Raw genomic sequence first — 57,671 nt, 5'->3', positions numbered from 1 at the left:
CGCAGACGGGACAATCATGGCTGGTGCATTTGGAGGCCACCCAATCGCCGATCAATTGCTTTTCTTCCGCCGTCAACCGCCGCGCTTCGGGCTGTGTTTGTTGCGGGCGTGGCTGCCCCTGCGGATGAAATTGGCGCTGCATCTGCATAGAAATCGTCCTGAAACTCCGGCCCCTATCGCGAGGCGGCCGTCAAACTGCTTATTCGTTAGAGGCTTCAAATTCGCAGCAAAAAGTTTCCAAAATCTTGTTTTCGAGGGGTCAAGCCTCTCCCAAAGCAAAAAATTCCGCACCCCTTCCAGGCTTTCTAGAGGGCTGGTTTGATGCGGTTTTTTGAATTTAACGCTGCCCGCGAGTGCTCTCACCCTCCGGTGTCATTCAAGTAACGGTTGGCGTGACGTCCTCAGCGTTTGAAAGCCAATCGAAGATCTTCAATTGCGTTGATTTGGCCTTGTGAAAGCGCATCTTGGGCCAAAGGCATAAGGATGTCTTGAATTTGATCCCACGCGGAGCTTCCACCGATTTTGTATAGCCGCCGGGCCAGCCGGGGGACTGCGTGGTCCGGGCCGTCGCATTGGGTCATAAGCCAGCGTCCAAGAACCTCCATCTCTTTTGCGTCTTCTTCGCTTATTCTCAGCTTCTGGCGAAGCAGGATATGAAGTTCCGCGCGCTGCTCCTGTGTCGGGAGCCCGTCCAATTCGATGAAGGCTTGGGCAATTGCGCAAATCGCAATGTTGGGATCGTCAATCCCTTCGACCGGATGCTGTCCGGTCTTGCGCCGGAAGGCAATTCGCCGGGGAGCATTTATCGCTGTTGTTACAAGGTCCTGTGCGGTGTCTACGGCCTCACGCGGGTTGGTGCGAAACCACCACCAAAGCGCACCGCCAATTGCAGTTACAATTGCTATAAGAATTGGCATTTTGTCGTCTCAATAGTTTAAATCTAATTGGGGTATTAACACATTTTTGAGGCGCTTACATAGCGTGTATGACCAAAACTACCTGATCGCGAGAACAAGGGCCTTCTGGACCGAGACCGATAGGCTTGGTCAAAGTCTATCTTCGGCTGAATATGCGGACGGATGCGACATGGCTGGAGAAGACCACCCTTGCGCATCTACATTGAGGCCAGAATACTCAAGTACGAGCCCCTTTCGTGTTCACTAGGCTCAATGGAGTGCATATTGATCGAACTACCGCCCCCGTCGCTTCACATTCCCGCCACGCTGCCCGGCGCGGCCTGCCGTTGAGCGGCCTCGGGATTTGACCGCTTTCTCTGCTGCCGCATCAATGGCCGATTGGCGCGCCAGCGGGTCGTCGGCGATGGCGAGGTCGACGGCCTCAAGCCGTTTCACCTCATCACGCAGGCGGGCGGCTTCCTCGAACTCGAGGTTTTCGGCCGCTTTGCGCATCTCTTCCTTGAGACCCGCCAGATGCGCCTCAAGGTTGGCGCCATGCATGGGTTTGTCGATGGTGGCGGTGACCCGGTTCATATCGGTGTCGCCGTCATAAAGACCGGCCAGAATATCCTCGACGTTCTTTTTGACGGTCTCGGGGGTGATGCCATGTTCGATGTTATAGGCGATCTGTTTCTCGCGGCGGCGGTTGGTCTCGCCAATGGCGCGCTCCATCGACCCGGTGATTTTATCCGCATACATGATCACACGGCCATCGGCGTTGCGGGCGGCGCGGCCGATGGTCTGGATCAATGAGGTCTCGGACCGCAGAAAACCTTCCTTGTCGGCGTCCAGAATGGCCACAAGACCACATTCGGGGATGTCGAGACCCTCGCGCAGGAGGTTGATCCCAACCAGAACGTCAAAGGCCCCAAGCCGCAGATCGCGCAGGATTTCAATACGTTCCAACGTGTCGATGTCGCTGTGCATATAGCGGATCTTGATCCCCTGTTCATGCAGGTATTCGGTCAGATCTTCGGCCATACGTTTGGTGAGAACCGTACACAGCGTGCGGAGGCCCCGTTCCGTGACCGCGCGGATTTCGTCCAGGAGGTCATCCACTTGCGTGGCAACCGGGCGGATCTCAACCTCGGGGTCCAGAAGGCCCGTGGGGCGGATCACCTGTTCCGCAAAGACGCCGCCGGATTGTTCCATCTCCCAGTTGGAGGGCGTGGCCGAGACAAAGACGGATTGGGGGCGCATGGCGTCCCATTCCTCGAATTTGAGGGGGCGGTTGTCCATGCAGGACGGCAGGCGGAAACCGTGTTCGGCGAGGGTGAACTTGCGGCGATAGTCGCCCCGGTACATGCCGCCGATCTGCGGCACCGAGACGTGGCTTTCATCGGCAAACACAATGGCGTTGTCGGGGATGAATTCGAACAGGGTGGGGGGCGGCTCACCGGGGGCGCGGCCCGTAAGATAGCGGGAGTAGTTTTCGATCCCGTTGCAGTGGCCGGTGGCCTCCAACATTTCAATGTCGAAATTGGTGCGCTGCTCCAGCCGCTGCGCTTCCAGCAGTTTGCCTTCGCTCACCAGATTGTCGAGCCGCTCGCGCAGTTCCTTTTTGATCGAGATCACCGCCTGGTTCAGGGTCGGTTTTGGCGTCACATAGTGGGAGTTCGCATAGACGCGGATCTGCTCAAACGTGCCGGTGCGTTCGCCGGTCAGCGGGTCAAATTCGGTGATGCCTTCCAGCTCTTCGCCAAAGAAGGACAGCCGCCAGGCGCGATCTTCGAGGTGGGCCGGAAAGATCTCCAGACTGTCGCCGCGCACCCGGAAGGAGCCGCGCTGAAAAGCCTGATCGTTGCGTTTGTACTGCTGCGCCACAAGGTCCGCCATCACCTGACGCTGGTCGTACTCCTCGCCGACCTTCAGATCCTGGGTCATCGCCGAATAGGTTTCGACCGAGCCGATACCATAGATGCAGGAGACCGAGGCGATGATGATCACATCGTCACGTTCCAAGAGCGCCCGTGTCGCAGAGTGGCGCATACGGTCGATCTGCTCGTTAATCTGGCTTTCTTTCTCGATATAGGTGTCCGAGCGCGCCACATAGGCTTCGGGCTGGTAATAGTCATAGAATGAAACGAAGTATTCGACCGAGTTCTCGGGGAAGAAGCCCTTGAATTCGCCATAAAGCTGCGCGGCCAGCGTTTTGTTCGGGGCCAGAATGATCGCGGGGCGCTGGGTCTCTTCGATGATCTTGGCCATCGTAAAGGTCTTGCCGGTGCCGGTCGCCCCCAAGAGCACCTGATTGCGTTCCCCGTCCAGAACCCCTTGGGACAATTCGGCAATCGCCGTGGGCTGGTCACCTGCGGGAGCAAAGCTGGTGTGCATGTCGAATCGCTTGCCGCCTTCCAGCTTGGGACGACGTTGGGCCGCACGGTCCACCATCATCGGCTGGGAGCTATCAGAATTGGCATAGGGCATGGGCGACTCCTTTGCGGGCCGTCAGGGGAGATTTCGGGCGATTTTGATCTGTTTTTGTTCCTCTGCAAGGGGCTTTTCAACCGCTCATTCGAAATTGAGCGCGGATTTCGGGGGCGTGGGAGAAAAAACTGCGTGAATTCGGTTCAATGCGGGACAAATGGCACCTTGCACCCATAGGGTCGCCTGACGCATATAAACAGAAGCGAATTCTCAAGGCCAAGGAGACAGCCATGCGCGCGCGTATTTACCGTCCAGCGAGAAATGCCATGACCTCGGGCATGGCCAAGACCCGGACATGGGTTCTGGAATACGCCCAGGACAGCGCGCGTGAAGTGGACCCGCTGATGGGCTGGACCTCCTCTGGCGATACCCAGTCTCAGGTGAAGCTGAAATTTGACAGCAAGGAAGCCGCGCTGGATTACGCTGCGGCCCATGGCATTGATGCGCAGGTGGTTGAGCCAAAGTCCCGCAAGGCGAATATTCGTCCCGGCGGCTATGGTGAAAACTTTGCCACCAACCGCCGTAACGTCTGGACTCACTGATCCCGTCGGTCTCTGCTTCCGAATGCTTTTAAAACAGCGAATGATGGGCGCCCGGGTGGCGCCCTTTTTGTTGCTTTGAGGTCAGGGGGATGTGTGTCCTGTCGCCGCAATCAGGAGTGAGAGCAACGTCTGAACCGGGTGTTCGGGCCTGTGCGCGGACAGGTGGCGGGTCTGGCAGCGGCAGGAAAAACCGGTCAGAAGCGGTGGGACATCGCTGGCGTCCAGTTTTCTCCGCCACGAAAGGTCAAAGAGCCGGGCAGAGACGTCTGCGTTTTGTTTTTCGTGCCCAAAGGTTCCTGCCATGCCACAGCAGCCGGTGTCTTGCCGCAAAATCGCAAGCCCGAAATGGGCAAAGATGTGGCTCCATGCAGCGGCACTTTGCTGTCCAGACGCGCTTTCAGAGCAGTGGGGGAACAGGGGGAAAGGGTGCGGCGACGACAGCTGAGTGGGCGGTATATTCCCGTCATAGATAGCATCGGCCAGCAGGTTTTCAATTGGGATGACCCGCGGCAGTTCTGATGCGATTTCAGTGTATTCATGCTGGAACATGGAGGAAAAGGCAGGCTCGACCGAGACCAGGGTGGCCCCGGTCTGCGCCAGCCGGTGTAACTCGGACAGGGTATTTTTGCCGCTGGCCTTGAAGGTTGTGCCTTGCCCGATGGTATAGGCGGGTTTGCCGGTGGCCAATGCGCCGCTGCGGGTGACGCCAAAGCCCAAATGTGCCAGCAGGCTGGCGGATGCGTCCAGCACCTGTCCGTCAAAGGTGGCAAGGAAGAAGTCCTCGACCAGGACGATATGTGTATGGGCGGCGGCCGGTTGCGGGGCCATGCGCCCTGCCGGTTTAATTGCGGGCAAAGCGGTCAGGCCCAGACGGTCAAACAGCGGCGCCAAAAGTTGCAGACCCGCGTTGGAGAGGGCTGGCATGCGGTGCAACAGCGGGCCCATAGGCTCCAGTGCGGCCAGCAGATGGTGGCGGATTGGGCGGCGGCGGGTTTCAAAGTAGCGCGCAAAAAAGGTGCTGCGCATTTTGGGCACATCCACCTTGACCGGACATTGGGACGCGCAGGCCTTGCAGCCGAGGCAGTCGGCCATCACGTCAAAGATCTCGGTTTCAAACTGGGCAAGCTGCCTGCGTTCGTCGGGCGTGTGGCTGTTGGCGCTGCGCCGGGCCCAATCCCTGAGCAGGGCCGCGCGCCCCTTGGGGCTGCGTCTGCGATCACCGGTCGCCTTGTAGGACGGGCACATGGCATCATCGAAATTGCGGCCCATGCACTGGCCGTTGCCATTGCATTTGATCGCTTTTTCAAAGTGCGTCTGATGGGGCGGGGAAATCGAGGCATCCAGGTCGCCGCGAAAGGTCACGGCGTCCAGCGGGGTCAGGGGGTGTTCCGCGGAAGGGGTTGCGATTTTGCCGGGATTGAGGCGGTTTGCCGGATCAAAGGCCCGTTTGATGCGGCAGAGCGCAGCATAAAGACGTGTCCCAAACACATCCGGCCCGTATTCGCCGCGAAACCCTTTGCCGTGCTCTCCCCAGATCAGGCCACCGTGGGACTGGGCGAGGGCGTTTACCTCATCCGAAAGGCCACGGATCTGGGCTGCATCCTCCTTGCGGCGCATGTCCAGCGCCGGGCGCACGTGAACACAGCCCACATCGGCGTGGCCAAACATCCCATAGGCCAACCCGCGCCGGTCCAGAGCGGCGGCGAAATCGGCAACAAAGGCCGGCAGGTTCTGGGCCGGGACGGCGGCATCTTCGACAAAGGGGGTGCCTTGCCGGCTGGGATCCATGCGCCCCAAAAGCCCGACACATTTGGCGCGCAGCCCCCAGATTTCCGCAATTTGCACCGGATCATGCACAATGCGCTGGCTGATCACAGAAGCCGGGCGGTCCTGGTCCAGCTCCTGGAATGCAGCAAGGCCCGCGCTGAGCGCCGGGGCGCTTTGCGCGGCAAGTTCGACGAAATTCAGCCCCAGAACAGCACGCTCCCCCGAGGATTGCAGCACGGGTTCAATCACTGACCAGATCGGGTCCTGTTGGGCCAGTGAGAGGATTTTGTCGTCGATAAATTCAATCGCTGTGGGGTCGGCGGCGACCAACCGGTTCACGTCGCCGAGAGCGGCGTTCATACTGTCATAGGCCACGACAACCAGCGCGCGGTGGCTGGGCCTGGGCAGCAGCTTCAGGGTCAGCCGTTTGGTCAGGGCCAGCGTGCCTTCGGAGCCGCAAAGAAGTTTTATCAGGTTTGGCTGGTCACCCCGGCAAAGGTCCAGCAGGTTATAGCCCGTAAGCCCTCGGTTCATCTTGGGAAAGACCCGGATGATTTCATCCTGCTCGTGCTGTCTGATGTCGGTCAGGACCGTCTGGATCACCTCTGGCAGGGCGTCTGTGCGATCCGGTCGGGCGCAGATCTCACTGCCGTCTGATAGCACCACATCCATCGCCAGCACGTGGTTCGAGGTACGCCCATACACGCGCGAGCCTTTGCCGGATGCATCCGTGGCCGCCATCCCGCCAAGGGTTGCCCGTGATGCAGTCGACACGGTGGGGGCAAAGAAGAGATCGAATTCCGCCGCGGCGTGGTTCAACTGGTCCAGGATGACCCCTGGCTGCACAATGGCGATGCCGGCCTTGGGGTCGATATGTTCGATACCGGTCAGGTGGCGGGAACAATCCACCACCACGCCCGTATTCAGTGACTGGCCATTGGTGCCGGTTCCGCCGCCACGCGGTACAATGGGGACGCCATAGGTGGCAGAAGCGGCTGCGATGACATTCAGATCATCCGGAACACGCGGGAACAGAATGGCCTGCGGTGGCACCTCATAGATCGAATTGTCCGTCGCAAAAACGCTGCGGCTGGCGGCGTCATCAGCGATCTCACCCCGGTAGCCGGCTTTGGTCAGCGCGGCAAAAAACGGGGCAAGATCCGGTGCAGGCGATTGGCTGTCCAGCATCAGGCGGCAGGTTCAACGTCGCTGATCAGATGTCCCTGACCCAGCTGCGTCAGCGCTGCTTTGAGACTGTCGGCCTGGATCTTGGCATAGATCGCGATTTCATCGTTCACCTCTGCGCCAAGCGCGGTCTCAAAGGCGGTTTGATTGGCCGAGGTGCTATAGTTCGACTGCGCATCTGACCCAAGATTTGACTGGAAAATCCCGGCGGCAGAGACGGGCAGGAAGTCCTCATAGGTGATGGGGTCTGCGGCCAGATGACCGGCCGTGATCAGCGCCTCAACACTGGTGAACTCCCCCGTGGCTTCGGCGGATGTGGCGCGATAGGCAAAAAAGCCGAGCTCTTCGCGGCGCATGTTTTCGTAATCATCGGCAAAGATGGCAAATTGCGATGCAAGTTCGGCCATATAGGCGCTGGCCCCTTCGCCTGTGGCCCCAACAGAGGCTGCGGCGCGGGTCTTTCCCAGGGCCTCATCATAAAGCGCGCGGCCTTTTGGGGTCAGCGCAATGCCGCGTTGCTCGATCTCGCCGAAACGCGCGGTGTGGGTGCCAGCGTCAGAGGCGTCTTGCCCACAGAAGGTAACCGGCTCTTCGAGCGCTTTGAACGAGGTCTGGCGCAGTAGAATGGGCACATTGCGGTGGGGTGGCCCTTCGACAATTGCCTTGGCCGTGATGCCGCGTTTGGGCATGTCCTCCTGCACGGCGTCGATGTCCAGAGTGCGCGGGGTCAGGTGGTTGATATGCGGGCCCTTGAAGCTGACCACATCGGCGATCAGGCGATGGGCATCATGCAGGCGCTGATAGGTGTCGGCGCTGACCGTGGCGTCATTGTGCCAGCGGAAGGTTTCCAGCGCTTCAGCGACAAATTCCCGGGCCTCTGTCTCGGTCAGTCCACCGTTGTCTTCGGCCAGGGTGATCAGCTCCAGGGCGCGCGTGGTAAAGATGCTGCGGTTTGCCAGAATGCTTTCAGCCTGTTGCGCCAGCTCGCGGTCTTTGATCAGCTCCAGACGCAGCAGAGAGGTAAAGACCCGGAACGGGTTCTTGTTCAGCGCATCGGCATCAATCGGGCGGAAGGCGGTGGAATGGACCGGAATGCCTGCAACGGACAGGTCATAATAGCCAACCGGATACATGCCCATTACCGCGAACATACGGCGGATGCCAAAAAGCTCTTTGGCTGTGCCGACCCGGATCGCGCCGTGGCGTTCGATGTCCAGACGCGCCAGCTCTCCGGCGGCTTCCAGCTGGGCTTTCAACTCAGGCTGGCGGTCCAATGTGGCGGCGTTCACATCGTTCACCAGTTCGATCAGCGTACCATATTGCGGCACTTCCTTGCGGTACATGTCGGACATGGCACTGGAAAACAGCGTGCGGATGTCGTTGGGATGCAGAAACTGGGTCATGTCGAAAAGCCTGCCTATGAGATCAGAGGTGGGGCCCGCCAGAGGAGGCGGGCCAGTTGTTTAAATGTCGAATTTAACGCCCTGCGCAAGGGGCAATTCGGCAGAGTAATTGACGGTGCTGGTCTGACGGCGCATGTAGCCCTTCCACGCGTCCGAGCCGCTTTCGCGTCCGCCACCGGTTTCCTTTTCGCCGCCAAAGGCTCCGCCGATTTCCGCACCCGAGGGGCCGATGTTTACATTTGCGATGCCGCAATCGGATCCGGAGGCTGACAGGAAGGTCTCCGCTTCGCGCAGATCGAGGGTGAAGATACAGGAGGACAAGCCCTGCGGCACCTTGTTCTGCAGGGCGATGGCCTCTTCCAGGGTGTCATATTCGATCACATAAAGGATCGGCGCAAAGGTTTCGGTTTCTACCGTAGCGGTCTGGCCTGGCATCTCCACCAGCGCCGGTTTGACATAGGCTCCGCCTGCAACACCATTGCTGGACATGTCGCCGCCAAAGACAGTGCCACCTTCGGACCGGGCAGCAGAGAGCGCTCTTTGCATGCTGTCCAGAGCCGCCTGATCCACCAGCGGGCCAATCAGGGTGCCGTCCACGCGCGGGTCGCCGACGGGCAGGTTGGCATATGCGGCCTTGAGCTTGGCGACCAGCTCTTGTTTGACGGATTTATGCACGATCAGGCGGCGCAGGGAGGTACAGCGCTGGCCGGCAGTACCGACGGCCGAGAAGACAATCGCACGCACAGCCATTTCCAGATCGGCCGAAGGCGCAACGATCATTGCGTTGTTGCCCCCCAGTTCCAGAATGGAACGTCCCCAGCGGGCTGCGACCTTGGGGCCGACGATGCCGCCCATCCGGGTGGAGCCGGTGGCCGAAATGATCGGGACGTCTTTGCTGTCGACCAGCGCGGCACCGATGTCTGCGCCGCCGATCACAACCTGGGCCAGACCTTCCGGCGCGTCGCTGCCAAATCGTGCAATGGCCTTTTCCAGGATTTTCATACAGGCCAGTGCGGTCAGCGGGGTCTTTTCCGAGGGTTTCCAAATCACCGGGTTGCCGCAGACCAGCGCCAGAGCGGTGTTCCAGCTCCAGACCGCAACCGGGAAGTTGAAGGCAGAGATAACCCCCACCGGGCCCATAGGCTGCCAGGTTTCGCGCATGGTGTGACCAGGACGTTCCGAGGCAATCGTCAACCCATAAAGCTGGCGGGACAGACCCACGGCAAAGTCGCAGATGTCGATCATCTCCTGCACTTCGCCAAGGCCCTCAGAGGTGATTTTACCGGCTTCCAATGTGACCAGTGCGCCCAGGTCGGCTTTGGCTGCGCGCAGTTCCTCTCCCAGAATTCGCACCAGCTCTCCCCGGCGCGGGGCGGGGAGGCAGCGCCAGGAAGAAAAGGCCGACTGTGCGCGGGCAACCACCGCAGGCATCTCGGCCAGTGGGGTTTCGGTGATCCGGGCCACTTCTGCGCCATCAATCGGCGAGCGGACGGTCAGGGTTCCGCCGGTCAGTTCGGCGTTTGTGAACCCGTTGGATGAAAGGACATGCGCGTGTTCCATGGATGCTCCTGTTTGGGGCCGGTTCGGCCCAGTGGCTATTGTGGTGTGGCTATTGGGATGTGTAAAAAGAGGCCATGGCGCGTTTGATACGTGCCACTGCCTCGTCGAGGTCTTGCTGTCCGTAGGCAAAAGACATGCGGGCATGGCCCGGCAGGCCAAAGGCGCGGCCCGGAACGATGGCCACCTGGGCCGTTTCCAGAAGCCAGCGACAGAATTCGGCGTCGCTGGCACAGCCTGTACGCGCCATGGCAGCTTCGATATTGGGAAAGACGTAGAACGCGCCATCAGGGCGCGCACAAGTGAACCCAGGAACTGTGTTCAGCGCCTCTACGATCCTGTCACGCCGGTCCCGGAAAGCGGCCAACCGTTCTGCCAGAACGGCCTGATCCCCGGTCAACGCCGCCACGGCCGCAGCCTGCGCAACCGAGCAAGCCCCCGAGGTCAGCTGCCCCTGAACGGCGGTCATCGCCTTGATCAACGGCACCGGGCCAATCCCCCAGCCAATCCGCCAGCCGGTCATCGCCCAGGCCTTGGACACGCCATTGACGACCAGCGTGCGATCGGCCAGATCCGGCGCCGCCTTGGTAAAGCTGGAAAACGCGCCATAGCTCAGGTGCTGATAGATCTCGTCTGAAATCACCCACAGCTGAGGGTGGCGTTTCAGAACTTTGGCCAGCTCCTTATACTCCGCCGCGCTGTAGATCGCGCCCGACGGGTTGGAGGGCGAGTTCAGCACCAGCCATTTGGTCCGCGGTGTAATTGCGGCTTCCAGCTGTGCAGGTGTGATCTTGAACCCCTGACGCATGGGGCAGGGCACAGTAACGGGCTGCCCTCCGGCCAGGGTCACAATGTCAGAATAGGTGGTCCAATAGGGCGTTGGGACAATAACCGCATCGCCGGGGTTAAGGGTTGCAAGCATGGCATTTGCCAGAACCTGTTTCGCCCCGTTTGAAACGATCACATTTGCGGCCGTGCAATTGGCCTGGGTCGCGATGGCTTCGCGCAGGGCAGGTGTGCCAGCGGTCGCGGTATAGCTGGTCTGACCCGCCAGGGCGGCCTCATGTGCGGCTTCGATGATTGGAGCCGGGGTCGGAAAATCCGGGGCACCGGTCGACAGGGACACTATGTTGTGCCCATCCGCCCGCAGTTGTGCGGCCTGTTCCGAGATCTGGACAATTTCCGAGATTTCAATGTCGGCCATGCGCAGCGAACGTCTGAAGGGCGCGGATGGCTGGGCTGCGCCTTCGGCTGGAATATCAGGATTGGCAGAGTGCCCCATGCGCTTTGGTCCGATGTTTTTGTTATGGCTGGTGCGAGGATAGATGAAGCGGAGGGTGTGAAAAATACATGTAAAAGGCATTTATCTGTGAGTTTTTTGCAAGTATTGTCAGGGGATGACACTGAACCGAACCCTGCCAAGTCTGTCCGTGTTGCGATGTTTCGAGACGGCCGCAAAATATGAGAGCTTCTCTGCCGCTGCGGATGAATTGGGCCTGTCACAAGGCGCTGTGAGCCGTCATGTGCGAGATCTGGAAGCCTTTGTCGGCGCGGCGCTGTTTCAGCGCGAAGGGCGGGGCGTGCGCCTGACACCTGCGGGAGATGCGCTGGCGCGTGAGGTGAGCGCGGATCTGAACCGGATGCGCGATACCTTTGGTCACGCCATGGCTGCGGGGGCCCATCGCAAGGTTATCCGGCTGGCGGCTCCTCCGACCTTTACCAGCCGGTGGCTCCTGCCCAGACTGCCCGAGTTTCGCAGACTGCACAGCGATACGGAATTTGTGATTACCAGCCGGTCCGGCCCCTTTGATCTGACCCACGCCCGGTTGGATGTGGCGATCCACTTTGGCGGCTGGGACTGGCCGAATGCGCAACTGACCCCTTTGTGTCCCGAAAGCCTGATTGCGGTGGCCGCGCCGTCCTTGCTTCCACAGGGTGAACCGGTGACGCCGGATGTTCTGGCCCGGCTTGCACGCCTTCATATGAGCGACCGGCCATATCTATGGGAAAAGGTGATGACCTCGTTTGATCTATCATTGGAAGGGGTCCGCAGTGGCAGCTATTTTGATCAGTTCGAACTTGTGATTTCGGCCGCAAAATCGGGCATGGGAGCGGCCATTCTGCCGACCTATCTGATCGAGAAAGAGCTGGAGGACGGGACGCTGATCAAACTGGCGGATCTGCCGCCCGACACATCGCATCAATATTACATCGCTCTGCCTCTGGCGCGCCAAGATCCGTTGATCAGCGAGTTTGTCACCTGGCTGCGGGCGCAGATCCGGGATGGTTCTGCGTCGGGAATGCAGAGGAAGGCCTAGACCGCAGTTTGCAAATAAAGCCTCGGTCGTGGCAGGTCGCTGTGCTTGTTTTGGATTTAAAACAGCAGCTTCCCCAGGTGCAGGCTGTGAAAAACCGTAAGCCCGGTTGCGGCTTCGACGGCTAGAGCATAGGGCGGTAGGTTGCCGCATTCAAACAGGATAGCCGTCATGTCCGGGTTGTCCGCTTTCAGGGACAGGGCAGCCTCGACCACGTCCCGTTCGATTGCAGCCTGATCCAGCGTGGTGTTCTGCTGATCTTTGCGGGCCAGAAACGTTTGGGCAAAGGCCTGGCTGTGTTCCAGACCTGCAATCACAACCTCTGAGCGGGAAATGCCACAGGCCCGCAGAGCCGTCTCGCCCAAGGCCTGTCTGGAGGCGGTTATCACGCCGATCCGGCCCGGACAGCTGAGCTGGGCAATCGGAAACAGGGTCAGCGCCGATAGAAACACCGGGATGGATACGGCGGCAGCCACGTCTTTTTGCGCGGTGGCCAGGAAGCCGCAGGTGGAAACCAGGGCGCGCGCGCCTTCTGCCTCAAGCTGTTTTGCCGCTGCGATAAAGGCCTCCAGCAGCTCAGGATCCAGCGCCTTGTCCTGCACAATGGCGCTGGCATCTGCGCCCTGGACCACATGCACGCGGGCCTCAAACGGGTAGCTGTCCACATTCCCGGCGTCGCCGATGATCCGGGGAAAAGCAGTGTCCAGAGAAAGAATGCCAAGGAAGGGTGCAGGCATGGGGCGGGCCTTTGTTAGAACGTCGCGGCAAGGCGGCCGACGGGTTTAGGGCAAAAAACTGGGTTAGGGCAGGAAAAGGGCGCCACACTCTATTTGCGGCGCCCCGAAATGTCTGGCTATCGCTGGTTTATGTTGTCTGGAAGCCAGGTGGCAAGTTCGGGCCAGATCACAAGGATGACAACCATCAACAGCATCAGCCCAACCATCGGGATCGCAGTCTTTGCGATATAGGATATTTCGTGTCGGGTCATGCCTTGCAGCACGAAGAGGTTGAAACCGATGGGGGGCGTGACCTGTGCTGTCTCGATGACCACCACAAGGAAGATGCCGAACCAGATCACATCAATCCCGGCAGAGCGGATCATCGGTTCGACAATTGCCATTGTCAGGACAACCGAGGACAGCCCGTCCATGAACATGCCAAGGATCAGGTAAAACACTGTCAGCACCGCGATCAGCGCAATAGGGGACAGGTTATAGCTGTCGATCAGCCCGGCGAGGGACCGTGGCAGCCCGGTGAACCCCATGGCAAGAGACAGGAATTCCGCTCCCATCAGGATCAAGGCGATCATCGCAGAGGTCTTGGTCGCGCCCATCAGGCTGTCAGAGAAGGAGGCCCAGGACATGGACCCCTGCAGCAATGACAGGACCAGCGCGCCCACAACTCCGACGGCAGCGGCTTCGGTTGCGGTGGCAATGCCCAGATACATGGAGCCGATCACCACAATCACCAGACCAAAGACCGGCAGCAGGAAACGGCTTTCGGCCAGCATGGTGCCAAAGGACATTTTGGGTTCAGGCTCGGGACGCGGACCTTTGCCAAAGAAGTGCCAGCCCACGATATAAAGGGCAAAGAGGCTTGCCAGAACCAGACCCGGCAAAACCCCGGCCATGAACAGTTTGGTGATGCTTTCGTTGATGGTCACCCCATAGACGATCAGGGTCAGGGACGGCGGGATCATCAGGCCCAATGTGGCCGCACCGGCCAATGTGCCGATGATCATATATTCCGGGTATCCCCGTTCCCGCAGCGCCGGGATCGACATTTTCCCGACCATGTTGAGGGTCGCCGCCGAAGAGCCGGAGACCGCCGCAAAGATGGTGCAGCCTGCGATATTGGTGTGCAGCAGCCCCCCCGGCAGGAACCGCATCCAGGGCGCAAGACCGCGGAACATGTCCTCGGATAATCGGGTGCGATACAGGATCTCTCCCATCCAGATGAACAGCGGCAGCGCAGTCAGCGTCCAGGAGGAGGCACCGGACCAGATGGTGGTGACCATCGCATCGCCCGCCGGGCGCAGGGTAAAGAGCTCCATGCCCACCCAGGCCACGCCCATCAGCGCCAGGCCGATCCAGACTGAGCCGCCAAGCAGGGCAAACAGGGTAAAGATAAAGATCGCGGTTGCGTAGAGTTCGGTCATTCCAGAACCTCAGCAGAAATTTGTGGTTCGCGGTAGGTCAGTAAACGGGTGAGGTGGTCCCAGATCGCAATGGCCAGAAGGGACGCGCCAATCGACATCGGGAGCTGCGGCAGCCAAAGCGGCGTATAGACCCAGTCGGTTCCGGTCTCCGCCCATAGGGTGCCCCAGTTCCAGGGCCAGGTGCCAAACATCGAGACCGCCGACAACACCCATTCCGGCACCAGATCCTGACCCTGGGTCCGGTCGTTGATCACCTCTGACAAGATATTGGTCTTGATCGCATACCGCGCGAAATAGGTCGCCGTGCAGGCCGATATGAACATGGCTCCCGCATCCAGCCAGAACCTGTGTCCGTTTTTCCCGGACAGGAACAGAGAAACCCGGATATGCGCGCCTTGGGTCAGCGCATAGGCCAGCGCAAAAAACGAGGTCGCAGCCATGGAGTATCCCGCAAATTCAGTTGCGCCGGGAAAAGTGACCGAGGACCAGCGGGCAATCATCTGTGCCACAATCAGCGACAGAATGGTCACCATGAACATGGACGCGATCACGCCGCTGATCAGGTAAACCCGGTCGAGAAGGCGCCAGAGCGGGGTCATAATGGGTTTCATCCTTGCGCTTTGAGTCAGGCACAGGATGGCGATCAAGCTGGGGAATACGAACAGCCAGACCCACAGCGGCAGGCCAAGCCAAGGTTGCCAGTCGCGCATAGCAAACTCCTGTCATACAAATAGACCCCGCACGGTGGCATGCGGGGCCAGATTTGTCTTTTGTTTTTTATGGATTGTAGGCGTCCAAAATGGCTTTGCCGTCTTCGCCGACGGTTTCCAGCCAGGATTGGGTCATCTCTTTGCCAATGCCGATCAGCTCTTCTTTGAAGGTGCCGGAAGCGTCGGTAACGCTCATGCCATTGGATGCGAGCTGTTCAAAATACCAGTTTGCCAGTTCTTTGGATTTCGCAGTGCAGTCAGCGCCGGTTTCGTCCGCGGCCTTTTGCAGACCTGCCTTGGTGTCATCGCTCAGACCGTCCCAGACCCCTTTGTTGACCATCACATAGTTGCGCGGCAGCCATGCGTTGACCTTGTAATAGTGGGTCAAATGTTCCCAGACCTTGCGGTCATAACCGGTAGAGCCCGACGAGATGAAGGATTCTGCGACGCCGGTTGCCAGCGCCTGGCTCAGCTCCGCCGCTTCGATCTGAACCGGGATCATCCCGAGTTTCTCTGCAAAAGTTGCCGTCGCCGTGTTGTACGAACGGAATTTGATCCCTTGGGTGTCCTCGGACGAGTTCACTTCCTTTTTGAAGTAAAACCCCTGACCGGGCCATGGGCAGGTGTAAAGGGTCACCAGGTTCTGTTCGGCCAGTTCCTCATCGACAACCGGTTTGGCGGCCTGCCACAGGGCTTCGTTTTCTTCATAGGTGGTTGCCACAAAGGGAACATTATCCCAGCCCAGAACCGGGGTTTCGTTGGCATGTGCGGACATGAAGCGCTCTCCGATCGGGACCTGACCGGTCTGGATCGCACGTTTGATTTCGCCGCCGCCATACAGCGAGCCGCCAACATGCACCGTAATGTCGATTTCGCCATTGGTGTATTCGCGCACACGGTCGGCAAAGATCGCCCCCATTTCGGAATGGAAGTTGGAGGCCGCATAGGCCATCGGCATATCCCATTTTTCAGCCGAAGCCGACGTGACTGCCGTTGTGCCCATCAGGGCTGCAATTCCAAGAGCATACAGAGTTTTCATTTTTCTTCTCCTGTTGGTTGAATCGTGACTTATGTCTTGTTGTTATTATGAGTTTTTCGCTGCAAAGCGCATCGGGTCATATGGGCTCATGTCTACGTTTTGCTGAAGGCCGGCAATCATGTTGGAAACGAGCCGTCCGGTTTGTGGACCGCTGGTCAGGCCAATGTGATGGTGACCGAAGGCTGTGTAAACACCGCTGTTTCCCAGTTCTCCGATCAATGGCAGGCTATCTGACGGCGCCGGGCGGAACCCCATCCATTCTTCTTCTTCGGTTGCCTCCAATTCAGGGAGGAGTTTTTTTACGCTGCTTCGCAGCAGATCCAACGGTGCTTTTGAGCGTTTTTCGGTCATGCCGCCAAACTCCACAACACCGGCACAGCGAACGCCAGCTGCCATTGGGGTGACGACAAATTTGCCTTCGGCCACCATCATCGGGGAACGTGGCGTCCGGGTCGGGTTCTTATAGACGATATGATAGCCGCGCTCGGCTTCCATCGGGACGTTGATGCCAAACTTCCCAGCGTGAGTCTTGGACCAGACCCCGGCTGTAACCAGTGCCTTGTCGCAGGTAAACCGCCCTTGCGTTGTGAGAATGGCACTGACTTTGTCATCGGTCATCTCATAGTCCTTGACCTCGGCCTGGACAAAGCGCCCGCCCAGATCCTCCAAAACCTGCACAAGCGCCTGAACATATTTGGCGGGATCGCTGATATATCCATGTTCCTTGTTCACGGCGAGAAGTCTGGTCCGTGGACCCAGGATAGGTTCATGCTCCTGCACTGCGTCGCCTTCGATCAGTTCAGGGTCAAACCCTGCTTCTTTGCGCAGGGCCCAGGTGAAGGCATCCTTTTCAAACGCGGCGCGGTCGGGGTAGGCAAAATTGTATTCGCTGGTTTCCAGAAATTGTTCTGCCCGGGTACCTTTGGCCAGCAGGCTGTGCTGGTCAACGCTGTCGTTCACCAGAAGGTTCAACCCCTTGGCGATGCGCTTGGTGTCTTTTGCGTTTGCATGGGACAGGTATTTGATCAGCCAGGGTGCCAGACGCGGCAAGTAACTCCAGCGCAGGAACAGCGGGAAGTTTTTGTCCAACAAGTAGAAAGGCGCATTCTTAATCAGGCCGGGCGCGGTTACAGGCGCAATGGAGCAGCGCGCCAAAATGCCGCCGTTGCCGTATGAGGCCCCCATGCCGGGTTGCCCCTTGTCGATCAGTGTCACGTCGAAACCCGCGCGCCGCAGCCATATCGCGCTTGAAACGCCAACGATGCCTGCACCGATGACGATGATGTGTGCCGTCTTCATATTCGCTCCGTAAATCGTCAAGAAATCATGGCGGCAGTAGCTTATAACTTCAAATAAGGCGTATTGCTGTTGGTATCATAAAAACTTATAATACCTCCATGAAACTGAGTTTTCGCCAACTTGAAGCCTTTCACGCGATTTATGAGAGCGGTACAGCCACCGACGCTGCCAAAAAGCTGGGCATCTCCCAGCCGGGGATTTCAAATCTTCTGGCGCAACTGGAGGCGGGGCAGGGGCTGCGCCTGTTCGAGCGCAAACAGGGCCGACTGATTCCCACGGCCGAGGCCGAGATTCTGTTCGATGAAGTTGATACGCTGATGCGAGGGCTGGCCCGTACCAGCCAGACAGTTCAGTACCTTCAGGACAATCAGCTGGGCCAGTTGCAGGTTGCCTCGCAGCACTCGATCTCATTTCGGTTCATGCCGCAGCTGGTGTCACGCTTTATCAAGAACCGCCCCAATCTCTCGGTGTCTTTCCAGTCGCAATATTCCCCAAAGGTGCAGGAATGGGTTGCCGCCGGTCTGTTTGAAATCGGCGTTTCCGAGGCCCCGCTTTATCATGACAACCTGAATGTTATCCCGATCAAGATCGGAACGGCGTTGGCGGTGCCCGCCGACAGCCCTTATGCCGCGTATGATGTGTTGACGCCTGAGCTTCTGGCCAAGGCACCCTTTATTGTGATGTCGTCGGATCATCCGACCCACCGCAGCCTGCAAAACGCCTTTGACGAGGCAGGGGTCACTCTGCGCCCGCGGGTCTATTCGCATTTGTTCAAGAACCTGTTGAGCTTTGTCGAAGAAGGGGTGGGCGTGGCTCTGGTGGATGCCTTTGCGCTTGAAGGCCACAGCAGCGACCGGATTGTCGCCAAGCATTTTGAACCCCGTATTGCGATGGACCTTATGGTGGTGACGTCAAAGAACCGGCCGCTGTCGAACCTGGGGCAAGAGTTCCTGGATGTGCTGCTCAAAGAATTGAAGTTCTATGAACCCCAGTCAATGGCATGACCGACTGTGCAAGCATGTCGGTGATTTTCTACAGCCCTCGTCCTCCGGGGGAGGAAGGCTTGTCCTTGGCGCCGCGAGGTTGCGTCCTGTCCTGTTGATGCAGCCGGCCCAGAGGTTTCCTATGTTGACCTAGGGGAAACCCCTTGTGACTTTGGATTGAAACGCGTTAGAGGGTGCGCGAAAGCTACACAGGGGCCTGCTGCAACAGGTTCCGCCACCACAAAAGGCGCGATGACAGGCGGCCAGCTCGGCGTTGCCTTCTGTATGAGGCGCGATCAGGAGCAGACATGTCGATCACCTATCTCGTTACCCATTCCGGAGGGTTTCATGCCGATGAGGTTTTGTCCTCCGTTATCCTGACGCGGCTGTTCCCTTCGGCCGAACTTGTGCGCAGCCGGGATGCGGACTGGATCACACCGGCCGAGGATCGCATTATCTATGATGTCGGCCGTGAGTTTGATGCGGCGCGCCAGATCTTTGACCACCACCAGAAGCCTGTACCTTTGCGCGAAACGGACGGCGAAGAAGAGCAGCCCTACAGCTCATTTGGTCTGATCTGGGCCCATTATGGCCGCGATTACCTGCGCGCGCTTGCGGTGCCCGAGGATCATCTGGAAGATATTTTTGCCTCCTTTGATCGCGGCTTTGTGCTGCCGATCGACCTGATGGACAACGGCGTGATGAACCCCGGTCAGGCGGGGCCGATGCTGGCGGGCTTGACGCTGCCTGCGCTGATCGAAAGCCTGAAGCCGGTGTTTGATGACACAACCGAAGGGGCGGAAGATCAGGCGTTCCAGGATGCGCTGGCCATGGCGCGTGGTCTGGTTGAGGCCTCGATCCGCCGCAAGGCTGCCAAGCGCCGGGCCGAGGCGATGGTGACAGATGCCATCACGGCTGCCGGTGAGGGGCGCGTGTTGGAGCTGCCGATGGGGATGCCGTTCCGCTCCGCTGTTGAAGCAACGGGCGCGGACCACCTCTGGTTCGTCGTTCATCCACGGGGTGAGGACTGGACCTTGACCACCATCCGTGTTGGCAATGATACCTTCGAAAACCGCGCCGACCTGCCCGAAGCCTGGGCCGGTCTGACCGATGCAGTCCTGGAAGAGGCATCGGGAGTTAAGGGGGCGAAATTCTGCCACAATGGTCGGTTTATTGCGGTGGCCAACAGCCGTGACGCTGCTTTGAAAATGGCAGAGTTGGCGGTGGCGGAAGCAGAGAAAACAGCCCCCTGATCTTACCACAGATCATTCGGTTGTGACTTTGACCCGCGTCAAAGCGCAGGTTTGGGTTTGGTCTTATGTTCTTCCTCGCAAGTTACATTGCACAGGAGGATCAAATGGTTGAAACAACACATACAGCGGGTCTCTGGCCGTCGCTTTATGAACCCTTCAGGCATTTTGGCACCCGGCTTGCGGAATGGGTCACCCCCGCTTCGGATGCCTCCACTGACCAAGACGCCTATCGCATCACGCTGGAACTGCCCGGTGTGGCGGAAGGGGATATCGAGCTGACCGCCCACGATGGCGTGCTGCGCGTGACCGGAGAGAAGAAGGTTGAGCGCGAGGAAAAAGGCGAGACTTGGTATTTTCAAGAGCGCCAGTTTGGCAGCTTTCAGCGCTCGTTCAGACTGCCACCTGATGCTGACCTGCAGGGGATTTCCGCAGCCCTCAAGGATGGCGTCCTGACGGTGACTGTGCCCCGAGCTGTCCAAACCGCGCCCGAAGCCACAAGGATTCCGGTCACCAAGGCCTGAGGAGGGATTGGAGACCACTGCAGATGCGGCGCAAAGCTGAGGGGGCGGCGTCCGCATCCCACTGAAGCCGCCGACCAAGGGGTCGGCGGCCTTTTTGCGCTTTAACTTCCCGTTGCAGCCGACAGCTCCCAGAGTTGATTGTTCAGATGGGTCAGGGTCTTTTGCAACTGGTCGCGGCCAACACGACCGCCCAGACACACGCGCGCCATTTGTGACTGATCGCTGCCAACTGCAAAATTGTCGCCGGGCACGATGCCGATTTCAAAGTTAGACATCTGCGACATCAGCGCGGCGCAGGTCACGCCGGGGGGCAGTTGCAGCCAGACGTTAAAGGCATTGTTTCGGGCGGTGTATTGCGCCTCGGTCAGGATCCCTGCAGCGATCTCTTGGCGGGCGGCGGTTTCAGAGCGGATGAAGCGGCGGATCTGGTCGGCCGTGCCATCCAGAACCCAGCGGGTGGTGAGCGCCATCGACAGGGGCGAGGCCATCACCGCCACCGCACGCAGGGCGTTTTCCAGCGCAAAGGCGGCGCGCGCATTGGGGGCCACCGTATAGGCCAGCCGCAGGCCGGCTCCGATACATTTGGCCAGCCCGCCAATGTGCCAGGTCTGTTCCGGCGCGCTGGTGGCCAAAGGCGGCGGCGCATCAGGCGGGATAAATCCATAGGCGTCATCTTCGATCAGCGGCAGGTTTTCATGCTGGATCAGCCTTGCGATCTCCAATCGGCGCGATTGCGGCATCGTATGGGTGGTCGGGTTGTGCAACGTCGGGTTCAGATACAGCGCGCGTGGCTGGTGTTTCTGGATCAAATCTGCCAACGCGTCGGGGTCTATACCGTCCTTGTCCCAGGGGACCCCCACCAGTTTTAGCCCCAACTGTTTGGCGATCCGGCGAAACCCGGTATAGGTCACATCTTCGCACAGGATGGTGTCACCGCGTTCTGCCAGAACCGACAGCAGCGCCAACATGGTGGCATGCGCGCCGGGTGTGACCATGATCCGGTTCAGGTTTGGCACCATGCCCCGCATCGACAACCATATGGAGGCAGCTTCGCGGTCCTGTTCGCTGCCCGCCGGGGACTGATAGCGCAAGAGATGGATCAGATCGTCTGACACGGCAGAAAGCCCGGCTCGCATCCGGTCGAGCAGTTCCGGGTCTGTGGGCTCGGGCGGGGCGTTCATGGTCAGGTCAAAGGCATTGGCGCGCCGGTCATCGCTAATGTTGGTCACCGCTTGTTGGGCCAGCACAAAAGTGCCGCGCCCCACGTGGGTTTCCACCAGTTTGCGTTTCAACGCTTCGGAATACCCGCGCGACACTGTGGTAAAGTCCACACCCAAAAGATCCGCCAATTTGCGTTGCGGTGGCAGCCGGTCACCGGGCAGCAGCACCCGGTCTTTGATGTCCTGGGCGATACAATCGGCAATGGCCAGATACCGCGGGCTGGAGGAATGCTCGATTCGACTGCGCCAGTTTTGCATGATTTCGCGATCTTCTGAGAACATTGATTGGAATTGTATGGATCATTTCCAGACAATATTGCGCAAGCTATTTTGGCCATCTTTCACGTTTTGGCACTATTATTGGCGTTGATTTCAACGTTCAGGCGCTGAGTATGCGCATTTGATGAGCAAAGCATACAATCAATACAATTATATTGATTGTATTATTGTATGGATGAATGGGCTTGGGGTGCAGCAAGGCTCAGCAAAGAGGGGACATCAACGCGACGAACACAGGAGAGGACGCAGATGCCCGAAGTCACAACCCCCGCCCACAAGGACGGCGACTATTTTGTAAACTACGAAGAAAAGGTCTTTGAGGACGTTCAGGCGGATGAAGGCGAGAAGGCGCTGGTGACATTTCACACCGTCGCTTTTGAAGGGTCCATTGGCCTCGTGAATATCCTGCAAGCGATCCGTTTGCAGCGCAAAGGGTTTGAAACCTCGGTTCTTCTCTATGGCCCCGGCGTGTCGCTGGGCGTGCAGCGCGGTTTTCCGACCTTGGGTGACGAAGCCTTCCCGGGCGCGCAGAACTACTCTGCCAACCTGATGAAGTTCATGAAAGAAGGCGGCAAAGTCTATGCCTGCCGGTTCGCGCTGCAGATGCTGATGGGCCATGGCGAACCATCGCTGCTGCCGGGTATTACCCCCATTGCGCCGCAAGACGTGTTGGACATTGTGCTGCTGCACCGCAAGGACAATGCCTTCATCCTGGACACCTGGACCGTTTGATCCGGACGCGCGCAGGCGCTGGGCGGCAATGGCGTCGCCCAATCACAGCTGCGCAGACTGAGCTGGGGCAACAGCGCTGTTGCCCCGTCTTTCCCTGATCACCCCCGAGCCAGCAGGATCACCCCCATGTCCACCCCCTCTATGTCCAACCCCACCGTGCGCGCCGCTGCCGTGCAGATCGCGCCTGACCTGACCTCTCGATCTGGCACGTTGACCCGTGTGTTGAACGCCATCGCCGAGGCCGCAGGCAAAGGCGCCGATCTGATTGTCTTCCCAGAGACCTTTGTGCCCTGGTACCCGTATTTCTCATTTGTGCTGCCGCCGATGCAGCAGGGGGCCGAGCATCTGCGCCTGTATGAAGAGGCGATGGTGGTGCCGTCTCCTGAGAGCGAGGCCGTGGCCAAAGCGGCCAAGACCCATGGCGTGGTGATTGTTCTGGGCATCAATGAACGCGATCACGGCTCTCTTTATAACACGCAGTTGGTTTACGACGCGGACGGGACGCTGGCTCTGAAACGGCGCAAGATCACGCCGACCTATCATGAGCGCATGATCTGGGGTCAGGGCGATGGCGCGGGGCTCAAGGTGGTCGACACCAAAGTGGGCCGTCTGGGGGCCTTGGCCTGTTGGGAGCATTACAACCCGCTGGCGCGCTATGCGCTGATGACCCAGCATGAGGAAATCCATGCGGCGCAATTCCCCGGCAGTCTGGTGGGGCCGATCTTTGGCGAACAGATCGAGGTCACGATGCGTCATCACGCGCTAGAGTCGGCCTGTTTTGTGGTCAATGCCACCGGTTGGCTGACCGAGGAGCAGATCGCCGGCATCCATGATGATCCCAAACTGCAAAAGGGTCTGCGCGATGGCTGTATGACCTGCATTATTTCCCCCGAGGGCCGCCATGTGGTGCCGCCCCTGACCGAAGGCGAAGGCATCCTGATCGCGGATCTCGACATGCGGCTGGTGACCAAACGCAAACGGATGATGGACAGTGTAGGCCATTATTCCCGCCCGGAACTGCTGCATCTGGTGCATGATGCCCGCCCCGCGCAGGCGGTGCGCCGGATCGAAGAGCCCACCCCTCAACCCGTTGTTACCCCTGAATTGGAGGTCGAAGATGTCTGATGCTGATCTGATCAATGAACTGCAGACCCGTGGCATGCGGCTGGTGGACCCAAGCCAGGGCCATGAAAGCCGTCGCGGCGGCGCAGGACCGACCGACCACAAGGCGGTGACCATTGGCGATCATACCGTGATGGTGCCGGTCCACACCGCGCCGGCCTTTGACAGCCCCTATGTGGTGACGCCCCAAGGGGCCGATGGTACCGCCGAGGTCACCAAAGCGGGTGCGCCGATGGGCAAGATCTCCTTTCCAGCGCGGCCCAAATTCTATGATCTGAAAACGGCCGAGGGCGTGCCTTACAATCACATCGCGGTGCTGCATGCGCGCGATGTGCTGGCCACCACCGTGCTGCAGACCTGCATCCGTTATGAGAGCCGCAAGAAAACCTGCCAGTTCTGTTCCATCGGACAATCCTTGGCGGCGGGCCGGACGATTGCCCATAAAACCCCGGAACAACTGGCCGAGGTTGCCAAGGCAGCGGTGGAGCTGGACGGGATCAAACATATGGTGCTGACCACCGGCACCCCGGCGGGCAAGGATCGCGGCGCGGCTGTTCTGGCCGACAGTTCCCGCGCGATCAAAGCCGCGGTGGATATTCCAATCCAAGCGCAGTGCGAGCCGCCCGAGGATGACGCCTGGCATCAAAAGATGTTCGATGCAGGCGTTGATGCGCTGGGTATGCATCTGGAGACGGTGACGCCCGAGGTGCGCGAACGGATCATGCCAGGCAAGGCGCAGGTGAGCCTTGAGAAATACTTTTCCAGCTTTGAAGCGGCGGTAAAGGTCTTTGGCCGGGGGCAGGTCTCGACCTATATTCTGGCCGGTCTGGGGGACACCGCCGAGGCCATTCTGGAGACCTCTGAAAAGCTGTGCGAGATCGGCGTCTACCCCTTTGTGGTGCCCTTTGTGCCGGTGTCTGGCACGCCGCTTGAAAGCCACCCATCGCCGACGTCTGAATTCATGGCCTCGGTGCTGCGGCCCCTGTCGCAGATGGTGTTAAAGGCGGGCATGCGCGCCGATCAGATCAAGGCGGGCTGTGGCAAATGCGGCGCGTGTTCGGCGCTGTCAACCTATGAGAAGCTGGGTCTCAGGACGCTGGAGGCTGCATCATGAGCTTTCAGAACCAATCGGCCTTTGTGTCTCCTGATTTTATCATCCGCGCGGCGACCCTTGCATGGGAGCAGGCGGGGGCCGAAGCGCTGCGCCATCAGGTCTTTGTCCGGGAACAGGGGATTTTCAAAACCCATGACCGTGACCAGATTGATGAGATCGCGATGCCGTTGGTTGCCATCTCCACCTATGCGTCCGAGGCCGATCAGGTGGTTGGCACCGTGCGCGTTCACGAAGACGCGCCGGGTCTGTGGCGCGGCTCTCGTCTGGCGGTGGCGCCCAGTCATCGCCGCATTGGCAGCCTGGGGGGCGAGCTGATCCGGCTGGCGGTGTCCACAGCCAATGGGCGCGGCTGTGACCGGTTTCTGGCCCATGTGCAGGTGCAAAATGTGCCCCTGTTCAAACGGCTCCACTGGACCCCAATCCAAGAGGTCGATCTGCATGGCGTTCCCCATATGGAGATGTCGGCGGATCTGGAGTTTTATCCGCCCATCGCGGATCCGGCTTGCGGCTGGAAAACCCTGGGGCGTCGTCGGCGGAGACGGGCATGATCCGGCAAGAGGTACAGCTGACCCAGATGCTGCGCGATCTACGCGATCACCCCTCGATCCGGGGCAAGCTGGATATTGCTGATGCAGCGGCAGGTCTGGGCCTGACGGGCGATTGCCCCGGCCAACCCGGCGATGACGCGGCGGTGCTGCCCAATGGTGCGGGCTTTGATCTGTTTGCGGGCGAAGGCTTTATCAACGCGTTTGTTGAGGCGGACCCCTGGTTTGCGGGCTGGTGTGGGGTGATGGTCAATATCTCCGACATTCTGGCCATGGGTGGGCGCCCGCGTGCGGTGACCAACGCCTTGTGGGCGCCAAGCGCCGAAGCCGCGCAGCCGGTTCTGGCGGGGATGAAGGCCGCCGCAAGCGCCTATGGTGTGCCGATTGTGGGCGGTCACAGCAACCTGCGCACCGATCAGCTGCAACTGGCAGTGTCGATCATTGGCCATGCAAAGGCGCTGGTCTCCAGCTTTGCGGCACGCCCTGGTGATGTGGTGATTGTGGCCGTGGATCACACGGGCAGCTACCGAGAACCCTTTGACAATTGGAACGCGGCGCTGACCTCTACGCCCGAGAAACTGCGCAAGAACTTGAACCTGATGCCGGAATTGGCCGAGGCCGGGTTGGTGCGCGCAGGGAAAGACATCAGCCAGGGGGGCATAATTGGCACCGCCTTGATGCTGGCCGAAACGTCCGGCGTGGCCATTGATCTGCAGTGCGAAGCAATCCCGTTGCCCGATGGTGTGGGGCTGGAACGCTGGCTCAGATCCTTCCCAAGCTTTGGCTTCCTGTTGTCAGTGGATCCCGCCCGGGCCGAGGAGGTCTGCGCCAAGTTCCAAGCCAGCGGCATCACAGCCGCCGTTTGCGGTGATGTCAGCTCGGGCAGCAGTGTGAGTCTGAGCCAACGGGGCAAACGCGCCCTGTTCTGGGACCACGCCAAAACACCTTTTATCGATCTGAAAATGCAAGAGGCCCAACATGCCTGAGATGCGCTTTACCATCCGCTGGCCTGATGGTCAGGAGGAAAGCTGTTATTCCCCGTCCAGCGTGGTGACCCAGTTTCTGGAACCGGCGACGACCTATGTCTTGGGGGATTTTGTGATCCGCAGCCGTCTGGCGCTGGACAAGGCCAGCGGGCGGGTGGCGGCCAAATATGGCTATCGCTGCAGCCGGGCCGAGGCGCAGCTGGACCGGATCGAAGCCAAAGCACAAGAGTTTGAAGACACAGCCTCGGTGCAGTGTCTGCGTATTGGATAAGGATGCCCAACTCATGAGTGAACGTGAGCATAAAACGGTCGTCATCGTCGGCGGCGGACAGGCTGGTCTGTCGGTCAGCTATTACCTGTCGGGCGAGGGCATCGACCATGTGGTTCTGGAACGCCACAAGAAATTCCATTCCTGGCGCGAAAACCGCTGGGATACCTTCTGTCTGGTGACACCCAACTGGCAATGCCGTCTGCCGGATTTCCCGTATCAGGGGCAGGATCCAAATGGGTTTATGGTCAAGGATGAGATCACCGACTATCTGGACGCCTTTGCCGATACGTTCAACCCGCCTCTGGTGGAAGACTGTGCCGTGACCAAGATCGTGCGGCTGGAGGATGGCACCTATCTGGTGGACAGCTCGAAGGGACATTATCACGCGGATCAGGTGGTGATCGCCACCGGAGGCTATGACAATCCGATCGTGCCGCCCTATGCCGCCGATCTGGATCCGGCGATCAAACAGATGCATTCGGTGGACTACCGCCGCCCCGATCAGATGCCTGCAGGTAAGACACTGGTTGTAGGCACGGGCCAGTCCGGCGTGCAACTGATGGAGGATCTGCATCTGGCGGGCCGTGATGTTGCGCTGGCGGTGGGCCCCGCGCCACGGTCGCCGCGCGCGTATCGCGGGCGGGACGCAACCGATTGGCTGTATGAGATGGGTCATTACCATATGACCATCGACCGCCACCCGGATCCCGTGCACGCGATGACCAAGACCAACCACTATATGACTGGTCGCGATGGCGGCCATGAGATTGACCTGCGCAAGTTTGCGCGTGATGGCGTCGGGCTTTATGGCTCGGTTGCGGGCATGTCGGGGCAGACCATCCAGTTCCTGCCGGATCTGGAGGAAAACTTGGATGATGCGGATGCCAGCTATGTCGGTATTTGCAAGGCGATTGATGGCTATATCGCCAAACAGGGGATCGATGCACCCGCGGCGCAGCCGTTTGAGAAGGTCTGGCGTCCCGAAGCGGAAATGACCGAGATCAACGCAGCCGAGGAGGGGATCACCTCGATCCTCTGGGCCATTGGCTTCCGTGCGGATTATTCCTGGATCGATGTGGATGTGTTTGATGCCCGTGGACGGCCGAATTACACCCGTGGCGTCTGCGATGTGCCGGGGTTCTATTTTATCGGGCTTGGCTGGCTGAACACCTGGGGGTCCGGGCGGTTCCTTGGAATTGATGAGGACGCCCGTTTCTTGGTCGAGGCGATTGTCCAACAGGCCAAAACGCCGGTGCTGGAAGCCAGTTGATGACGCTTTATTCACGTGAATCATTGGCTGCAGTCCGGCAGCAGGCGGAAGTGACCCTGGGTATGGCGCAGCTGTCGGTTATCGGCCTGTCCGAAGATTGGTGGCTGAAACATCTGGGCGACGTGCATTGGCAGATGATCGCCGCCGCCATGGGGCAGGATGAGCCCGTGTTTCGCGATGCAGAAGGGCGGCTGATTTATGCCGCCTTCTGTGCAACCCAATTCGACCAACCCTGGCCCGAAGGCGCGGCTCTGGGCAAAAACCTGCAGGTGTCGTCTTCGCTTTGGCAAGCCGGACGCAGCCGGTTGCAGTCGATCCATGAGGCCCACGCAGGTGGGCGACTTGTGGCGCGGCTGCGGATGGTGTCGACCTTTGTCACCCATGGCACTGCCGGAGTGAACAAATCGGTGGTGCGGGTCTCTCCTGCGATAATTCCGGTATTGCCCAAGGCACCGGACGGGTTTGCTGATCGGGCTGCGCAAACAGCCCGCCGATTGCGGGCGGGTTTTCAGACAAGCACAGCGGCGGGTGCAAAGAGCACTCACCTCCCTGTGCCGGATTTGGATTTCAACGCAGTGGGGCTGCTCTATTTTCCAAGTTTTACCCGTATCGCGGTCGAGGCTGAGGCGCAGGTGGCCCCCATTCGCGGACCGTTCCAGTCGCGTCTGATGTTATATTTTGGCAATGTCGAGATAGGTGAGAGCCTGTGTGCCGAAGTTCAGGCAAAGGGTGCGCTCCAGTCCGAAATTACCCTGCGGGCCGCAGATCACAGCCTGATTGCTACCTGTTGTGTCACGCGCCACCGGTGGCGCAGGTCGGATGTTTAAGGCTTTGCAATTTGCGAAGTTATAACAGGTACTTGCAGGTTTTGCGGCGAATTTCGTAAAACTGAGAGGACAGGCGGGTCTCCTCCGTGCTAATCGGCGCATGACGCCGGGTTTTGACGTCGGCTCAAAAAGAGTAATGCAGTCGCCCCCTTTGGTATGAGGCACAGGAACCATGATTGATATTCGTCTGGCTGATCCCGCAGCCCCGGAGCTTTGCGCGATCTTAGCGGCGCATGCCGACCACGCCGCCGCCCATTGCTCGGAAGAGACCAATTATTATCTGACACCCAAGGATATGCGCGAAAAAGGTCTGCAATTCTGGGCCGCCTTTCACGAGGATCGTGCCGTGGGCTGTGGGGGGCTTTTAGGCTTGCCCGATGGCACAGCCGAGGTGAAAGCGGTCCATGTTGCAGAGGATATGCGCGGTCGCGGTCTGGCGCGCCAGATCATGGTGCATCTGGCCGAAGAGGCAATGGCCGCAGGCTATAGCGCGCTGGTGCTGGAAACCGGATCGGCGCACTGCCGGGGCTATGATGCCGCGCGTGGGCTTTATGAGGCGCTCGGCTATTCCTATTGCGAGGCCTTTGGCGATTACCGCGCCGATCCCGCCAGCGTTTTTATGCGCCTGCCATTGCGCCGCGCGGCCTGAGTTCCTGCCCGGATCGGAACAGCCGGATCGAAAAATGGCGGCCCCGCGGAGCCGCCTTTTGTGTTCAGTTCATTTCAAAGCCCGGATCACTCCAGATCAAAGCGATCCGCGTTCATCACCTTGGTCCATGCGGCAGCGAAGTCCGCGATGAACTTTTCGGTGTTGTCGTCCTGAGCGTAAACCTCGGCGTAGGCGCGCAGGATCGAGTTGGAGCCAAAGACCAGATCGACACGCGACGCGGTGTATTTCACATCGCCTGATGTACGGTCCTTGATGTCATAGCTGTTGCGCCCGGTGGGCTCCCAGCGATACCCCATGTCGGTCAGCGTGACAAAGAAGTCATTGGTCAGCTGGCCTTCACGGTCCGTAAAGACACCCTGTTTGCTGCCGCCGTGATTGGCGCCAATCACCCGCAGACCACCAACCAATGCGGTCATCTCCGGGGCGGTCAGCCCCATCAACTGCGCACGGTCCAGCAGCATCTCTTCGGGAGAGACCGCATAATGCTCTTTCTGCCAGTTGCGGAAGCCATCGGCGAGCGGTTCCAGCACGTCAAAGCTTTGGGCATCGGTCTGGGTATCGGTTGCATCACCGCGCCCCGGAGCAAAGGGCAGGGAGAGGTCATGACCCGCAGCTTTGGCGGCCTGTTCCACACCCAGGTTACCGGCCAGAACAATCACATCCGCGATGCTCACCCCGGCCTCATTGGCAATGGGTTCCAGTACAGACAAGACGCGCGCCAGACGGTCGGGTTCGTTGCCCGCCCAGTCCTTTTGCGGAGCCAGGCGGATACGGGCTCCATTGGCCCCGCCGCGCATATCCGACCCGCGGAAGGTGCGCGCCGAATCCCAGGCGGTGGCAACCATATCCGCAGCTGACAGCCCCGATGCGGCGATCTTGGCTTTGACGGCCTCCACGTCATAGTTGCTGGGGCCTGCGTCAACCGGATCTTGCCAGATCAGATCCTCACCCGGAACTTCCGGCCCGATATAGCGGCCTTTGGGGCCCATATCACGGTGCAGAAGTTTGAACCATGCACGGGCAAAGGCATCCGAAAACGCTGCTGGATCCGCGGCAAACCGCTCTGAAACTGCACGGAAACCGGGATCGACCTTCAGCGCCATATCCGCGTCCGTCATCATCGGGTTCACCCGGATCGACGGATCTTCCACATCCACCGGTTTGTCTTCCTCGGCGATGTTCACCGGCTCCCACTGGGTGGCTCCGGCCGGGGATTTGACCAGCTCCCAGTCGTATTTGAACAAGAGCTCAAAATAGCCATTGTCCCATTTTGTGGGTTCCGTGGTCCACGCCCCTTCGAGCCCCGAGGTCACAGTGTTGCGACCAACAGAGCGGGTTTTGTGGATCATCCAGCCCAGGCCCTGTTCGTGCAGCTCTGCCCCTTCGGGTTCGGCTTCCACATTGGCCGCATCGCCATTGCCATGCGCCTTGCCCACGGTATGGCCGCCCGCTGTGAGTGCAACGGTTTCTTCGTCGGTCATACCCATCCGCGAGAAGGTCACACGCATGTCTTCGGCTGTGCGCAGTGGGTCGGACTTGCCGTTGACGCCTTCGGGGTTCACATAGATCAGACCCATCACAACCGCCGCCAGAGGGTTGTCCAGGGTTTCACGATTGTCATCTTCGCCATAGCGGGTCGATGTCAGCCAATCCTTCTCGGATCCCCAGTAGACGTCTTTTTCCGGGTGCCAGATGTCTTCGCGACCAAAGGAAAACCCAAAGGTTTTCAGCCCCATGCTTTCATAGGCCACATTGCCGGCCAGCAGCATCAGGTCGGCCCAGGAAATCGCATTGCCGTATTTCTTTTTGATCGGCCACAACAGGCGACGTGCTTTGTCCAGGTTGGCATTGTCGGGCCATGAGTTCAGCGGCGCAAACCGCTGGTTGCCGGTATTGCCACCGCCGCGCCCGTCAGAAGTCCGGTAGGATCCGGCCGAGTGCCAGGCCATGCGGATCATCAGACCGCCGTAGTGGCCCCAATCCGCAGGCCACCAGTCCTGGCTGTCGGTCATCAGCGCGGTCAGATCCGCCTTGAGCGCGTCATGATCCAGCGCTTCCACCGCCTTGCGATAGTTGAATTCTGCGCCCATCGGGTTCGACTTGCTGTCGTGCTGGTGCAGAATGTCGAGGTTCAAAGTCTTGGGCCACCATTCGGTTACCGTGGTCTGGCTTTCGGTATTTGCCCCATGCATGACCGGGCAACCCTTTGCCTGTGCTGCGTCGTTTCCGTCCATAGCTGAATAGCTCCTCGCTGTGATTGAGGGCCGGAACTGGAATAGGCCGGCGCTCTCCCTACGAGAACGCTAACAGGGAAGTTTGATAATTTTAAGTTGCATTTGCTCATTGGAGCGATAAGAAAACCCTATGATTAATATCACTTTGCGTCAGTTGAAATATTTTGAAGCCCTTGCCCGGCAGGGGCACTTCGGGCGTGCCGCCGATCTGGCAGCTGTGTCTCAGCCTGCCTTGTCTGTTCAGATCAAGGAGTTGGAGGCCACATTGGGCATCCCCCTGTTTGAACGCACCGCACGTTCGGTGCAGCTGACAAGTTTCGGTGAGGAGTTCCGCCTCCGTGTGCAAGAGATCCTGCGCGGGGTGGATGAGCTTGGGGATCTGGCCCGGGCTGCGCGTCAGGGGCTGGCGGGGCGTTTGCGTTTGGGTGTGATTCCCACCATCGCCCCCTATCTATTGCCACAGGTGGTGACAGGCTTGCGCGCCCGTTTTCCCCAGTTGGAGTTTCGTATCCGCGAAACCCAGACCCAGCATTTGATCCGGGCGCTCAAGGACGGTCAGCTTGACACGGCAATCATGGCGCTGCCGGTGGGGGAGGCGAGGTTTGTCGAACATCCGCTCTTTGATGAGGAATTTGTCCTGGTGCGCCCCGCTGCGGATGCGCAGAGGCCGGTGCCCAGCCGCGAGATGCTGCGAGAGATGCAGTTGCTGTTGCTGGAAGAGGGGCATTGCTTTCGCGATCAGGCGCTCAGCTTTTGCGAAATGCGCCCCAGCCAACCGCGCGAGGTGATGGATGGCAGTTCGCTGTCAACCTTGGTGCAAATGGTGGACGCAGGCCTTGGGGTGACGCTGTTGCCCGAAATGGCGGTTCCGGTCGAAACCCGTTCTGCGCATGTCTCCATTGCCCGCTTTGAGAGCCAGCAGCCCAGCCGCCGTGTCGGATTGGTCTGGCGTGCAACAAACCCGATGGGAGACAAGCTTCGGGGGCTGGTCGCGGAAATTGCGGATATTTTGGACTGTGACCGCATCCCGTCGTAACCAACTATGTAACATCTCCCGACGACTGTGATCTTGCGCTAAGGTCCGCAAGAGCGCAGCCCATACCCGGAAATAATTCCGGGGCTGGCGAAATTGTCACAAAGTTACAGTGCGTTACGAGAATTAAGGTGGTGGACATGGCCCCCCGTGTTTTTCCACTTCGGACCTCATCTCATGGCACCCCGAAATGCATACCACCAAAAAGGTGCGGCGCGGGCAATGTCTGGCGCGCCCCACGGGCGGGGGAGGTCCAAAGTTGGCAACCTTCGCACCGGAAATCCGTCGCGCCCCAGCGTGCGAAATATCCCCAGCAGAAAACCGGGGTGAGGCTCTGCCCGGTTCGATGCGCGAACCCACTCCAATGTGACAGCTTGAAAGGAAGTCACCATGACCAAACGACCGAACGAAAAGAACGAACGCCTGAAACGACAGTTCATCGACTATCGCAAATATGCACGGCAACTGTCGGACAAATCGCTGGATCGGGAATTGGCGGCGCTCGAACGCTTCGACGTCTGGAACGGACGCAAGGATTTCGCGCAGTTTCATATTCAATGGGCAATGGGCTTTCGGACGCATCTTGAGACGGCGAAGGGCGCGAACGGAAAACCTCTGAGCAAATCGACGCTGCGCGCAATCTTGGCCACCATGCGCGAGTTCACGATCTGGCTGTCACAGCAGGACGGCTTTCGCAGCCGGATCAGGACGGCGGATGCCGATTACTTCAAGCTGTCGCGCCGGGACGAGGCCGAAGCCCGCGCCGCTCCGCCACGCGCCGCGCCGGGGATCAAACAGGCCAAGCGCGCGCTGGACTTGATGCCTCACACGACGCCGCGCGAAAAACGCGACAAGGCGATCTTTGCGCTGCTTTGTCTGACGGGCGTGCGCGTGGGGGCGCTAATTTCCTTGCGGATTAAACACGTCGATCTGGCGGAGAAATCCGTCACCCAAAACCCGCGCGAGGTGGCAACGAAGTTCGGCAAGAGCCTGCACACCTTTTTTGCCAAGGGCTTCCCCGAAGCCGAAGCCGCACTGACCGCGTGGATAGAGTATCTGGAAGACGAAGCACTCTTTGGCCCTGACGATCCGCTCTTCCCGGCCACTGCGATTGCGCCTCAATCCAACACGGGTTTTGCAGCGGATGGTTTTGAGCGGCGGGCGTGGAAAACATCAGAACCCGTGCGCAAGATCGTTAACTGTGCCTTTGCGGCGGCCAAGCTCCCGGCCTTCGGCCCGCACGCCTTCCGACACATGCTGGCCCGCCACGGCGCGAAAACCAGCGAGTCGGTGGCGGAACTGGTGGCCCTGTCACAAAACCTGGGCCACACCGACGTTCTGACCACTTTGCGCAGCTATGGCCAGATTGACCGCGACACCCAGCGCCGCCTCATTACCGGGGAAAGGGGTGATGATGTGCTAGAGAACTGAAATGCGGACATTTCAAACGCGCGGCGGATGTGGGAACGAATGTGGGAACCTAGATCGCGGACCGTATATTTTTCTCGATAAAACAACGCCTTAAGGGGGCGATGTGGCGGAGACGAAGGGATTCGAACCCTCGATACCGTTTCCGGTATACTCCCTTAGCAGGGGAGCGCCTTCGACCACTCGGCCACGTCTCCGCTGACCCGTATATTTGGCAGGCTCCGGGGAAACAAGGGCAAAATCAACGCTTTTGTGAAATTTTCTGCCTGCCGTGAGGGGCGGCGTTGTTTGCCTGGCGCTGCGGGAGGGCGACCATTAACAGATTGAAGTCAGAAGAGTTTTATTTTTCAGCCTTACCTTCGTCACGGCGTTTTGCTGAGACGTAATCGAGCAGCTGCTCTTTGGCATGCGTGATATGGGCTGACAGAAGCGCGCAGGCTTTGTCCACCTCGCCAGCGGATGCCAACCGGAGGAGGCTGCGGTGCTCGTCGTGGGCGCGGCTGGTTTGCTTCATGACGCTGAGTTGCATGCGGATATATCGGTCACATTGCTGGTTCAACGGTTCAAGGGTGTCTTGCGTTAGTTTGCGCCTGGCCGGGGCATAAAGCGCGGCGTGGTATTCGGCGTTCAGTTTGCCCCAATTGGCCACGTCGCTTGTGTCGTAGGCGGCTTCCATCCGTCCCAAGATGGTTTCGCAACGCTCCACATCTGCGGGGGTCAACCTGGGAATTGCGTGGCGGAACAGGTCGACCTCGATCAGGGTGCGAAGCTCGAAGATTTCCGCAATTTCGCCAAGCGAATGTCTGGTCACCGTGGCACCGCGATTGGTCGAGAGCTGAACCAGCCCCTGTGCATCGAGCCGCTTCAGGGCTTCGCGTATGGGCATGCGCGAGACGTCATATTCATCTGCGAGCGCCTCCTGACGGATTGTTGTCCCTTCGGCCAGGTTGCCGGATAAGATCCTCTCACGCAGGTCTTCCGTGATCAGGTCCGGGAGACTTTTTCGCGATATGGCCCGTCTTACTGTCATCTGATCTTGTCCGTTGTTTTGGTCTTTTGGCTGCGCCGCATTTCCTGGCGGCTGGGCTGTGGAAGTCGTGGATCTCTGGGCGCCTGCGAGGCTGGTATCCCGGTTTCGGGTTTGGCGTTTGGGTCGGAGTTCAGAACCGGCTGGCGGAAAACGGTTTCATGTCGATTGGGGGCGGCTCATGTGTAACCAAGGCGCTCACCAGTTCAGCGGTCCCGGCGGATTGGGTCAGCCCCAAGTGACCATGGCCAAAAGCATAGATCACATTGGGCGCGTTGGGGGCGTGGTCGATCACCGGCAGGCTGTCGGGGAGGGACGGGCGATACCCCATCCATTTTTGCCCGTTTTGCGTGACTAGACCGGGCATGAACAACCGGGCTTTTTCAAGCAATGCATCGGCGCGTTTGAAGTTCGGCGGTATGGCGAGCCCCGCAAGTTCGACTGCGCCGCCTATGCGGACTCCTTCGCCGATTTTACTGGCGACAAAACCGTGCGCGGCAAAGGTAACATGTGTCCGCAAATCAAAAGCGCCGGCTGGCAAGGTTGTGTTATAGCCGCGCTCTGTCTCGAGGGGGATGAAATCCCCCAATCCCTTGGCAAGGTGACGGGACCAGGCTCCTGCGGCAACGACAATTGTCGTCGCGGATTGAGGCCCATGGTTGGTTTCCAGCAGGACCGTATCGCCTGTTCGCTTCAAGGTGTGGATTTCAACCTGCTCGATCACACCACCAAGTGAAACGAATTTTTCAGCCAGCAATTGGGTCCAGGCTTTGGGATCCACTGTGTTGAACCAATTCGGCGTAAACAGGGCATGGGTGAACCTGGAGCGAAGCCCCGGTTGTACCTCGGCGATGGCCTCTGGAGAGGTGAGTTCGTCAAAGAGGATGTCTTGCGATCTGAAATAGGAACGCTCTGAGGCGTCTGCCTGCCAGCTGCGCGCGCTCTCGTACAGGCGGAGCTGCCCGTCGCGCTGGATCAGATCGTCCCCTTTCACCAGCTTGATCTGGCGCTCTGCAGCGGCCTGGGCATGGGCCATCAGTTGGGTCTGGGCCTGGCGTGCGGTTGCAAAACGGGACCGTCGGCTGGCGCGCCAGAACCGAAGCATCCAGGGGGCAATACGCAAGGCATAGGCTGGTGGAATGGACAGTGGGCCAAGCGGGTCCAATAACCACGCGGGAGCCTTGCGCATGATGCCGGGTGTCGCAAGCGGGGTCACTTCGCTAAAAGCAAATGCGCCCGCATTGCCTTGCGACGTTTCAGCTGCCACGCCTTTGCGATCCAGAACACGGACTTTGAAACCTCGGGTTTGCAGGTTCAGCGCCGTGCTGATGCCGATGATCCCGGCGCCAATAACAAGAACGGATTTGGGCATTATGTCTGTAAAACTTTCAATGGCTTAATGGTGAATGCCGGTTTGGAATGGGTCGGTGTCTTCAAAAAACAGGCGGGTGTCGGCCATCACGAAGGCTTGCCCTGTGATCCGTGGTCGAACTCCACCAGCGAGGCCGGGTTGATAGCTGAGGCGATACTGGCTGGAAATGATACTTTCCTGAATGATTTCCTCTCCGGGCATCAACTGTCCTTTTGCAGCGAGGCAAGCCAGTCGCGCTGAACTGCCGGTTCCGCAGGGGGAGCGGTCATATGTATCGTCGGGGCAAAAGGTAAAGTTGCGGCTATGGACGCCCGGTGTCGGTGAAGGTGCTTGCAGCACAACGTGATCCACTTTTTCTCCGTTCTCACCCACAATGCCGTCTGCGTGGGTTGCGCTGCGAATGGCCTCTGCCGTGTCGCAGAGCGCCCGGATATCTGTGGGCTCCAGGGGCAGTGGGCTTGGGTCGACGATAAAGAACCAGTTGCCACCATAAGCAAGATCACCTGTCACCGGGCCCAGGCCGGGAACATCCACGGTAACGTCCGGCCGGACGCAACGGCTTTCGACGTTTTCGACAGTCACCGTATGTGCGTCATGCAGTGTGACAGTGACAATTCCCACAGGTGTTTCGATCTTATGAGTGCCGATGGAAATTCTCCCAAGATGCGCAAGTGTAACAGCCAGTCCAATTGTTCCGTGGCCACACATACCTATTACGGCTGCCGCATCAAAGTAGATCACCCCAGTTACGCAGCTTGGGTCACAGGGGGGGACCAAAAGAGCGCCAACCATTGCCGGTTGCCCGCGTGGCTCCAACATGATCGATTTATAAAACGCTTCATGCTCCTGCGCCAGTCGGGCCGCGCGGTCCTCCAGCGGGCCAGATCCCAGCGATGGTCCGCCGTCGAGGATCACCCTTGTGGGTTCACCCCCGGTATGGCTGTCAATTACATGCATTCTGCCACAATCCCGCTTTGATTTGACCACTCTGCGAACCAAGCCCGGAAAAGTCTGTATTGGTCTTCACAATATTTCATCTGCGACGGGCTCAGAACGTCAGTCTCGTTGAAATGCAGCCGGTATTCATCCTCTCCATTCAGAACCAGCAAGTGTTTATAGTAAAGGACCAAATCCGGCCCTTCGTCAAAGCTGGAAAGGACGTAAATGGCATCGCTTAACTCTTGCGCACGTTGTCGTGCCTCACAATGGCCGGCGGCTGCTTTGCGCGAAAGCTCTGCCAGCAACAATGCCTCTTTGGGCAGCGCCGTCCCAATGCCCGTGATAGAGCCCGTGGCTCCGCAGTTGACAAACCCATGATAGACCTGTGTGTCGACCCCCACCATCAGCGTGACATTCTTGTCCTGCGAGGTGATGAACTCGGCTGCGTATCGCAGATCGTCTGCGCCGCCGAACTCTTTGAACCCAACCAGATTGGGATGTTCTGCCCGCAAGGAAAAGAACAGATCCGCGCGGGTGGCAAAGCCATAATACGGGCTGTTATAGATAATGGCCGGTAGATCCGGCGCGGCATCAAGGATCGCTTTGAAGTGGTTCCTCTGTGCGGCTGGCGAGCTCCCGCGGGACAGAACGCGCGGAATAACCATAAGCCCTGCGGCACCGATCTCCTGCGCATGTGTGGCATGGGCAACAGCGGAAGCAGAATTGACGGCGCCGGTTCCCACCACAACGGGCACGCCGGCGTCCACCAGACGCGCAACACCTTCCATGCGGTCGGCATCGGACAGCAAGGGCCAGTCTCCCATAGAGCCGCAATAGACCACCGCCGACATGCCGGCTGTGATCATGTCCTTCCCTTTGCGCACCAGCGCGTCAAAGTCCGGCTTCCGGTCAGCGGTACACGGGGTCATCAGAGCCGGCATTGTGCCAGCGAAGATATCTGCGGTCATCTTGCTCTCCGTTTGTCTGAATTGTGGATACTGGATCCAAAATCGGAAAACTTGTCAATCCGCGCTCCGGGCAAATGCACTGTTGAAGGACTGTTTTGCCCAAACGGTGACCTAGCGTCGTGAAACTGAAACAAAAGCATCACGATGGTTTCATCTGAAATGACCACTGTGCTCATATGAAATTGGAATCGCAAAACCCGCCCCAGTCCCTGGCCGATTGGGGAACCGAGCGTCAGGCGCAGGTGGCTGAGATTGTTCGCCAGGAAGGCTATGCCAAGGTTGATGATCTGGCACGGCGCTTTGGCGTTTCCACGCAGACCATTCGCCGTGACGTGAATGCCATGTGTGCCCGAGGGCTGTTGCGGCGGGTTCACGGCGGGGTAGAGCTGTCTCCGGTCACAGCCGACCACTATGACCTGCGCCGGGTTCTGAACCTTGGCGCTAAACGCAGCATCGGCGAGGCGGCCGCCCGGATCATCCCGAACGAAGCCTCTGTCGCGGTTTCCATCGGAACGACACCGGAGCTGGTGGTTGCAAGCCTTGGGCAGCATCATGGGCTGCGCCTGTTCACCAACAACCTGCATGTCGCGATGATGGCACAACGGTTTCAGAATGCCTCGGTCACCATCCCCGGAGGTACGCTGCGCACCGCTGCGGCAGATATCGTCGGGCCATCAGCCGTCGACTTCTTTAACAGCTACAAGTTTGACATCGGGGTGTTCGGCACCGCAGCGGTTGATGAAAGCGGCGCGCTGCTGGAACTGTCCGAGGAGGACGTCCATTCGCGGGAGACGATCTCGCGCAACTCTGACATCCGCATTCTGGTGCTGGATTCCAGCAAATTTACCCGCAAGGCGCATGCCCGGAGCGGATGGATCACCGATGTGGAACAGGTGATCTGTGACACGCGGCCGCCGGAAGCGATCTGCGACATGCTGCATCGGGCCAATGTCCCGCTGATGATCTGCAATGAGGCCGCAGCATGACGGTTGGCGGTCAATCCATAACGCTCCGTCAGGTCAGCAAAAGCTGGGGCGAAACGGTTTCTTTGCGGGATGTGGATCTGGAAATCCCGGCGGGCAAGTTCACCGCGATCCTTGGCCCATCGGGATGCGGAAAATCAACGACACTGCGTGTGATTGCCGGTCTCGAAGATGTCACAGCGGGGCAGGTGGTGATTGGCGATCAGGATGTCACCCAATTGCCCCCGGCCAAGCGAAATCTGGCGATGGTGTTCCAATCCTATGCGCTGTTTCCCCACCTCAGCGTAGCGGAAAACATCACCTTTGGCCTCAAGGTGGCGCGCATACCCCGGGCTGAGCGTCAGGCCCGATTGGCAGATGTGGCTGAGCTTTTGGAGCTGACACCCTATCTGGACCGCAAACCAGCGGCCTTGTCTGGCGGCCAGCAGCAGCGGGTGGCATTGGGGCGGGCCGTGGTGTCGCGCAGGCCGGTTTGTCTGATGGATGAACCGCTGTCGAATTTGGATGCACGGCTTCGGGACGAGATGCGGCGTGAGATCCGCAAGCTGCAGCGGGCGCTTGGTTTTACCATGGTCTATGTAACACACGACCAGACCGAGGCGATAACCATGGCGGATCAGGTTGTTCTGATGAACCAGGGCCAGGTGGAACAGGTCGCCACCCCGCATGAGATCTATACCCGACCCGCCACCCCGTTTGCCGCCCGTTTCATTGGCACACCTCCTATGAACCTCTTGCCGCCTGCGGCGTTTGGCGGGCTGCTTAGCGGAGAGGGTGCGGACCTTCTGGTTGGTGTGCGGCCAGAGGCGTTGGTGGAACGTCACGATGGCGCATTGGACTGCCGGGTTCAGTCGTCCGAGTTTCTGGGGTCTGACACATTGGTAGAGCTGGAGGCCGCCGACGTGCGCCTGTTGGCAAAACTGCCAGGCAGCCGGGATGTGACGCCGGGCCAAAGGCTGCGGTTCTTGATCAACCCTGACGATGTGCATCTGTTTGACAGCCGAACACAGGTGCGGCTGGACGCGCCATCGCTTGTGATGCGGATTGCCGGAGGCCAGCCCTGATGGCCATCCTCCCCATACAGGATCGAAGATACTCCCGAACCTCTCGGGATGTTGCATGCCGGCACGTGACCGGCCTCTTTTTCTGCGGAGAAAACCCATGTTGATGACCAAGTTCAAAGCGGCCACGGCCGCCCTGATGTTTGCGGCTGCTCCGGCAGCGGCTGATGTCGATCTGCAGTTCTACTTCCCGGTTGCTGTTGGTGGTGCCGCCGCCAACACCATCGAAGAGCTGACACAGGAATATGTCGCAGCCCATGATGGCGTGAACATCAACGCGATCTATGCCGGGTCATATCAGGACACCGTTGCAAAGGCCTTGACGGCGGCACGTGGCGGCAATGCCCCCCAACTGAGCGTGATCCTGTCCGTCGACATGTATACTCTGTTTGATGAAGATCTGATCCATGCCTTCGACGATTTTGCAACCACAGAGGAAGACAAGGCTTGGCTCAAATCCTTCTATCCGGCATTTATGGAAAACAGCCAGATTGACGGAAAGACCTATGGCATCCCGTTCCAGCGCTCCACACCGGTTCTGTACTGGAACAAAGAGGCGTTCAAAGCGGCGGGTCTTGACCCGGAACACGCACCCGCGACCTGGGACGAAATGGTCGAGATGGGCAAGAAGCTGACGGTCAAGGACGCTTCGGGCAATGTGACCCAATGGGGCGTGCGCATCCCGTCTTCGGGCTTTCCATATTGGCTGTTCCAGGGTTTGACCACGGAAAACGGCGCGATCCTGGCGACTGACGGCGGCACCAAGACCAATTTTGACGATCCCAAAGTGGTCGAGGCGCTGGAATATCTGGTGGACCTGTCCAAAACCCACGAAGTCATGGCCCCCGGCATCATCGAATGGGGCGCAACGCCCAAAGCCTTCTTTGAAGGGCAAACCGCGATGATGTGGACGTCGACCGGTAACCTGACCAATGTGCGCAACAACGCTCCGTTTGAGTTCGGCGTTGCCATGTTGCCTGCGAATGAGCGCCGTGGTGCTCCGACCGGCGGCGGCAATTTCTATCTGTTCAAAGGGTCCGATGAAGCACAGACCAAGGAAGCCTTTGAGTTCATCAAATGGATCACTCAGCCCGAGCAGGCTGCGAAATGGACCATTGCCACCGGTTATGTCGCGCCAAGCCCCGCCACCTGGGAAACCGAGGTGATGAAGCAGTACACCGCTGACTTCCCGCCGGCACTGGTCGCCCGCGATCAGCTGGAGCACGCGGTTGCGGAGCTGTCCACCTATGAGAACCAGCGTGTGACACGCGTGTTCAACGACGCTCTGGCCGCTGCAATCACCGGTGAGAAGACAGCTGCCGAGGCGCTGAAAGAAGCACAAGCGCAGGCCGAGGCAATCCTGAAGCCTTACCGCTAAACATCTCGGGCCCGTGCAGTGCGCTGCGCGGGCCTATTATCCATCCACCAACAAGGGACAAAAGACATGCAAAGGACACGACAGTGGATCCATGCCTGGCTGCTTTTGCTGCCAGCCTTCGTGTTTCTTTTGGCCTTTACCCATATGCCTGCCATCACCACCCTGTGGAACAGTTTCCGGACCACGGCACGGGGGCGCAGGCCCAGCCGCTGGGCCGGGCTCGACAATTACGAGACCATGATGGCTGACCCGGTGTTCTGGAAAGTTCTGATCAACAACCTCTGGTTCGCGCTGGGCACTATTCCAACGTCGATCGCAATTGCGCTCGCGATGGCGCTGTGGGTCAACCAACAGCTCGCAGGGCGCAGTTTTGTGCGCATGGCTTATTTCACACCCACCGTTTTGCCGATGATCGCAGTCGCCAATATCTGGCTGTTCTTCTACACGCCGGGGTTTGGGTTGATCGACCAGGTTACTGGCCTGTTTGGCATGGCACAGTCCAATATCCTTGGGCACAGCGATACCGCGCTGATTGGTGTCATGGTTGTGACCATCTGGAAAGAAGCGGGGTTCTTCATGATCTTTTACCTCGCCGCCTTGCAAACCATCCCGCCCAGCCTGATCGAGGCCGCACGGATCGAAGGGGCAGGGGCCTGGACGATCTTTCGCAGGGTGACCTTTCCCTTGTTGATGCCGACAACCCTGTTTGTATCGGTCAATGCGGTGGTAAATTCGTTTCGGATGGTGGATCACATCTTTATCCTGACCGGGGGCGGGCCGGACAATGCCTCTTCCTTGCTGCTGTTCTATATCTATGAGACGGCGTTCCGGTTTTGGGACACAGCTTATGCGGCAACGCTGACCGTTGTGCTGCTGGCCATCCTTGCCGCGCTTGCCATCGGGCAGTTCTTCTTCTTTGATCGCAGGGTGCATTACAAATGACCTGGGATCGCGTGCTGAATACCTGTGGTGCCTGGGTTCTTGCGCTGTTGTGGGCCCTGCCACTGCTATATGCGGTCTGGACGGCCTTTCACCCGGCGGCCTATGAGGCGCATTTCACCCTTTTTGCCCCGCTGACGCTGGAAAATTTCAGCAAGGCCTGGGCCGCAGCTCCCTTTGGGCGGTATTTCCTGAATACCTTTGTCCTTGTCAGCGCCATTCTGGTCGGCCAGTTCATCCTGTGTACGCTCGCCGCCTATGCCTTTGCGCGGTATCAGTTTCCGGGGCGGGGGGTTTTGTTTGCTCTGGTGCTGGTTCAGCTGATGGTGATGCCTGACATTCTGATTGTGGAGAACTACAAGCTGATCCGCGTGCTGGATCTGATCGACACAATTCCGGCAATTGCGCTGCCCTATATTGCTTCTGGTTTTGGTATTTTCCTTCTGCGTCAGACCTTCCTCTCCGTTCCCAAAGAGCTGGAGGAGGCGGCTCAGATCGAGGGAATGTCATCCCTTGGCGTTTTGATGAAGGTCTATGTGCCTTTGGCGATTCCAACCTATCTGGCCTATGGTCTTGTGTCGGTCAGTCACCATTGGAACAACTTTCTTTGGCCCTTGATCATTACCAATTCGGTTGAAACGCGCCCTGTGACAGTTGGGCTTTCTATCTTTGCCTCGATTGATTCCGGCGTTGAGTGGAGCGTGATAAACGCGGCCACCCTGATGACATCGGGGCCATTGTTGCTGGCCTTCTTGCTGTTTCAACGTCAATTTGTGCAAAGTTTCATGCGGGCTGGCATCAAGTAAGACGCCGAGACTGCGGAAGACAGACTCACCCTGATCTGTGGCTGCATTTGTCCGGGTATTCCTTAAAATCTTAACGTTTGGAGTAAGGGATACCTTACACCTTCGTAAGAAATGCCGCCGTATTTCTGCCATGGTTCCGGGGGAGTCGCGTCCTTCCTGACTCCAATCTGATGGTTCCGTGCGCTCAACTCCCCAAAATCACGCTTTGTGGAGTTACCAAAAGGGTAATAGATTCCGGGCATTTAAATAAAATTGACCTGTTTCACGTGGAATCTTCGTGCACCTTTGGCGTTTTTTGCGATGATTGAGGCATTCTGACTCTGGGGGTTAGTGATTTGTTAAGTCTGCCACAATCTATCCACAAAACCGTCGCTGCTTGGCAGCTTTGGGCCACATTCCAGCCGCACCACTGAATGACATTGCAGTGGTGGGAAATTGGAGTGGAAAATGAAACGTGTAATCGCGGTTGTTGCGGCGTGCCTGCTATGGGCTCTGCCGAACGTTGCAGCAGCGCAAGATAGCGCAGCCGCACGCTCTGTGACGGGATGGGAGGCCGTGGGGCGCCTCAACATCTCCGGGCGTAATATGTGTACGGGGGCTTTGATTGCCCCCAACCTCGTGCTGACTGCAGCACATTGTCTCTACGAACCCCAAACAGGACGGGCCGTAAACCCTGCCAGCATCCGGTTTGAAGCCGGGTTGAACGGGCGCTATGCCAAAGCAGCGCGCCAGGTGGTCAAGGCTGTGGTCCATCCCGAATATGTGTTCCGCCCGGCGGGCGACTCACAGATCGGTCATGATCTGGCAGTTCTGCGTCTGGATCGTCCGATCAGCACCGAACACATCCAACCCTTTGCGACCTCTTCGCAGGCGGGGCGCGGTGATGCCGTGGGTGTGATGTCTTACAGCTATGAACATCGGGACCGTCCGAACTGGGAACAACCCTGCCATGTATTGGCGCGCAAAGCTCAAACCATGGTCATGACCTGCCGTGTGGAATACGGTGCCTCCGGTTCGCCCGTGTTTGAAATTCTGCCGGGGCGTCCGCCGCGGTTGGTCTCGGTGATTTCTGCCAAGGCGGCGATGGGAAACCGCCGTGTTTCCATTGCGACCGCGATCGACAATTCCCTGTGGGAGCTTGTGCAGCGGGCCGGATGATGCCGCTTGCAACACTCCTCCCTCTCTAAAAAAAGCCCGCGTCAAAATGGCGCGGGCTTTTTGAACTGACAGAGCGCAGAAAAATCACGGCTCGCGCAGCGCATCCTTCGATTTATAAAGCGGTTTCATCAGATATTGCAGCACGGTTTTGGAACCGGTCTGCAACTCTGCTGTGGCGCGCATGCCCGGGCGAATTTCGATATCGCGCTGGCGTTCCGTAAAGCTGTTGCGATCCACTTTTACGGTGACGCGGTAGAACGGCTCGCCGCGCGGATTGCGTTCATCCTCAAACGTGTCGGCCGAGACAAAATCAACCTTACCCTTCAAAGAGCCATAGATTGTATAGTCATAGGCAGAGAGCTTGATTGTGGCATCCTGTCCGGTTTGTACGCTGGCGATATTCTCGGGCTTTACACGCGCCTCGACGAACAATTCCTCACCCAATGGGATAATCTCAAAGATCTCCTCTCCCGGGCGAATGACGCCGCCGATGGTGGTGACGGCCATGCTGTTCACCACGCCCTGCATCGGAGATGTGATGACCGTGCGCGACAGCTGATCGGATGCGATCCGCAGCTCTTGCCGGTGTGAGGTGAGCGTCTGTAGTGTCTGCGAGTATTCCTCTGCCAGCTGCAACTCTGCCTGAGTGCCGATTTCATTGTATTTGGCCTCTGCATCGGTCACGGCCTTCTTGGCACTGTTCACCTCGATCAGGGCAACGATGCGCTGTTTATGGAGACGTTCCATATTCTCCAGTTCACTGCGCAGCTGGTCCAGAATCTGTTTGGCACTGTGGCGTCGGCTGTTGAAGTCCGCCTGACGTGCCCGCAACAGGGCGCGTTCAGAGGCCAGAATACCCGGAGAGCGCAAGGCCAGTTCTGGGCTTACCTCGAATTCAAACGCGCCCGAGGCCTCTGCCTCCAGACGGTATTGCTTGATCTCCAGTGCGTCGATCTGGTCCTGCAGGTCATCAGCGGTGGTCTGGAACCGGGTCGCTTGCAGTTTGGCGAGGACCTGACCGGCCTCCACCGTGTCACCTTGGCGCACATAGAGTTCCGCCAGGATGCCGCCCTCAAGGTTCTGAATGATCTGCGAGCGGGAGGAGGACACAACCTCGCCATCGGCGCGCACGATTTCGTCAATCCAAGCAAAAGCCGCCCAGATCAGAAAGACCAGGACGGCACCCGCAGCGATATAGATGATGCGGCTTGCGCCAAGCGAACTGCGGGCCAGTTCTTGTTGTATCGGGGTCATTTCTTATCCCCTGCGGCCAAATGCGCCAGAACCTGATCGCGTGGGCCATCTACAACCATGCGGCCCGCTTGCAGGATCAAGGTGCGGTTTGTCAGCTGCAGGATCGGCATCCGGTGTGTTGCGATCACAGCTGTGCGGCCTTGCAGCCAGGTGTCCAGACGGCTGACCAATGTGCGTTCCAGCGTCTGATCAAGCGATGCGGTCGGTTCGTCAAGGAGAACAATTGAAGGGTTCTGCAGCCACAGGCGCGCCCAGCCAATGGATTGGCGCTGACCGATGGACAGGCCGCCACCGCCATCGCTGATTTCCAGATCCAGACCTTTGTGGTGGTTGCGGACATAAGCGCCAAGGCCGGAGAAATCGAGCGCGGCCATCAAACGGTCGTCATTGCGCTCCAGCAGGTTCATATTCAGGTTCTCGCGCAGGGTGCCGGCAAAGAGGCGAATGTCCTGACTGAGGTAGCCGATATGACGGCGCAGGTCGCGCGGGTCGATCTGGTTGATGTCCGTGCCGTCGATGATCACACGGCCCTGATCTGGCGCATAAAGCCCCGTGAGCAGTTTCAGCAGCGTCGATTTACCAGAGCCGTTCACACCAAGGATCGCGACGCGCTGGCCCGGTTTGATCATCACCGCAGGCACATCCACGGTGGGGGAGCCGTCTTCATCGTAGCGGAACACCACCTCGCGCAGTTCAAACTTGCCTTGCAGGCTCTCGCGACGCAGGTAAGTGCGGTCGTCGTCTTTTTCCTGATCCGCAAGCGCAATTGCATCAAGCCCTTCCAGAGCGGCCTTGACATTGCTCCACCGTGCCATGGCTCCGGCAAACTGTGTAAGCGGCGCAAGGGTCCGGCTGGTCAGGATACCGGTTGCAATGATGGTGCCGACGGTGAATTCACCCTTGAACACCATAAACGTACCAAAAACCACTGCGGCGATATAGGTGAACTGCTGGATGCCCTGCGACCAATAGGTGAGCGCGCTCGACAGGCGGCGTTGTTCGGCTGCGGAATGCGATGAAAGGGTCGACAGCTCATCCCACAGGCGCATGACGCGGTCTTCGCCGCGCTGGGTTTTCAATGTGTCGAGTTCGGTAATCACCTCATGCAGCAGGCGGCCGGCCTTGGCATTGGCGCCCTGGGTCTGGCGGGTCAGGGCGATCATCTTGCGCTGCATGAAATAGGCCGGGGCCAACATCAGCGCCGCGCCGAGAACCAGAACCCAGACAATCGGACCTGCGATCGACGCAACCAGCAGGAGGAAAATCGCAATAAACGGGATGTCAGCAAGGGTTGAAATGGTAGAGGAGGTAAAGAACTCCCGCACCGCTCCAAAATCGCGCATCGCGGCAAACAGACCCGATGGGGGCAGAGGTTTTTTGTCCGAGCGCATACCAATCAGGCGACGCATCAGGTTGCGCTGGACCGAAAGCTCGATCTGGCGGCCCGCCGCATCGGTCAGACGCGCGCGCGCCAGCTTTAACAGCCCCTCAAGCCCAATCGCCAGCATTGCGCCAACGGCGAGAACCCACAGGGTGGCTTGCGACTGGTGCGGCACAACGCGGTCATAAACCTGAAGCGAAAACAGCGCCACCGACACGGCCAGAATGTTCGCCACCAGAGAACCGAGCATGATTTCGATCACTTGGCGGCGGTATTTCTGAAACTCTCCCCAGAACCAATGGTTGGCCTTCAGGTTCGGCGTGTGGCGCGCGGCCATCTGGTCCATCGACTGACGTGCTGTCAGCGTCGCACCGGTGAAATACGGTTGGAAGTCCGATACTGGCACTTCGGCGCGATGTTCCGCACAGGTCAGATCAAAGATGTTCAGCGTATCGGCATCCTGGCTCAGCACCAGAACACATTGGCCGTTGTTCATCATTGCAACCGCAGGCCAGGCATCCGGCTGCAGGCGCACATGGGTGTCGATGACCGGGTTCAAACCCACGTAATCCAGCGCACGGCCCATCGTCTCGAATGTTTGATCGCCCGGGTTGTTGCTCCACAGGAAATCAGCCAGATCACTTGCCGGGGCTTCAACGCCGTTGATGGCGGCAAGGGTCGACACCAATGTGGCGCGGTGCTGAATGCGAGAGGAGGTCCCCTCGATCAGCGCGTGGACTTCAGAGCTCCGGTCGTCGCCGCTTTCCAGCTGAATGTCGTCCAGCTTCACATCGGCGGCCAGGATCTCTGGTTCGGCGCTTGGACGTTCAGCGCCGTCCTGATGTCCGGTTTCAACCGCCCGCAATGTCGGGCGTGTGTTCTCTGACTGTTCGTCCATATTCGAGGTGTTCTCGGTCAAATCTTGTCACCGTCTGCCAGGAGCCCCTGATCCCGCGCCATTTCCAGCTGGATCTGGATCACTTCATATTTCGCCTCAATGCGGCTCAGCTCGCGGCGGACGTATTCTTCATAGATATTGATGACATCCATGACGGACCGTTGCCCGGCTTCGAACTGTGCCTTGAACAGCTTATAGGTCTCATGGCTGGTACGCGCCAGACGCGTTGTTTCTTCTTCTTGTCTGCGGAAGGAGGACAGGCGCTGCAACTGTCGTGCATATGTGCGCCGGGCGTCTTCTTCGGCCTCGCCGATCTGACGACGGGCAACTTCCTTGGAGGCTTCGATCGCCTTGAGAGCAGCCGGGGTGCCAAGACCCAGCGGCTGGCCGATCCCTGCGGTGATCCCTGCGCCAGAGCCATCGCTGGTGATATTGCCGGCCGCAGAAACCGTTGGCAAATGGCCTGCGCGTTCCAGTTTGGCCTGAGCAATTGACCGGTTTGCCTCTGATTTGGCACGCAGCACATCCAGATGTCCGGCGGCTTCGGGGGGCGTGCCAATGGACAGATGTCGAGGGCGCTGATCAAAATCTTGGCCGGTCAGCTCATAAAGTTCGGCACGCGCCGTGGAGGCCCCTTCCTGTGCCGTTGACGCACCCGAGCGGAGCCCTGCAATCTTGCTTTGGACAACCTGAAGGTCCGATCGGTCCGAAACCCCGCCTTCGACGCGACCAATGACCACGCGCTCGAACTCATGCATCTGGCTCACGGCTTTCTGGCCGAAGCGGGCTTTTTCGTCGTCGCGTTGTGCCTGGATGTAAAGGCTCAGCGCGGTTTCAACACGTGTGTTCTGATCAACGGAAAGGTTGACCGCAGCCACCTCGACGTCGGCGGCTGCAAATTCACGCTCTGCCTTGCGCCGACCATTGTCGAACAGGACCTGTTCGATCAAAAGACCTGCGACCATATCCCCCAGATCCGTTAGGCTGATGGTCGGCCCAAGTGTCGGCAGCCAGTTCTTGGACTGCGCTTCCGCGCGTAGTTTTGCGCTGATCAGCTCAGCTTCTGAAGCGCGCAACGTTGCCGAGAGCGCGGCGCTTGCCACCGAGCCATAAACGCTTTGCTGATCCAGCAGAGAGCGGCGTTGCAAGAGTTGTTCGATAACTTCGGACGGCTGCTCGTTGCCGGACTGATCAAAATTGCTTTGCTCTGTTTCCGGCAGCCCGGAATCAGAACGCGGGCCCAGAACGCCCGCATTTTCAGTGCAGCCCAGCACAGAGCTGACCGCTAAAATACTCATAACTGAACGCGCGAACCGCATTCTACCCCCGCCGCCATTTTGAATTATTGGACCCGGCGCAAATTTGCGCCGGGTCGAAGGGATTAGATAATGACGTTGACGTCTTCTTCGACAATCAGCGTGGTTCCATCGGTGCCGACGGTATAAACGTTGAAGTTCTCACCCTCGATTGTGCGTGTCTCGGTCGAAGTGACGCCGGTCACGGTGATGGTGTCATCGGTGCCGCCATGCACGACGAGTGTGTCTGTATTTGCAGACAGCGCCTTGATGTCATCCTCGGTGATGATGATGTTGGCGTCGGCGCTTTCATCCAGCTCGAGGATCTCGATGTTGAAACCGCTGAAGCCTGCATTGTTCAGCACATTGCCGGTCACATTGTCCTCAAGGATCAGCAGCGAATCCGCCGAGTTGCCGGAGGTATCGGTGCCTGACACAACCAGAGTTGAGCCATCCGGTACATCGGTCGGGTCCGCCAGGAAGAAAGAGGTTTCAGTTGTCACAACCGAAGGATCAAACGGGTCGGTCACATCTTCGGTACGAGAAACGCCGCTGACATTCGTCACGCTTCCGTCGTCCGCGATATGGTTGACTTCAATTCCGGTGATCTCTTCTTCAAAGATCAGCTCTTCGATGTTGCCCGAATTGGTTTCCAGACCGTGGTAGGCAGGCGCGCCGAATGTATCAACCGAGAAGCTTTCTGAGATGGTCGCCGTGTTGCCTGCTTCATCCGTGGCAACAATTGTCGCGGTCTCGCGGTAGACACCTTCGGGCAGATCAGCGGCGTCGAACTCAACGGTCCAGTTCCCAGCAGCATCGACAGTTGCGCTGCGTGTAACAGAATTGATGGTCACAACCACGGTTGATCCCGGCTCGACCGTGCCGGTCAGCGTCAGGCCGCTGGCACGTTCAGAGTTGTTTACGATGTCGTCCGCTGTTTGCTGCGACTCCGAAGTCAGCGGGTCCACAAGCGTGTCGATTTCAACAGTGTGTGTGACGGTTGGCCCGGTGTTGCCTGCCGCATCGGTCATTGTGACAGATGCTGTCTGGCTGCTTTCACCTGCCGGCACATCGCTGGCCGCATAGTCAAGCGACCATGTGCCATCTGACGCAACAGTGGTGGTGCGGGAGGTGCCAAGGAAGGAGACCTCAACACTGGATCCGGCTTCGCCGGTGCCGGACAGGGTCACGCCATCCGATGCTTCTGCTGCGTTGACAACATCGTCCCCTTCGACCGTGTCGATTGTGGCCACGGGGGCCACTGTGTCGATCGCCACTGTGTGGGTGCTGGTGGAGCTGTTGCCAGCCGCGTCGGTGCTGGTCACAGAGAAGGTCGTGTCATATTCGCCAGCCGTGATGACCGAAGCGTCATAGCTCACAGACCAGCTGCCATCAGCCGCAACGGTTGTTGTGGCAACTTCGCCCAGGAACTCAACAGAGATTGATGCGCCGGGTTCACCTGTCCCGGCCAGAACCACGCCATCCGATGCTTCTGCTGCGTTGACAACATCGTCGCCTTCAACCGTGTCGATCGAAAGCGAAGGCGCAACCGTATCAACTTCCACCGTGCGGGTTACGGTTGTGCTGTTTCCTGCGGCATCTGTGCTTGTGACCGTTGCGGTGCTGTCATATTCACCTGCCGCGATTGCAGCGGCGGCGTAGTTCACCGACCATGTGCCATTTTCCGACACAACGGTAGTTGTTGTTTCGCCCATGAATTCAACCGAGATGGACGCTCCTGCTTCACCGGTCCCAGACAGGGTAACCCCGTCCGAGGCTTCGGATGCATTGATCACATCGTCGGTTTCCACAGTGTCTGTCACAACCGCAGGGGCGACGGTGTCAATCGCGACGGATTTTGTTTCAGTCGAGCTGTTGCCCGCCGCATCCGTGCTTGTCACCGTTGCGGTGCTTGAATACTCGCCAGCCGCAATTGCAGCGGCGGCATAGCTGACCGACCATGTGCCATCCGCGCCAACCGTTGTTGTTGCGGTTTCGCCGAGGAACTCGACGGAAATCGATGCGCCCGCTTCCCCAGTGCCGGACAGGACCAGACCATCGGATGCTTCCGCTGCGTTGACAATGTCGTCGCCTTCAACCGTGTCGATGGCGATGGCAGGTGCTACTGTGTCGACTTCCAGAACGTCTGTGACAACCGTGGTATTTCCAAACGCATCCGCGCTGGTGACGGTTACGGCTGTCTCATATTCTCCGGTGTCGATCTCGCTTGCCGCAAAAGTCACCGACCAGGTGCCATCATCGGCAACTGTGGTTGAGTGTGTGGTACCGTTGATCTCCACCGAAATCGACGCGCCAGCTTCGCCCTCACCGGAAATAACCGGCCCGCCGCTGTGTTCGCTTGCGTTCACCACTTCGCCAACGGACTGTGTTCCGTCGGTGATCTCTACCGGGGGCGGGGTGGTGTCGATGTTGATGGTCGGACCATCAAGGTCAAAGACTTCGCCGTCAGGGTCCACAACATTGACAGTTACGTCATAGTTTCCATCCGCCGGCAAATCCACCGGATCAAAGGGGGCGCTCCAGGTGCCGTCGTCGTCCACTGTAACAGTTTGTGTTTCAGATCCAACGGTTACGGCAACCTCAGATCCCGGTGCGCCGGTCCCTGTGATGGTCACCGGGTCCGTTGTGCTGCCGGACACGTCATAAGTTGCGTCGGGGTTGTCAACGGTTGGCGTGACCGATCCGCTGGCGCCGCCGTCAGAGGAACTGCCGGAGCCTTCATCGTCGTCACCGCCGCCAGCCAGGACGCCAGCGCCGACCACACCTGCCGCCGCCGCTGCCGCTCCGAGGCCGCCAAAAGTCGGAGCAGCCGCAATCAAAGGTGCGATCACAGGTTCAACGCGGTCCAATTCCAGGAAAACCAGCTCGTCGTAGGCACTCCACTTGCCAGAGACATCCAGCGGCTCGTAGGTCGGATAAAGCATGCCTTCAGCGCTGCTTTCGATAACGACCTCGATGAATTCGCCATTGTCGCTCAGGAACAGGTTCTTTTCGCCTGTGATGCCTGTTGCAAAGTAATTATCCAGAACCAGTGTCTGCCCGTCCATCGTCAGGATCTGCAGATCGTTTCCGACGCGCTGATAGCTTTGCACGTCTGCTGTCGAGAGGTTGAGGGAGATATCCTTGGCCGAGGTGGCATCCAAAACGGGGCTCGCGTCTGCGAACTCGCCGTGCTGTTTGGTTCCCGACTGGTCCCGGGTAATAAATGCAACAGTACTCATGTTTTACCGCTCGTATTAATTATGGCACCGCCGCACGCGTGTAATGCCGCCGAAAAACGGTGGGTGCCTGATTTCTGCCTAACTGCCTCATGGCCTTATTGTGGCCGATTTGTGTACATAATGGGGCTGGAACGCGTTGTTTGTCCAGTGTTCCTTCCGGTGTTGGCCCTGTTAAAGCAGGATTAATGTGGCCAATCTGCCGCAATCCTACCGTCACGTGAAGGGGGCTGGTCTGAATGTTGTGGATAAGCCCCTTTGCATTAACCTTTCGTAAAGAAAATTCTGCCGTGCTGGGGGTAACCATGTCATCCTTGAAGCAAGGGATGGTTCTTCGCATTGCGGTGCGCGGACGTGTTTGGTGCAGCAAATGCGCTGTCAGCCACCTTTGTCCGAATGCTCAAATCGCTGCCTTGTGAACCATCATTTGTTAAAAGTTTGTGGCAATTAAGCGAAAATACACCAGTTACTGATAGCGTGAAGTAACCGAATATAGTAGTCTGGTACTCAAATCGACGACGCCGCGGAGACAGGTTCCCGGCCATTGATCGCCCATTAGAGGTGAGAGGCGGGAACGCGTGCAACTGCCCGCGGCGCCGAGCAGAATTCAGAATTAGAGAACGACGCGGACAGTCCTATGGCCCACGTTTGGGGAGGCTCTGTCCGTGTGCAAAGCAGAACCCCAGGAGGAACGGGCGCAACGTAGATCAGGAGGCTCGATCATATGACGAATATCGCCGAACTTTTTGCCGAGCAGTATGGGCAAGCAAAAGAAGAAGAGATGTCCTTGCAGGACTATCTGCTTGCCTGCCGCGAAGACCCGAGCATGTACGCCAATGTGGCGGAACGTATGCTCAAGGCTATCGGAGAGGAGGAACTTGTCGACACGTCGAAAGACGCGCGATTGGGAGCAATCTTCCATAACCGAACGATCAAACGATACAAGGCTTTTGAAGATTTCTATGGAATGGAAGACACGATCGAAAGGATCGTTGGTTACTTCCGTCACGCAGCGCAGGGTTTGGAAGAACGCAAACAGATCCTGTATCTCCTGGGACCTGTCGGGGGAGGTAAGTCTTCCCTTGCGGAACGTCTAAAACGTCTGGTCGAGGATCAGCCGATCTATGTTCTGAAGGCCGGCGATCATCTGTCGCCGATCTTTGAAAGCCCGCTTGGGCTGTTTGACCCGATCAAAATGGGCAATATCCTTGAAAAAGAATATGGGATCGCGCGGCATCGTTTGCCCGGCCTCATGTCGCCCTGGGCTGTCCAGCGCCTGGATGAATTTGAAGGCGATATTAACAAGTTCTCCGTTGTGCGCATCTATCCCTCCCGCCTGCGCCGCATTTGTGTGGCCAAGGTTGAGCCGGGGGATGAGAACAATCAGGACATTTCCACTTTGGTTGGCAAGGTCGACATTCGTCAGCTGGAGCATTTCAGTCAGGACAATCCGGACGCCTACTCCTTCTCTGGCGGTTTGAACCGGGCCACCCAAGGGGTTCTGGAATTTGTCGAAATGTTCAAAGCTCCGATCAAGATGCTGCACCCGTTGCTGACTGCAACGCAGGAAGGCAACTACATGGGAACGGAAAGCTTCGGAGCCATTCCCTTTAATGGTCTGATCCTGGCCCATTCCAACGAAAGTGAGTGGCAGACATTCAAAAACAACAAGAACAATGAGGCCTTTATCGACCGGGTGTCGATTGTGAAGGTGCCCTATTGTCTGCGTGTCTCGGATGAGCGTCAGATCTACCAGAAACTCATTGAATACAGTGAGTTGAAGGAAGCGCCCTGCGCGCCAGAGACACTGCGGATCCTCAGCCGCTTCTCGGTTCTGACACGCCTGAAGCCCCATGAAAACTCGAACCTTTTCTCCAAGATGCGAGTCTATGACGGGGAAAGCCTGAAAGATACCGACCCCAAGGCCAAAACCGTGCAGGAATATCAGGATCGCGCGGGTGTCGATGAGGGGATGGACGGGGTCTCGACCCGCTTTGCCTTCAAGGTCCTGTCGTCGGTCTTCAACTTCGATACCGAAGAAGTTGCCGCAGATCCGGTGCATCTCATGTATGTGCTGGAACAGATGATCAAGCGGGAGCAATTCCCGACAGAGACCGAAGCCAAATATCTGGAATTCATCAAGACCGAACTTGCTCCGCGTTATGAGGAGTTCATTGGAAACGAAATCCAGAAAGCCTATCTCGAAAGCTATACTGAGTATGGTCAAAACGTGTTTGACCGCTACATCTCTTATGCGGACGCCTGGATCGAAGAGCAGGATTACAAGGATCCCGATACCGGCCAATTGTACGATCGGGAGATTTTGGATGCAGAACTGTCCAAGATCGAAAAGCCCTGCGGTATCGCCAATCCCAAGGACTTCCGCAACGAAGTGGTGAAATTTGCGCTGCGTCATCGGGCCAATACCGGATCAAACCCGGCTTGGAATTCCTATGAAAAGCTGCGCGATGTGATCGAGAAGCACATGTTCAGTCAGGTAGAAGAATTGCTGCCGGTGATCTCATTCGGGAGCAAGAAAGACAGCAAGACAGAAGGCAAACACCAAGAGTTTGTCGAACGGATGCAGCGCCACGGGTATACCTCGCGGCAGGTCCGGCGTCTGGTGGAATGGTACATGCGTGTGAACAAGGCGGGCTAACGGCGAGGGCACTAAATGCACCATTTCATAGACAGGCGCGCCAACCCGAAGGGCAAGAGCCTTGGCAACCGCCAAAGGTTCTTGCGCCGAGCACGGGAAAATATCAAGGAGCGTGTCGACCGGTCGGTGCGGGATAAGACGATCCAGGACGGGTCGGCTGATCAAGCATCGGGCGAGAAGATCACAATACCCGCCAAAGGGTTGAAAGAGCCTCGCTTTTTCCATGACTCCAAAGGCGGTCACAGGCGGCATGTTCTGCCAGGCAACAAGGATTTTGTGGTTGGCGATCAAATCAAGCGTCCCCCCGCTGGAGGCGGGGAAGGCGGCAGGAAGGGATCGGATGACGGGGATGGATCGGATGAGTTCTCGTTTACGCTGACGCGGGATGAGTACCTCGAGATCTTGTTTGACGGTCTGGAACTGCCGGATCTGGTTGAAAAACAAACGGTGGAGACCGAAACAATTGGCACCCGTCGTGCGGGGCTGACAACGGCCGGCACGCCAAATAACCTCAACCTTGTGCGAACCATGCGCAATTCGCTTGGTCGCCGTATCGCGCTTCAGCGCCCATCCAAAGCCTCGCAGGAGGCTCTGGAAAAACAAGTCGAAGACCTGGAAAAGATCGAGGTACGCAACCCCGCCCAAGAAGAGCTTTTGGCGGAGCTTCGCCGCAAGCTCGAAGGGTTGATGCGCAAGCGAAGGGTCGTGGGCTATATCGATCCTCTGGATCTTCGATATGACACCTATATCCCTGAAAAGATACGCAACTCACGCGCTGTTGTCTTTTGCCTTATGGACGTGTCCGGATCCATGCAGGAGCGGGAGAAGGATCTGGCAAAACGCTTCTTCCTGCTGCTGCATTTGTTCTTGGCACGGTGTTACGAACATACCGAGATCGTCTTTATCCGGCATACGCATCACGCACAGGAAGTGGATGAGGAGACATTCTTCTATGCGCGGGAAACTGGCGGCACAATTGTGTCGACGGCGCTGGAAAAGATGAAAGAGATCATCGACGAACGCTACCCACCGGATGAATGGAATATCTATGGGGCGCAGGCCTCGGATGGGGAAAACTTTGGCAATGACTCGGTACGCTGCAAGACGCTGCTGCTCGAGCATCTTTTGCCGGTATGTCAATTCTACGCCTATATGGAGATTGTGGAGGAGGCGGCAGATCAGCTGTTGCTGAATTCGGAGGCGGGTGAAGATTTGTGGCAGAACTTCCGTGAGGTTCACGCGCAGGCCGCGCATTTTGAGATGCAACGCGTCGCATTTGCCTCACATATCTACCCGATCTTCCGCGAGTTCTTCATGCCCAAGGCGAGAGGGGGAGCGAATGCTGGATAAGAATGACGCGCCAAATCTTCTGTTTGATGGGCCAGAGTGGTCGTTCGAACTGTTGGAGACGGCGCGGGATGCGATCGAAAAGATCGCGCTTGAGGACCTGGGGCTGGATGTTTACCCAAACCAGATCGAGATCATCTCGGCCGAGCAGATGCTGGACGCCTATTCCTGCGTTGGCTTGCCGCTGATGTATAACCATTGGTCCTTTGGCAAACATTTTGCCAGGGACGAGGCGCTGTACAGAACCGGACGTCAGGGCCTGGCCTATGAGATCGTTATCAATTCCAACCCTTGCATCAGCTACAACATGGAAGAAAACACCATGGCGATGCAGGCTCTGGTGATGGCGCATGCAGCCTTTGGCCATAACCATTTTTTCAAGAACAATTATCTGTTCCAACAATGGACGGATGCGGAAGGGATCCAAGACTATCTTGCCTTTGCCAAGAATTATATCGCCGCCTGTGAGGAGCGATATGGTTGGGAGGCGGTCGAAGAGGTCCTGGATGCGGCCCATGCGCTGCAAAATCAGGGCGTATTTCGATACGGCCGTCCCCCCAAGCCAACGGCTGCTGAACAGGAGGCGATGCGGCGGGTTCGTGATGGCTACGAGAGCGGGCAGACGCTTCTGGACATTTGGACTGACGCAACATTAGGACGCGAGAAACGCGATCTCGCACGGGATGAACCTTACAGCAATCGTCGCAAAGCGATGAACCTGCCGCAGGAGAACATCCTCTATTTCCTGGAAAAACACAGTCCTGTGCTCGAAAACTGGCAGTGTGAAATCCTGCGTATCGTTCGGATGCTTGCGCAGTATTTCTATCCGCAGAAGCAGACCAAAGTCATGAACGAGGGCTGCGCCACCTTTGTCCATTACTACATTATCAACAAGCTCTATGAGCAAGGGCGGATCACTCAGGGTGCGCTGATGGAGATGATGCACAGCCACACAAATGTGGTTCTGCAACCTGAATATGATGATCCTCGCTATTCCGGATTGAACCCCTATGCGCTGGGGTTTGCAATGATGCAGGACATTTGCAGGATCTGTAAGGAACCGACTGATGAGGACCGCGAATGGTTCCCGGATTTTGCGGGAAATCCAGATTGGCGCGGCG

Annotated in this window: 47 protein-coding genes and 1 tRNA gene (2 of these 48 only partly in view); 25 read left to right on the top strand and 23 right to left on the bottom strand. The window is 58.4% G+C overall.

Annotated features, from left to right (window positions below; genetic code table 11):
- The 3 genes from ACXAEW_RS01910 to uvrB all read right to left on the bottom strand — a co-directional run.
- Positions 1–148 carry the beginning of a hypothetical protein gene (locus ACXAEW_RS01910; protein WP_474939695.1) on the bottom strand. It extends 164 nt beyond the left edge of the window, so only the first 148 of its 312 coding nucleotides appear in the window; it begins with the start codon at positions 146–148; its stop codon lies off the left edge, out of view.
- 253 nt (positions 149–401) lie between these two features.
- A complete protein-coding gene (locus ACXAEW_RS01905) occupies positions 402–917 on the bottom strand; it encodes a hypothetical protein (RefSeq protein ID WP_474939694.1) in 516 nt (171 codons plus the stop codon).
- Positions 918–1,190: 273 nt separating this feature from the next.
- Positions 1,191–3,383, bottom strand: a complete 2,193-nt coding sequence (gene uvrB, locus ACXAEW_RS01900; RefSeq protein WP_474939693.1) for an excinuclease ABC subunit UvrB — start codon at positions 3,381–3,383, stop codon at positions 1,191–1,193.
- A gap of 230 nt (positions 3,384–3,613) precedes the next feature.
- On the opposite strand from uvrB, the gene ACXAEW_RS01895 reads away from it, so the two are divergent.
- On the top strand, positions 3,614–3,925 hold the full coding sequence (locus ACXAEW_RS01895) for an ETC complex I subunit (protein WP_474939692.1): 312 nt from the start codon (positions 3,614–3,616) through the stop codon (positions 3,923–3,925).
- A gap of 81 nt (positions 3,926–4,006) precedes the next feature.
- Here the strand turns inward: ACXAEW_RS01895 and ACXAEW_RS01890 are convergent, their stop codons facing one another.
- The 4 genes from ACXAEW_RS01890 to ACXAEW_RS01875 are packed head-to-tail and all read right to left on the bottom strand — an operon-like array spanning position 4,007 to position 11,119.
- Complete coding sequence (locus ACXAEW_RS01890) at positions 4,007–6,880, bottom strand: FAD-binding and (Fe-S)-binding domain-containing protein (RefSeq protein ID WP_474939691.1); 2,874 nt, start codon at positions 6,878–6,880, stop codon at positions 4,007–4,009.
- The gene (gene hglS / locus ACXAEW_RS01885; RefSeq protein WP_474939690.1) at positions 6,880–8,280 is read right to left on the bottom strand and encodes a 2-oxoadipate dioxygenase/decarboxylase HglS; all 1,401 of its coding nucleotides are present in this window, start codon (positions 8,278–8,280) and stop codon (positions 6,880–6,882) included. The genes ACXAEW_RS01890 and hglS overlap by 1 nt, the downstream gene beginning before the upstream one ends.
- Positions 8,281–8,340: 60 nt before the next feature.
- Positions 8,341–9,840 carry an L-piperidine-6-carboxylate dehydrogenase gene (amaB, locus tag ACXAEW_RS01880; RefSeq protein WP_474939689.1) on the bottom strand — a complete coding sequence of 500 codons (1,500 nt, stop codon included), beginning with the start codon at positions 9,838–9,840 and terminating at the stop codon, positions 8,341–8,343.
- Between the two features lie 49 nt (positions 9,841–9,889).
- Complete coding sequence (locus ACXAEW_RS01875; RefSeq protein WP_474939688.1) at positions 9,890–11,119, bottom strand: pyridoxal phosphate-dependent aminotransferase; 1,230 nt, start codon at positions 11,117–11,119, stop codon at positions 9,890–9,892.
- 115 nt (positions 11,120–11,234) lie between these two features.
- Here ACXAEW_RS01875 and ACXAEW_RS01870 point away from each other — a divergent pair, with 115 nt between their 5' ends.
- Positions 11,235–12,155, top strand: a complete 921-nt coding sequence (locus tag ACXAEW_RS01870; protein ID WP_474939687.1) for a LysR substrate-binding domain-containing protein — start codon at positions 11,235–11,237, stop codon at positions 12,153–12,155.
- Between the two features lie 56 nt (positions 12,156–12,211).
- Here ACXAEW_RS01870 and ACXAEW_RS01865 read toward each other — a convergent pair whose 3' ends face one another.
- From ACXAEW_RS01865 to ACXAEW_RS01845, 5 genes are all read right to left on the bottom strand, one after another.
- The gene (locus tag ACXAEW_RS01865) at positions 12,212–12,889 is read right to left on the bottom strand and encodes an aspartate/glutamate racemase family protein (protein WP_474939686.1); all 678 of its coding nucleotides are present in this window, start codon (positions 12,887–12,889) and stop codon (positions 12,212–12,214) included.
- A 116-nt stretch (positions 12,890–13,005) separates the two neighbouring features.
- Positions 13,006–14,310 (bottom strand): TRAP transporter large permease, encoded by a 1,305-nt coding sequence (locus tag ACXAEW_RS01860; protein ID WP_474939685.1) that lies wholly within the window; start codon positions 14,308–14,310, stop codon positions 13,006–13,008.
- Positions 14,307–15,020 carry a TRAP transporter small permease gene (locus tag ACXAEW_RS01855; protein ID WP_474939684.1) on the bottom strand — a complete coding sequence of 238 codons (714 nt, stop codon included), beginning with the start codon at positions 15,018–15,020 and terminating at the stop codon, positions 14,307–14,309. The genes ACXAEW_RS01860 and ACXAEW_RS01855 overlap by 4 nt, the downstream gene beginning before the upstream one ends.
- 67 nt (positions 15,021–15,087) lie before the next feature.
- Positions 15,088–16,059 (bottom strand): TRAP transporter substrate-binding protein, encoded by a 972-nt coding sequence (locus ACXAEW_RS01850; protein ID WP_474939683.1) that lies wholly within the window; start codon positions 16,057–16,059, stop codon positions 15,088–15,090.
- A 45-nt stretch (positions 16,060–16,104) separates the two neighbouring features.
- Positions 16,105–17,358 (bottom strand): NAD(P)/FAD-dependent oxidoreductase, encoded by a 1,254-nt coding sequence (locus ACXAEW_RS01845; RefSeq protein ID WP_474939682.1) that lies wholly within the window; start codon positions 17,356–17,358, stop codon positions 16,105–16,107.
- Between the two features lie 98 nt (positions 17,359–17,456).
- Here ACXAEW_RS01845 and ACXAEW_RS01840 point away from each other — a divergent pair, with 98 nt between their 5' ends.
- The 3 genes from ACXAEW_RS01840 (at position 17,457) to ACXAEW_RS01830 (ending at position 20,115) form a co-directional block, all read left to right on the top strand.
- Complete coding sequence (locus tag ACXAEW_RS01840) at positions 17,457–18,362, top strand: LysR family transcriptional regulator (protein WP_474939681.1); 906 nt, start codon at positions 17,457–17,459, stop codon at positions 18,360–18,362.
- Between the two features lie 287 nt (positions 18,363–18,649).
- Complete coding sequence (locus ACXAEW_RS01835) at positions 18,650–19,594, top strand: MYG1 family protein (protein WP_474939680.1); 945 nt, start codon at positions 18,650–18,652, stop codon at positions 19,592–19,594.
- A gap of 104 nt (positions 19,595–19,698) precedes the next feature.
- Positions 19,699–20,115 (top strand): Hsp20/alpha crystallin family protein, encoded by a 417-nt coding sequence (locus ACXAEW_RS01830; RefSeq protein WP_474939679.1) that lies wholly within the window; start codon positions 19,699–19,701, stop codon positions 20,113–20,115.
- A gap of 101 nt (positions 20,116–20,216) precedes the next feature.
- Here ACXAEW_RS01830 and ACXAEW_RS01825 read toward each other — a convergent pair whose 3' ends face one another.
- Positions 20,217–21,593, bottom strand: a complete 1,377-nt coding sequence (locus ACXAEW_RS01825) for an aminotransferase-like domain-containing protein (protein ID WP_474939678.1) — start codon at positions 21,591–21,593, stop codon at positions 20,217–20,219.
- Positions 21,594–21,863: 270 nt separating this feature from the next.
- Here ACXAEW_RS01825 and ACXAEW_RS01820 point away from each other — a divergent pair, with 270 nt between their 5' ends.
- From ACXAEW_RS01820 to ACXAEW_RS01780, 9 genes are all read left to right on the top strand, one after another.
- Complete coding sequence (locus tag ACXAEW_RS01820; RefSeq protein ID WP_215266231.1) at positions 21,864–22,346, top strand: MSMEG_0572/Sll0783 family nitrogen starvation response protein; 483 nt, start codon at positions 21,864–21,866, stop codon at positions 22,344–22,346.
- Positions 22,347–22,472: 126 nt separating this feature from the next.
- Positions 22,473–23,471, top strand: a complete 999-nt coding sequence (locus ACXAEW_RS01815) for a Nit6803 family nitrilase (RefSeq protein WP_474939677.1) — start codon at positions 22,473–22,475, stop codon at positions 23,469–23,471.
- Positions 23,464–24,582, top strand: coding sequence for an MSMEG_0568 family radical SAM protein (locus ACXAEW_RS01810; RefSeq protein WP_474939676.1), 1,119 nt, complete (start codon positions 23,464–23,466; stop codon positions 24,580–24,582). The genes ACXAEW_RS01815 and ACXAEW_RS01810 overlap by 8 nt, the downstream gene beginning before the upstream one ends.
- On the top strand, positions 24,579–25,130 hold the full coding sequence (locus ACXAEW_RS01805; RefSeq protein ID WP_474939675.1) for an MSMEG_0567/Sll0786 family nitrogen starvation N-acetyltransferase: 552 nt from the start codon (positions 24,579–24,581) through the stop codon (positions 25,128–25,130). Before ACXAEW_RS01810 ends, ACXAEW_RS01805 begins: the two co-directional genes overlap by 4 nt.
- Entirely contained in the window at positions 25,127–26,113 is a 987-nt protein-coding gene (locus ACXAEW_RS01800) for a sll0787 family AIR synthase-like protein (protein WP_474939674.1), read from the top strand. Before ACXAEW_RS01805 ends, ACXAEW_RS01800 begins: the two co-directional genes overlap by 4 nt.
- Entirely contained in the window at positions 26,106–26,384 is a 279-nt protein-coding gene (locus ACXAEW_RS01795; protein ID WP_474939673.1) for an MSMEG_0570 family nitrogen starvation response protein, read from the top strand. Before ACXAEW_RS01800 ends, ACXAEW_RS01795 begins: the two co-directional genes overlap by 8 nt.
- Before the next feature lie 13 nt (positions 26,385–26,397).
- Positions 26,398–27,654 (top strand): MSMEG_0569 family flavin-dependent oxidoreductase, encoded by a 1,257-nt coding sequence (locus ACXAEW_RS01790; protein WP_474939672.1) that lies wholly within the window; start codon positions 26,398–26,400, stop codon positions 27,652–27,654.
- Positions 27,654–28,481, top strand: coding sequence for a Pnap_2097 family protein (locus ACXAEW_RS01785; RefSeq protein WP_474939671.1), 828 nt, complete (start codon positions 27,654–27,656; stop codon positions 28,479–28,481). Before ACXAEW_RS01790 ends, ACXAEW_RS01785 begins: the two co-directional genes overlap by 1 nt.
- Positions 28,482–28,653: 172 nt before the next feature.
- On the top strand, positions 28,654–29,130 hold the full coding sequence (locus ACXAEW_RS01780; protein ID WP_474939670.1) for a GNAT family N-acetyltransferase: 477 nt from the start codon (positions 28,654–28,656) through the stop codon (positions 29,128–29,130).
- Positions 29,131–29,216: 86 nt separating this feature from the next.
- Here ACXAEW_RS01780 and katG read toward each other — a convergent pair whose 3' ends face one another.
- Entirely contained in the window at positions 29,217–31,385 is a 2,169-nt protein-coding gene (katG, locus tag ACXAEW_RS01775) for a catalase/peroxidase HPI (RefSeq protein WP_474939669.1), read from the bottom strand.
- Between the two features lie 130 nt (positions 31,386–31,515).
- On the opposite strand from katG, the gene ACXAEW_RS01770 reads away from it, so the two are divergent.
- Positions 31,516–32,421 (top strand): hydrogen peroxide-inducible genes activator, encoded by a 906-nt coding sequence (locus ACXAEW_RS01770; RefSeq protein WP_474939668.1) that lies wholly within the window; start codon positions 31,516–31,518, stop codon positions 32,419–32,421.
- A 387-nt stretch (positions 32,422–32,808) separates the two neighbouring features.
- Complete coding sequence (locus ACXAEW_RS01765; RefSeq protein WP_474939667.1) at positions 32,809–33,849, top strand: tyrosine-type recombinase/integrase; 1,041 nt, start codon at positions 32,809–32,811, stop codon at positions 33,847–33,849.
- A 104-nt stretch (positions 33,850–33,953) separates the two neighbouring features.
- Here ACXAEW_RS01765 and ACXAEW_RS01760 read toward each other — a convergent pair.
- The 5 genes from ACXAEW_RS01760 to ACXAEW_RS01740 form a co-directional block, all read right to left on the bottom strand.
- Positions 33,954–34,043: transfer RNA gene (locus ACXAEW_RS01760), tRNA-Ser, on the bottom strand.
- Between the two features lie 143 nt (positions 34,044–34,186).
- Entirely contained in the window at positions 34,187–34,876 is a 690-nt protein-coding gene (locus ACXAEW_RS01755; RefSeq protein ID WP_474939666.1) for a GntR family transcriptional regulator, read from the bottom strand.
- Between the two features lie 130 nt (positions 34,877–35,006).
- The gene (locus ACXAEW_RS01750) at positions 35,007–36,245 is read right to left on the bottom strand and encodes an NAD(P)/FAD-dependent oxidoreductase (protein WP_474939665.1); all 1,239 of its coding nucleotides are present in this window, start codon (positions 36,243–36,245) and stop codon (positions 35,007–35,009) included.
- Positions 36,246–36,269: 24 nt separating this feature from the next.
- Complete coding sequence (locus tag ACXAEW_RS01745) at positions 36,270–37,202, bottom strand: 4-hydroxyproline epimerase (RefSeq protein WP_474939664.1); 933 nt, start codon at positions 37,200–37,202, stop codon at positions 36,270–36,272.
- Positions 37,193–38,152, bottom strand: coding sequence for a dihydrodipicolinate synthase family protein (locus tag ACXAEW_RS01740; protein ID WP_474939663.1), 960 nt, complete (start codon positions 38,150–38,152; stop codon positions 37,193–37,195). The genes ACXAEW_RS01745 and ACXAEW_RS01740 overlap by 10 nt, the downstream gene beginning before the upstream one ends.
- A 176-nt stretch (positions 38,153–38,328) precedes the next feature.
- Here ACXAEW_RS01740 and ACXAEW_RS01735 point away from each other — a divergent pair, with 176 nt between their 5' ends.
- The 6 genes from ACXAEW_RS01735 (at position 38,329) to ACXAEW_RS01710 (ending at position 44,477) form a co-directional block, all read left to right on the top strand.
- On the top strand, positions 38,329–39,138 hold the full coding sequence (locus ACXAEW_RS01735) for a DeoR/GlpR family DNA-binding transcription regulator (protein ID WP_474939662.1): 810 nt from the start codon (positions 38,329–38,331) through the stop codon (positions 39,136–39,138).
- Positions 39,135–40,199: an ABC transporter ATP-binding protein gene (locus tag ACXAEW_RS01730; RefSeq protein WP_474939661.1), complete on the top strand. Its 1,065-nt coding sequence runs from the start codon at positions 39,135–39,137 to the stop codon at positions 40,197–40,199. The genes ACXAEW_RS01735 and ACXAEW_RS01730 overlap by 4 nt, the downstream gene beginning before the upstream one ends.
- Positions 40,200–40,296: 97 nt before the next feature.
- Positions 40,297–41,574 carry an ABC transporter substrate-binding protein gene (locus tag ACXAEW_RS01725; RefSeq protein ID WP_474939660.1) on the top strand — a complete coding sequence of 426 codons (1,278 nt, stop codon included), beginning with the start codon at positions 40,297–40,299 and terminating at the stop codon, positions 41,572–41,574.
- 66 nt (positions 41,575–41,640) lie between these two features.
- Positions 41,641–42,516: a carbohydrate ABC transporter permease gene (locus ACXAEW_RS01720; RefSeq protein WP_474939659.1), complete on the top strand. Its 876-nt coding sequence runs from the start codon at positions 41,641–41,643 to the stop codon at positions 42,514–42,516.
- Positions 42,513–43,319, top strand: a complete 807-nt coding sequence (locus tag ACXAEW_RS01715; RefSeq protein WP_474939658.1) for a carbohydrate ABC transporter permease — start codon at positions 42,513–42,515, stop codon at positions 43,317–43,319. The genes ACXAEW_RS01720 and ACXAEW_RS01715 overlap by 4 nt, the downstream gene beginning before the upstream one ends.
- A gap of 447 nt (positions 43,320–43,766) precedes the next feature.
- Positions 43,767–44,477 (top strand): trypsin-like serine peptidase, encoded by a 711-nt coding sequence (locus ACXAEW_RS01710; RefSeq protein ID WP_474939657.1) that lies wholly within the window; start codon positions 43,767–43,769, stop codon positions 44,475–44,477.
- Between the two features lie 84 nt (positions 44,478–44,561).
- Here the strand turns inward: ACXAEW_RS01710 and ACXAEW_RS01705 are convergent, their stop codons facing one another.
- The 4 genes from ACXAEW_RS01705 to ACXAEW_RS01690 all read right to left on the bottom strand — a co-directional run bounded on the left by ACXAEW_RS01705 (position 44,562) and on the right by ACXAEW_RS01690 (position 52,547).
- The gene (locus ACXAEW_RS01705) at positions 44,562–45,731 is read right to left on the bottom strand and encodes an HlyD family type I secretion periplasmic adaptor subunit (RefSeq protein WP_474939656.1); all 1,170 of its coding nucleotides are present in this window, start codon (positions 45,729–45,731) and stop codon (positions 44,562–44,564) included.
- A complete protein-coding gene (locus ACXAEW_RS01700; protein WP_474942981.1) occupies positions 45,728–48,010 on the bottom strand; it encodes an ATP-binding cassette domain-containing protein in 2,283 nt (760 codons plus the stop codon). The genes ACXAEW_RS01705 and ACXAEW_RS01700 overlap by 4 nt, the downstream gene beginning before the upstream one ends.
- Before the next feature lie 17 nt (positions 48,011–48,027).
- Positions 48,028–49,329 carry a TolC family protein gene (locus ACXAEW_RS01695; RefSeq protein ID WP_474939655.1) on the bottom strand — a complete coding sequence of 434 codons (1,302 nt, stop codon included), beginning with the start codon at positions 49,327–49,329 and terminating at the stop codon, positions 48,028–48,030.
- A 62-nt stretch (positions 49,330–49,391) separates the two neighbouring features.
- Positions 49,392–52,547: an Ig-like domain-containing protein gene (locus ACXAEW_RS01690; protein ID WP_474939654.1), complete on the bottom strand. Its 3,156-nt coding sequence runs from the start codon at positions 52,545–52,547 to the stop codon at positions 49,392–49,394.
- Positions 52,548–53,268: 721 nt separating this feature from the next.
- On the opposite strand from ACXAEW_RS01690, the gene ACXAEW_RS01685 reads away from it, so the two are divergent.
- The 3 genes in view from ACXAEW_RS01685 to ACXAEW_RS01675 are tightly spaced (at most 15 nt apart) and all read left to right on the top strand, a layout consistent with a single transcriptional unit that may run on beyond the window.
- Entirely contained in the window at positions 53,269–55,203 is a 1,935-nt protein-coding gene (locus ACXAEW_RS01685; RefSeq protein ID WP_474939653.1) for a PrkA family serine protein kinase, read from the top strand.
- A gap of 15 nt (positions 55,204–55,218) precedes the next feature.
- A complete protein-coding gene (locus ACXAEW_RS01680) occupies positions 55,219–56,553 on the top strand; it encodes a YeaH/YhbH family protein (RefSeq protein WP_474939652.1) in 1,335 nt (444 codons plus the stop codon).
- Positions 56,543–57,671 carry the 5' portion of a SpoVR family protein gene (locus ACXAEW_RS01675; RefSeq protein WP_474939651.1) on the top strand. Its footprint extends 386 nt past the window's final position, so the window shows 1,129 of its 1,515 coding nt (coding positions 1–1,129); its start codon is at positions 56,543–56,545; its stop codon lies beyond the right edge, outside the window. Before ACXAEW_RS01680 ends, ACXAEW_RS01675 begins: the two co-directional genes overlap by 11 nt.

The sequence above is a fragment of the Epibacterium sp. ABZ3_068 genome (assembly GCF_056159265.1).
This window is presented reverse-complemented; position numbering and strand designations above follow the sequence as displayed.

Coding starts and splice junctions, on each gene's coding strand:
- ACXAEW_RS01895 (WP_474939692.1), top strand. CDS start 3,614: ATGCGCGCGCGTATTTACCGTCCAGCGAGAAATGCCATGACCTCGGGC.
- ACXAEW_RS01780 (WP_474939670.1), top strand. CDS start 28,654: ATGATTGATATTCGTCTGGCTGATCCCGCAGCCCCGGAGCTTTGCGCG.
- ACXAEW_RS01850 (WP_474939683.1), bottom strand. CDS start 16,059: ATGAAAACTCTGTATGCTCTTGGAATTGCAGCCCTGATGGGCACAACG.
- ACXAEW_RS01685 (WP_474939653.1), top strand. CDS start 53,269: ATGACGAATATCGCCGAACTTTTTGCCGAGCAGTATGGGCAAGCAAAA.
- ACXAEW_RS01680 (WP_474939652.1), top strand. CDS start 55,219: ATGCACCATTTCATAGACAGGCGCGCCAACCCGAAGGGCAAGAGCCTT.
- ACXAEW_RS01820 (WP_215266231.1), top strand. CDS start 21,864: ATGCCCGAAGTCACAACCCCCGCCCACAAGGACGGCGACTATTTTGTA.
- ACXAEW_RS01730 (WP_474939661.1), top strand. CDS start 39,135: ATGACGGTTGGCGGTCAATCCATAACGCTCCGTCAGGTCAGCAAAAGC.
- hglS (WP_474939690.1), bottom strand. CDS start 8,280: ATGACCCAGTTTCTGCATCCCAACGACATCCGCACGCTGTTTTCCAGT.
- ACXAEW_RS01865 (WP_474939686.1), bottom strand. CDS start 12,889: ATGCCTGCACCCTTCCTTGGCATTCTTTCTCTGGACACTGCTTTTCCC.
- ACXAEW_RS01705 (WP_474939656.1), bottom strand. CDS start 45,731: ATGACCCCGATACAACAAGAACTGGCCCGCAGTTCGCTTGGCGCAAGC.
- ACXAEW_RS01790 (WP_474939672.1), top strand. CDS start 26,398: ATGAGTGAACGTGAGCATAAAACGGTCGTCATCGTCGGCGGCGGACAG.
- katG (WP_474939669.1), bottom strand. CDS start 31,385: ATGGACGGAAACGACGCAGCACAGGCAAAGGGTTGCCCGGTCATGCAT.
- ACXAEW_RS01835 (WP_474939680.1), top strand. CDS start 18,650: ATGTCGATCACCTATCTCGTTACCCATTCCGGAGGGTTTCATGCCGAT.
- ACXAEW_RS01800 (WP_474939674.1), top strand. CDS start 25,127: ATGATCCGGCAAGAGGTACAGCTGACCCAGATGCTGCGCGATCTACGC.
- ACXAEW_RS01690 (WP_474939654.1), bottom strand. CDS start 52,547: ATGAGTACTGTTGCATTTATTACCCGGGACCAGTCGGGAACCAAACAG.
- ACXAEW_RS01720 (WP_474939659.1), top strand. CDS start 41,641: ATGCAAAGGACACGACAGTGGATCCATGCCTGGCTGCTTTTGCTGCCA.
- ACXAEW_RS01740 (WP_474939663.1), bottom strand. CDS start 38,152: ATGACCGCAGATATCTTCGCTGGCACAATGCCGGCTCTGATGACCCCG.
- ACXAEW_RS01765 (WP_474939667.1), top strand. CDS start 32,809: ATGACCAAACGACCGAACGAAAAGAACGAACGCCTGAAACGACAGTTC.
- ACXAEW_RS01695 (WP_474939655.1), bottom strand. CDS start 49,329: ATGCGGTTCGCGCGTTCAGTTATGAGTATTTTAGCGGTCAGCTCTGTG.
- ACXAEW_RS01770 (WP_474939668.1), top strand. CDS start 31,516: ATGATTAATATCACTTTGCGTCAGTTGAAATATTTTGAAGCCCTTGCC.
- ACXAEW_RS01805 (WP_474939675.1), top strand. CDS start 24,579: ATGAGCTTTCAGAACCAATCGGCCTTTGTGTCTCCTGATTTTATCATC.
- ACXAEW_RS01785 (WP_474939671.1), top strand. CDS start 27,654: ATGACGCTTTATTCACGTGAATCATTGGCTGCAGTCCGGCAGCAGGCG.
- amaB (WP_474939689.1), bottom strand. CDS start 9,840: ATGGAACACGCGCATGTCCTTTCATCCAACGGGTTCACAAACGCCGAA.
- uvrB (WP_474939693.1), bottom strand. CDS start 3,383: ATGCCCTATGCCAATTCTGATAGCTCCCAGCCGATGATGGTGGACCGT.
- ACXAEW_RS01830 (WP_474939679.1), top strand. CDS start 19,699: ATGGTTGAAACAACACATACAGCGGGTCTCTGGCCGTCGCTTTATGAA.
- ACXAEW_RS01795 (WP_474939673.1), top strand. CDS start 26,106: ATGCCTGAGATGCGCTTTACCATCCGCTGGCCTGATGGTCAGGAGGAA.
- ACXAEW_RS01890 (WP_474939691.1), bottom strand. CDS start 6,880: ATGCTGGACAGCCAATCGCCTGCACCGGATCTTGCCCCGTTTTTTGCC.
- ACXAEW_RS01725 (WP_474939660.1), top strand. CDS start 40,297: ATGTTGATGACCAAGTTCAAAGCGGCCACGGCCGCCCTGATGTTTGCG.
- ACXAEW_RS01735 (WP_474939662.1), top strand. CDS start 38,329: ATGAAATTGGAATCGCAAAACCCGCCCCAGTCCCTGGCCGATTGGGGA.
- ACXAEW_RS01755 (WP_474939666.1), bottom strand. CDS start 34,876: ATGACAGTAAGACGGGCCATATCGCGAAAAAGTCTCCCGGACCTGATC.
- ACXAEW_RS01700 (WP_474942981.1), bottom strand. CDS start 48,010: ATGGACGAACAGTCAGAGAACACACGCCCGACATTGCGGGCGGTTGAA.
- ACXAEW_RS01810 (WP_474939676.1), top strand. CDS start 23,464: ATGTCTGATGCTGATCTGATCAATGAACTGCAGACCCGTGGCATGCGG.
- ACXAEW_RS01815 (WP_474939677.1), top strand. CDS start 22,473: ATGTCCACCCCCTCTATGTCCAACCCCACCGTGCGCGCCGCTGCCGTG.
- ACXAEW_RS01875 (WP_474939688.1), bottom strand. CDS start 11,119: ATGGGGCACTCTGCCAATCCTGATATTCCAGCCGAAGGCGCAGCCCAG.
- ACXAEW_RS01825 (WP_474939678.1), bottom strand. CDS start 21,593: ATGCAAAACTGGCGCAGTCGAATCGAGCATTCCTCCAGCCCGCGGTAT.
- ACXAEW_RS01745 (WP_474939664.1), bottom strand. CDS start 37,202: ATGCATGTAATTGACAGCCATACCGGGGGTGAACCCACAAGGGTGATC.
- ACXAEW_RS01855 (WP_474939684.1), bottom strand. CDS start 15,020: ATGCGCGACTGGCAACCTTGGCTTGGCCTGCCGCTGTGGGTCTGGCTG.
- ACXAEW_RS01845 (WP_474939682.1), bottom strand. CDS start 17,358: ATGAAGACGGCACACATCATCGTCATCGGTGCAGGCATCGTTGGCGTT.
- ACXAEW_RS01710 (WP_474939657.1), top strand. CDS start 43,767: ATGAAACGTGTAATCGCGGTTGTTGCGGCGTGCCTGCTATGGGCTCTG.
- ACXAEW_RS01715 (WP_474939658.1), top strand. CDS start 42,513: ATGACCTGGGATCGCGTGCTGAATACCTGTGGTGCCTGGGTTCTTGCG.
- ACXAEW_RS01905 (WP_474939694.1), bottom strand. CDS start 917: ATGCCAATTCTTATAGCAATTGTAACTGCAATTGGCGGTGCGCTTTGG.
- ACXAEW_RS01750 (WP_474939665.1), bottom strand. CDS start 36,245: ATGCCCAAATCCGTTCTTGTTATTGGCGCCGGGATCATCGGCATCAGC.
- ACXAEW_RS01860 (WP_474939685.1), bottom strand. CDS start 14,310: ATGACCGAACTCTACGCAACCGCGATCTTTATCTTTACCCTGTTTGCC.
- ACXAEW_RS01870 (WP_474939687.1), top strand. CDS start 11,235: ATGACACTGAACCGAACCCTGCCAAGTCTGTCCGTGTTGCGATGTTTC.
- ACXAEW_RS01840 (WP_474939681.1), top strand. CDS start 17,457: ATGAAACTGAGTTTTCGCCAACTTGAAGCCTTTCACGCGATTTATGAG.